At 46.7% G+C, this 56,554-nt stretch carries 59 protein-coding genes and 1 pseudogene (2 of these 60 running past the window's edge); 37 read left to right on the top strand and 23 right to left on the bottom strand.

The annotated features are described in order from the left end of the window. Together WCY20_RS05515 and WCY20_RS05510 are read left to right on the top strand one after the other, a co-directional pair. Positions 1 to 106, top strand: partial view of a hypothetical protein gene (locus WCY20_RS05515; protein WP_345977649.1) — the 3' portion only. Its footprint begins 143 nt before the window's first position; the window shows 106 of its 249 coding nt (coding positions 144–249); the start codon falls outside the window, past its left edge; the stop codon is at positions 104 to 106. Positions 107 to 208: 102 nt separating this feature from the next. Then, positions 209 to 508: a chorismate mutase gene (locus WCY20_RS05510; protein ID WP_345977647.1), complete on the top strand. Its 300-nt coding sequence runs from the start codon at positions 209 to 211 to the stop codon at positions 506 to 508. 20 nt (positions 509 to 528) lie between these two features. On the opposite strand, the gene WCY20_RS05505 is transcribed toward WCY20_RS05510, so the two are convergent. The 5 genes from WCY20_RS05505 to WCY20_RS05485 form a co-directional block, all read right to left on the bottom strand. Then, positions 529 to 1,401, bottom strand: a complete 873-nt coding sequence (locus WCY20_RS05505) for a GGDEF domain-containing protein (protein WP_345977646.1) — start codon at positions 1,399 to 1,401, stop codon at positions 529 to 531. A gap of 114 nt (positions 1,402 to 1,515) precedes the next feature. Beyond that, positions 1,516 to 2,493 (bottom strand): hydrolase, encoded by a 978-nt coding sequence (locus WCY20_RS05500; RefSeq protein ID WP_345977644.1) that lies wholly within the window; start codon positions 2,491 to 2,493, stop codon positions 1,516 to 1,518. Next, positions 2,490 to 4,256, bottom strand: a complete 1,767-nt coding sequence (locus tag WCY20_RS05495) for an ABC transporter ATP-binding protein (RefSeq protein WP_345977642.1) — start codon at positions 4,254 to 4,256, stop codon at positions 2,490 to 2,492. Before WCY20_RS05495 ends, WCY20_RS05500 begins: the two co-directional genes overlap by 4 nt. A gap of 3 nt (positions 4,257 to 4,259) precedes the next feature. Then, a complete protein-coding gene (locus WCY20_RS05490) occupies positions 4,260 to 4,916 on the bottom strand; it encodes a hypothetical protein (RefSeq protein WP_345977640.1) in 657 nt (218 codons plus the stop codon). 2 nt (positions 4,917 to 4,918) lie between these two features. After that, a complete protein-coding gene (locus WCY20_RS05485; RefSeq protein WP_345977638.1) occupies positions 4,919 to 6,115 on the bottom strand; it encodes an amidohydrolase family protein in 1,197 nt (398 codons plus the stop codon). Between the two features lie 52 nt (positions 6,116 to 6,167). Between WCY20_RS05485 and WCY20_RS05480 the strand changes: the two genes are divergently transcribed. The 4 genes from WCY20_RS05480 (at position 6,168) to WCY20_RS05465 (ending at position 9,135) form a co-directional block, all read left to right on the top strand. Next, positions 6,168 to 6,530: a cytochrome c gene (locus WCY20_RS05480; RefSeq protein WP_345977636.1), complete on the top strand. Its 363-nt coding sequence runs from the start codon at positions 6,168 to 6,170 to the stop codon at positions 6,528 to 6,530. Next, positions 6,527 to 7,582, top strand: a complete 1,056-nt coding sequence (gene lpxB / locus WCY20_RS05475) for a lipid-A-disaccharide synthase (protein ID WP_345977635.1) — start codon at positions 6,527 to 6,529, stop codon at positions 7,580 to 7,582. The genes WCY20_RS05480 and lpxB overlap by 4 nt, the downstream gene beginning before the upstream one ends. Continuing rightward, a complete protein-coding gene (locus WCY20_RS05470) occupies positions 7,566 to 8,651 on the top strand; it encodes a DegT/DnrJ/EryC1/StrS family aminotransferase (protein WP_345977633.1) in 1,086 nt (361 codons plus the stop codon). Before lpxB ends, WCY20_RS05470 begins: the two co-directional genes overlap by 17 nt. Positions 8,652 to 8,721: 70 nt before the next feature. Next, entirely contained in the window at positions 8,722 to 9,135 is a 414-nt protein-coding gene (locus tag WCY20_RS05465) for a hypothetical protein (RefSeq protein WP_345977631.1), read from the top strand. A 97-nt stretch (positions 9,136 to 9,232) separates the two neighbouring features. On the opposite strand, the gene WCY20_RS05460 is transcribed toward WCY20_RS05465, so the two are convergent. Together WCY20_RS05460 and dsbD are read right to left on the bottom strand one after the other, a co-directional pair. Further along, positions 9,233 to 9,625: a thioredoxin fold domain-containing protein gene (locus WCY20_RS05460; protein WP_345977629.1), complete on the bottom strand. Its 393-nt coding sequence runs from the start codon at positions 9,623 to 9,625 to the stop codon at positions 9,233 to 9,235. 3 nt (positions 9,626 to 9,628) lie between these two features. Continuing rightward, positions 9,629 to 11,431: a protein-disulfide reductase DsbD gene (gene dsbD, locus WCY20_RS05455; RefSeq protein WP_345977627.1), complete on the bottom strand. Its 1,803-nt coding sequence runs from the start codon at positions 11,429 to 11,431 to the stop codon at positions 9,629 to 9,631. A gap of 232 nt (positions 11,432 to 11,663) precedes the next feature. On the opposite strand from dsbD, the gene WCY20_RS05450 reads away from it, so the two are divergent. Together WCY20_RS05450 and ppk2 are read left to right on the top strand one after the other, a co-directional pair. Then, positions 11,664 to 13,604, top strand: coding sequence for a thioredoxin domain-containing protein (locus tag WCY20_RS05450; protein ID WP_345977626.1), 1,941 nt, complete (start codon positions 11,664 to 11,666; stop codon positions 13,602 to 13,604). Between the two features lie 98 nt (positions 13,605 to 13,702). Next, positions 13,703 to 14,593: a polyphosphate kinase 2 gene (gene ppk2, locus WCY20_RS05445; RefSeq protein ID WP_345977624.1), complete on the top strand. Its 891-nt coding sequence runs from the start codon at positions 13,703 to 13,705 to the stop codon at positions 14,591 to 14,593. A 48-nt stretch (positions 14,594 to 14,641) separates the two neighbouring features. On the opposite strand, the gene WCY20_RS05440 is transcribed toward ppk2, so the two are convergent. Together WCY20_RS05440 and thrC are read right to left on the bottom strand one after the other, a co-directional pair. Then, positions 14,642 to 14,896, bottom strand: a complete 255-nt coding sequence (locus tag WCY20_RS05440; RefSeq protein ID WP_345977622.1) for a hypothetical protein — start codon at positions 14,894 to 14,896, stop codon at positions 14,642 to 14,644. Between the two features lie 11 nt (positions 14,897 to 14,907). Then, positions 14,908 to 16,380, bottom strand: a complete 1,473-nt coding sequence (gene thrC, locus WCY20_RS05435; RefSeq protein ID WP_345977621.1) for a threonine synthase — start codon at positions 16,378 to 16,380, stop codon at positions 14,908 to 14,910. A 202-nt stretch (positions 16,381 to 16,582) separates the two neighbouring features. On the opposite strand from thrC, the gene WCY20_RS05430 reads away from it, so the two are divergent. Next, a complete protein-coding gene (locus WCY20_RS05430) occupies positions 16,583 to 17,155 on the top strand; it encodes a YceI family protein (protein WP_345977620.1) in 573 nt (190 codons plus the stop codon). A gap of 6 nt (positions 17,156 to 17,161) precedes the next feature. After that, positions 17,162 to 17,767: a TetR/AcrR family transcriptional regulator gene (locus WCY20_RS05425; RefSeq protein WP_345977619.1), complete on the top strand. Its 606-nt coding sequence runs from the start codon at positions 17,162 to 17,164 to the stop codon at positions 17,765 to 17,767. A gap of 42 nt (positions 17,768 to 17,809) precedes the next feature. Here the strand turns inward: WCY20_RS05425 and cutA are convergent, their stop codons facing one another. The 5 genes from cutA to WCY20_RS05400 are packed head-to-tail and all read right to left on the bottom strand — an operon-like array spanning position 17,810 to position 21,827. Beyond that, entirely contained in the window at positions 17,810 to 18,130 is a 321-nt protein-coding gene (gene cutA, locus WCY20_RS05420) for a divalent-cation tolerance protein CutA (RefSeq protein ID WP_345977617.1), read from the bottom strand. A gap of 12 nt (positions 18,131 to 18,142) precedes the next feature. Further along, positions 18,143 to 18,994, bottom strand: coding sequence for an acetylglutamate kinase (gene argB, locus WCY20_RS05415; RefSeq protein WP_345977615.1), 852 nt, complete (start codon positions 18,992 to 18,994; stop codon positions 18,143 to 18,145). Next, positions 18,991 to 19,902: a tetraacyldisaccharide 4'-kinase gene (locus WCY20_RS05410; protein WP_345977613.1), complete on the bottom strand. Its 912-nt coding sequence runs from the start codon at positions 19,900 to 19,902 to the stop codon at positions 18,991 to 18,993. The genes argB and WCY20_RS05410 overlap by 4 nt, the downstream gene beginning before the upstream one ends. Then, positions 19,899 to 21,017 carry a DegT/DnrJ/EryC1/StrS family aminotransferase gene (locus tag WCY20_RS05405; protein ID WP_345977612.1) on the bottom strand — a complete coding sequence of 373 codons (1,119 nt, stop codon included), beginning with the start codon at positions 21,015 to 21,017 and terminating at the stop codon, positions 19,899 to 19,901. Before WCY20_RS05405 ends, WCY20_RS05410 begins: the two co-directional genes overlap by 4 nt. Before the next feature lie 9 nt (positions 21,018 to 21,026). After that, positions 21,027 to 21,827, bottom strand: a complete 801-nt coding sequence (locus WCY20_RS05400; protein ID WP_345977610.1) for an NAD+ synthase — start codon at positions 21,825 to 21,827, stop codon at positions 21,027 to 21,029. A 284-nt stretch (positions 21,828 to 22,111) separates the two neighbouring features. Here WCY20_RS05400 and nifJ point away from each other — a divergent pair, with 284 nt between their 5' ends. From nifJ to WCY20_RS05385, 3 genes are all read left to right on the top strand, one after another. Continuing rightward, on the top strand, positions 22,112 to 25,681 hold the full coding sequence (nifJ, locus tag WCY20_RS05395; protein ID WP_345977608.1) for a pyruvate:ferredoxin (flavodoxin) oxidoreductase: 3,570 nt from the start codon (positions 22,112 to 22,114) through the stop codon (positions 25,679 to 25,681). Further along, positions 25,681 to 26,673 (top strand): dihydroorotate dehydrogenase-like protein, encoded by a 993-nt coding sequence (locus WCY20_RS05390; RefSeq protein ID WP_345977607.1) that lies wholly within the window; start codon positions 25,681 to 25,683, stop codon positions 26,671 to 26,673. The genes nifJ and WCY20_RS05390 overlap by 1 nt, the downstream gene beginning before the upstream one ends. 62 nt (positions 26,674 to 26,735) lie before the next feature. Further along, a complete protein-coding gene (locus WCY20_RS05385) occupies positions 26,736 to 28,094 on the top strand; it encodes a magnesium transporter (protein ID WP_345977605.1) in 1,359 nt (452 codons plus the stop codon). 72 nt (positions 28,095 to 28,166) lie between these two features. Here the strand turns inward: WCY20_RS05385 and WCY20_RS05380 are convergent, their stop codons facing one another. Continuing rightward, entirely contained in the window at positions 28,167 to 28,991 is an 825-nt protein-coding gene (locus WCY20_RS05380; protein WP_345977603.1) for a ferritin-like domain-containing protein, read from the bottom strand. Positions 28,992 to 29,029: 38 nt separating this feature from the next. Here WCY20_RS05380 and WCY20_RS05375 point away from each other — a divergent pair, with 38 nt between their 5' ends. Continuing rightward, positions 29,030 to 29,629, top strand: coding sequence for an MBL fold metallo-hydrolase (locus WCY20_RS05375; protein WP_345977601.1), 600 nt, complete (start codon positions 29,030 to 29,032; stop codon positions 29,627 to 29,629). A 69-nt stretch (positions 29,630 to 29,698) separates the two neighbouring features. On the opposite strand, the gene WCY20_RS05370 is transcribed toward WCY20_RS05375, so the two are convergent. Genes WCY20_RS05370 through cmoB form a run of 3 tightly spaced genes read right to left on the bottom strand, consistent with a single transcriptional unit; the run spans position 29,699 to position 33,350 of the window. After that, complete coding sequence (locus WCY20_RS05370) at positions 29,699 to 32,053, bottom strand: fatty acid cis/trans isomerase (protein WP_345977599.1); 2,355 nt, start codon at positions 32,051 to 32,053, stop codon at positions 29,699 to 29,701. After that, entirely contained in the window at positions 32,050 to 32,445 is a 396-nt protein-coding gene (locus WCY20_RS05365; protein ID WP_345977598.1) for a PaaI family thioesterase, read from the bottom strand. Before WCY20_RS05365 ends, WCY20_RS05370 begins: the two co-directional genes overlap by 4 nt. Beyond that, positions 32,445 to 33,350, bottom strand: a complete 906-nt coding sequence (gene cmoB, locus WCY20_RS05360; RefSeq protein WP_345977596.1) for a tRNA 5-methoxyuridine(34)/uridine 5-oxyacetic acid(34) synthase CmoB — start codon at positions 33,348 to 33,350, stop codon at positions 32,445 to 32,447. Before cmoB ends, WCY20_RS05365 begins: the two co-directional genes overlap by 1 nt. A gap of 58 nt (positions 33,351 to 33,408) precedes the next feature. Between cmoB and WCY20_RS05355 the strand changes: the two genes are divergently transcribed. After that, a complete protein-coding gene (locus WCY20_RS05355) occupies positions 33,409 to 34,305 on the top strand; it encodes a cation diffusion facilitator family transporter (protein ID WP_345977595.1) in 897 nt (298 codons plus the stop codon). A 33-nt stretch (positions 34,306 to 34,338) separates the two neighbouring features. Further along, complete coding sequence (locus WCY20_RS05350) at positions 34,339 to 34,911, top strand: DUF3365 domain-containing protein (protein ID WP_345977593.1); 573 nt, start codon at positions 34,339 to 34,341, stop codon at positions 34,909 to 34,911. Positions 34,912 to 35,043: 132 nt separating this feature from the next. Here the strand turns inward: WCY20_RS05350 and WCY20_RS05345 are convergent, their stop codons facing one another. The 4 genes from WCY20_RS05345 to WCY20_RS05330 form a co-directional block, all read right to left on the bottom strand. Beyond that, entirely contained in the window at positions 35,044 to 35,505 is a 462-nt protein-coding gene (locus WCY20_RS05345; protein WP_345977591.1) for a CZB domain-containing protein, read from the bottom strand. Positions 35,506 to 35,719: 214 nt separating this feature from the next. Beyond that, complete coding sequence (locus WCY20_RS05340; RefSeq protein WP_345977590.1) at positions 35,720 to 36,205, bottom strand: hypothetical protein; 486 nt, start codon at positions 36,203 to 36,205, stop codon at positions 35,720 to 35,722. A gap of 137 nt (positions 36,206 to 36,342) precedes the next feature. After that, positions 36,343 to 37,911 (bottom strand): ribonuclease Y, encoded by a 1,569-nt coding sequence (gene rny, locus WCY20_RS05335; protein WP_345977589.1) that lies wholly within the window; start codon positions 37,909 to 37,911, stop codon positions 36,343 to 36,345. Then, on the bottom strand, positions 37,868 to 38,473 hold the full coding sequence (locus tag WCY20_RS05330) for a 5-formyltetrahydrofolate cyclo-ligase (RefSeq protein ID WP_345977587.1): 606 nt from the start codon (positions 38,471 to 38,473) through the stop codon (positions 37,868 to 37,870). Before WCY20_RS05330 ends, rny begins: the two co-directional genes overlap by 44 nt. A gap of 95 nt (positions 38,474 to 38,568) precedes the next feature. On the opposite strand from WCY20_RS05330, the gene WCY20_RS05325 reads away from it, so the two are divergent. After that, positions 38,569 to 39,120 (top strand): TlpA disulfide reductase family protein, encoded by a 552-nt coding sequence (locus WCY20_RS05325; protein WP_345977585.1) that lies wholly within the window; start codon positions 38,569 to 38,571, stop codon positions 39,118 to 39,120. After that, positions 39,120 to 39,983, top strand: a pseudogene (gene ftsY, locus WCY20_RS05320) (signal recognition particle-docking protein FtsY); the annotation flags it as partial. The gene WCY20_RS05325 and the pseudogene ftsY, both read left to right, overlap by 1 nt. A gap of 304 nt (positions 39,984 to 40,287) precedes the next feature. Here ftsY and WCY20_RS05315 read toward each other — a convergent pair. Then, positions 40,288 to 41,250, bottom strand: a complete 963-nt coding sequence (locus tag WCY20_RS05315; RefSeq protein ID WP_345977584.1) for an integron integrase — start codon at positions 41,248 to 41,250, stop codon at positions 40,288 to 40,290. Between the two features lie 269 nt (positions 41,251 to 41,519). Between WCY20_RS05315 and WCY20_RS05310 the strand changes: the two genes are divergently transcribed. The 19 genes from WCY20_RS05310 to WCY20_RS05220 form a co-directional block, all read left to right on the top strand. Beyond that, the gene (locus WCY20_RS05310) at positions 41,520 to 41,858 is read left to right on the top strand and encodes a hypothetical protein (protein ID WP_345977582.1); all 339 of its coding nucleotides are present in this window, start codon (positions 41,520 to 41,522) and stop codon (positions 41,856 to 41,858) included. A gap of 140 nt (positions 41,859 to 41,998) precedes the next feature. After that, complete coding sequence (locus WCY20_RS05305) at positions 41,999 to 42,301, top strand: hypothetical protein (RefSeq protein WP_345977580.1); 303 nt, start codon at positions 41,999 to 42,001, stop codon at positions 42,299 to 42,301. Positions 42,302 to 42,398: 97 nt separating this feature from the next. Continuing rightward, positions 42,399 to 42,851 (top strand): hypothetical protein, encoded by a 453-nt coding sequence (locus WCY20_RS05300; RefSeq protein WP_345977579.1) that lies wholly within the window; start codon positions 42,399 to 42,401, stop codon positions 42,849 to 42,851. A gap of 36 nt (positions 42,852 to 42,887) precedes the next feature. Then, entirely contained in the window at positions 42,888 to 43,316 is a 429-nt protein-coding gene (locus WCY20_RS05295; protein ID WP_345977577.1) for a hypothetical protein, read from the top strand. An 89-nt stretch (positions 43,317 to 43,405) separates the two neighbouring features. Then, positions 43,406 to 43,801, top strand: a complete 396-nt coding sequence (locus WCY20_RS05290) for a VOC family protein (RefSeq protein ID WP_345977576.1) — start codon at positions 43,406 to 43,408, stop codon at positions 43,799 to 43,801. A 111-nt stretch (positions 43,802 to 43,912) separates the two neighbouring features. Beyond that, positions 43,913 to 44,185, top strand: coding sequence for a hypothetical protein (locus WCY20_RS05285; protein WP_345977574.1), 273 nt, complete (start codon positions 43,913 to 43,915; stop codon positions 44,183 to 44,185). A gap of 71 nt (positions 44,186 to 44,256) precedes the next feature. Beyond that, entirely contained in the window at positions 44,257 to 44,625 is a 369-nt protein-coding gene (locus tag WCY20_RS05280) for a hypothetical protein (protein WP_345977572.1), read from the top strand. Between the two features lie 100 nt (positions 44,626 to 44,725). Next, the gene (locus WCY20_RS05275) at positions 44,726 to 45,466 is read left to right on the top strand and encodes a class I SAM-dependent methyltransferase (protein ID WP_345977570.1); all 741 of its coding nucleotides are present in this window, start codon (positions 44,726 to 44,728) and stop codon (positions 45,464 to 45,466) included. A 118-nt stretch (positions 45,467 to 45,584) separates the two neighbouring features. Further along, complete coding sequence (locus tag WCY20_RS05270) at positions 45,585 to 46,838, top strand: hypothetical protein (protein ID WP_345977569.1); 1,254 nt, start codon at positions 45,585 to 45,587, stop codon at positions 46,836 to 46,838. Positions 46,839 to 46,860: 22 nt separating this feature from the next. Next, positions 46,861 to 47,586, top strand: a complete 726-nt coding sequence (locus WCY20_RS05265) for a hypothetical protein (RefSeq protein ID WP_345977567.1) — start codon at positions 46,861 to 46,863, stop codon at positions 47,584 to 47,586. Between the two features lie 95 nt (positions 47,587 to 47,681). After that, positions 47,682 to 48,461: a DUF6602 domain-containing protein gene (locus tag WCY20_RS05260; RefSeq protein ID WP_345977566.1), complete on the top strand. Its 780-nt coding sequence runs from the start codon at positions 47,682 to 47,684 to the stop codon at positions 48,459 to 48,461. A gap of 95 nt (positions 48,462 to 48,556) precedes the next feature. Beyond that, positions 48,557 to 48,970, top strand: coding sequence for a hypothetical protein (locus WCY20_RS05255; RefSeq protein ID WP_345977564.1), 414 nt, complete (start codon positions 48,557 to 48,559; stop codon positions 48,968 to 48,970). A gap of 83 nt (positions 48,971 to 49,053) precedes the next feature. After that, positions 49,054 to 50,202 carry a hypothetical protein gene (locus WCY20_RS05250; protein WP_345977562.1) on the top strand — a complete coding sequence of 383 codons (1,149 nt, stop codon included), beginning with the start codon at positions 49,054 to 49,056 and terminating at the stop codon, positions 50,200 to 50,202. Between the two features lie 547 nt (positions 50,203 to 50,749). Continuing rightward, positions 50,750 to 52,084: a hypothetical protein gene (locus tag WCY20_RS05245; RefSeq protein ID WP_345977561.1), complete on the top strand. Its 1,335-nt coding sequence runs from the start codon at positions 50,750 to 50,752 to the stop codon at positions 52,082 to 52,084. Between the two features lie 119 nt (positions 52,085 to 52,203). Further along, positions 52,204 to 52,899 (top strand): hypothetical protein, encoded by a 696-nt coding sequence (locus tag WCY20_RS05240; protein WP_345977560.1) that lies wholly within the window; start codon positions 52,204 to 52,206, stop codon positions 52,897 to 52,899. An 85-nt stretch (positions 52,900 to 52,984) separates the two neighbouring features. Beyond that, positions 52,985 to 53,638 (top strand): hypothetical protein, encoded by a 654-nt coding sequence (locus WCY20_RS05235; protein WP_345977559.1) that lies wholly within the window; start codon positions 52,985 to 52,987, stop codon positions 53,636 to 53,638. Positions 53,639 to 53,741: 103 nt separating this feature from the next. Then, on the top strand, positions 53,742 to 54,917 hold the full coding sequence (locus tag WCY20_RS05230) for an alpha/beta hydrolase (RefSeq protein ID WP_345977558.1): 1,176 nt from the start codon (positions 53,742 to 53,744) through the stop codon (positions 54,915 to 54,917). A gap of 88 nt (positions 54,918 to 55,005) precedes the next feature. Continuing rightward, complete coding sequence (locus WCY20_RS05225) at positions 55,006 to 55,575, top strand: NAD(P)H-dependent oxidoreductase (RefSeq protein ID WP_345977557.1); 570 nt, start codon at positions 55,006 to 55,008, stop codon at positions 55,573 to 55,575. 199 nt (positions 55,576 to 55,774) lie between these two features. Continuing rightward, a protein-coding gene (locus tag WCY20_RS05220; protein WP_345977555.1) for a hypothetical protein crosses the window boundary here: on the top strand, positions 55,775 to 56,554 show its 5' portion. The gene runs 717 nt beyond the window's last position; the window shows 780 of its 1,497 coding nt (coding positions 1–780); the start codon lies at positions 55,775 to 55,777; its stop codon lies beyond the right edge, outside the window.

Genomic DNA, 56,554 nt, shown 5'->3' with positions numbered 1-56,554 from the left:
CAAAACGTCAGACGACGCCAAGATATCTATTGCCAAGACCATCCAGGAGAATGAGACGGTCGTTGTACTTCTGGAAGGAAGTGCGCAGATCATACCTGCCAGGTGAAAACGTCGCTTTCATCTCATCCACTCCTCTTTTTTCTTAGCTCTTCTCAAGTAAAGAGGAGCTATTATAAAAAATAAATATAGAACTATCAAGGTAACCAGAATGGAATTAAAAACATGTCATACGTTACAGGAAGTACGTACCGAGATCGATAAACTCGACGACCAGATCGTGGAGCTTATCGGTGCCCGCAACAGCTATATCAAGCAGGCGGCAAAATTCAAAAATACGGTGGAAGAGGTCAAAGATCCCAAACGCATCGACGAGGTGATGACCAAGATACGCCACAAAGCCTTGACACTCGGTATGTCACCGAACCTGCTTGAAGAGATCTATACGATCATGATCAACGAGATGGTAGAGTCGGAGATCTCCGAGTTCAGAAACGCCAACGTTTTTTAAGACTGTTCTTTAACGTCCTGCTAAAGCAGGACGCTTTTATCACGCCCCGCTTTTTTTGCATCATAAAGGGCCTTGTCCGCACGTTCCATAATCAACATTGCATCTTTGTCGTCGCTTTCATATCCGCTGACACCCAGACTAACGGTGAAATAGATATTGGTATGGTCCGTCCTGATATGAATATTTTTCACGGCATAACGGATCTTCTCCGCTACTTTCAGAGCACCTTTCTTGCCGGTTTGGGGTAAAAGCACGATAAACTCGTCCCCGCCCCAACGGCTGAAAATATCCCCTTCGCGCAGAAGGGAGGCGACCTCTTTTGTAAACATTTTCAATACCAGGTCGCCGAAAAAATGGCCATGCTTGTCATTGATCTCTTTGAAATTATCCAGATCGATCGTGATCAAAGAGAGATCCTTCCTGTAACGTTTGGCATTGGCAAACTCACGTTTGAGCTCAATATCAAAGACCCGTCGGTTCATGACACCGGTCAGATCATCAATGCTTGCCAGCTCGATCAGTTTTTTCTTAACATCTTCGTTATATTTGATCCATTTGATAATCGCCACGATAACAAAACCGAAGCCGACCAGACGGAAAAGATCTTCGAGGGTGGTTACCTCTGAAACGGGGTAGGCATAAACCTTCTCCATCGTACTCATAAAAAGGGAGACATAGACAAACGTAAAGCCGGCCATCAGATAGTAATAGACCTCTTCAACATCTATGATCTTCTGCACGATAAAAAGAGCGAGCAGCATAATGATCGTAATGCTGCCATACAGCGCAAGACCGAAATAATCTATATCGGTATTCAATTCATAAAAACCGCCGTCTGACATCATAAATAAAATCGATAGTACCAGCACGAAAACCGGATAGATATATTTCAATTTAATCCTTTACTATAGAGAACAGATATCTTTGATAAGTGCTTTTCTTTCTTAATGGAAAGATTATAGACATATTTCTTTGATAGACGTCTTACAGGACCCTATAAAGGGCGTTCAATCTAACAAATGGTTACCAAAAAAGTCGGGTATGCGCTTTTCAAGCCAAAATAAGGGCCTCCCGATACTCCCTCCGACAAATCCGACATGACCGCCATTACGGCTCACTTCCATCACTATCTCTGGCGGTAAAGCGCTCTCATTCGGCAATACACTCGGCGGCATAAACGGATCATCCAGAGCGTGGATGACCAGAGTCTTTTTTGCAATCTTGAAGAGGTAATCATATCCGCTCGACTTTTCATAGTACTCTGCAGCGCCGTTGAAACCGTGAATGGGGCCGGTAAAGAGATCGTCGTATTCCCAAAAGCTCTTTATATGGTAGACATCCTCTTTTTTCAACCCGATAAGTTTCGCATAGTCATGCCGATCAAACTTTTGAAGCAGGCTCTTTTTAAGATCATCCACCAACAGTTTTTGGTAAAAACGCGACACTCCCCTGTTCATAAAATCGGCCGTCTGTTCCAGACGGATCGGCGCCGAGACGCTGACGGCCGCAAAAAGAGGCGATGCGTCGCCGAGTTCGCCCTGAAGTTTGATCAGCATATTGCCGCCGAGCGAATAGCCGACAGCACCGATTTTCCGACCGGGGTACGCTCTGACAAGGTAGCCCAGAAACGCTTTGGCATCCCCCGTCTCACCGCTGTGATAGGCCCGCGCTAAACGGTTGGGCTCCTTGAAACAGCCCCGAAAATGCATCACGACCGAATTAAAACCGCTTCGATCGAGCGCTTCCATCATCCTGAAGGCGTAAGGCGAACGGACCGAACCCGCCAGCCCGTGAAAGATGACGATCAGAGGACGAATATCTAGCGACGGCAGCTGATGCCAGGCCAGGTCGAGGAAGTCGCCGTCCGCAAGCTCGAAGACTTCATGGACAAAACGTGCTTCTCTTTTTCTGTTCAACAGGGAGGGCAGAACCGTCTGGAGGTGGGCATTGGAGAACCCCTTCATCGGGCTGAAAGAGGAGTTCACCGCTGTTCTTTGACGAATTGATGGTAATGCCCCTTCTCGGCGAGCAGCTCTTTCGGGGTCCCCGACTCGACAATGCGCCCCTCGTTCAGAACATAGATGTAATCCGCGTGTTCCACGCTGCTGAGGCGGTGGGCAATGATCAGCATGCTTTTGCCCTCCAGAAAATCACACAGCGAGGTAAAGAGATTTTTTTCGGTATGAACATCGAGCGCCGAGGTCGATTCATCCAGAATGACGAGATTCGGCCGATGGACCAGCATTCTTGCGATCGCCAGACGCTGGCGCTCCCCGCCGGAGAGGCGGACGCCCTCTTTACCGATCATCGTATCGAGCCCCTTGTTCAGTTTTTCAAGAACCGTGTCAAGCTGTGCGATGCTGATCGCCTCATAGAGCCTCTTCTCCTCTACCTCTCTGCCCAGGGTGAGATTGTTCCTCAGCGTATCGTTGAACATGCGCGGCGACTGCAGGACAAGGGCGATGTGCTCGCGGAGCTGGTCCAGGCCTATCTCGTCAATAGGGATATCATCGACATAGACTTTCCCCTTCTCGTTGGCGTAGAGCCCCAGGATGATCTGTGCCAGGGTGCTTTTGCCGCTTCCACTGGAGCCCAGGAGCGCCACCGTTTTGCCTTTCGGTATCTCCATGGAGATATCATGCAGCACCTCTTTTTCGCCGTACGAGAAAGAGACATTCTCCAGCCTAAGCGTGTTGGTCTCACGCTCTTTGAAAGGGTTGTGAAGATGCGCAAACTGCGGTTCCTGTTTCAAAGCCAGCAGTTTATTAAGACGTTCCAGTGCGCTGTTGGCATTTTGATACGAGAAGATGATCTGCAAAAAGTCCTGCAGCGGCGTCACCATAAACCAGAGGTAGCCCAGTACCGCGAACATCTCGCCAAGAGAGAGGTTCGAAAACAGCACCATCAGCATTGCGGTGGCACGAAAGAACTCAAAGCCTGACAAAAAGACGAAACCCGAAAGCTGCCCTGCCGCCTCGCTTTTCCAGCCGAACGCGGTCGAGGCCTCTTTGATCGCTTTCGCATTGGCGATCATCTTTTTGATGTAGTGTTTCTCCTGGTTAAAGGCCCGGATCTGCACGAAGAGATCCAGCGTCTCGCTCAGATCATTCTGAAAGTGCTCCACTTTCTGGTTCTCCGTCGCTTTGAGCTTTCGGACACGGCGCCCAAGATAAACCGTAAGCCCCAGAACCAGCGGGTTGATCAGCAGGATGATCAACCCCAGCTTCCAGTTGATATAAAGCAAAATAACCGCAATACCGGTGAGCGAGAAGAGCGACACGGCGAACTTGGAGATGCTGACGCCGATGAAAGCATCGATCGTGTCGATATCGGTCACCATCTTGGCGCTCACGCCCCCGCCGCCGAGCGCCTCATACTCGGCAACCGATACTTTTTCCAAATGACTCAGAAGCCGTTTACGGATGGTGTAGATAATAGCTTTTGAGAGCCCGATAAAAAGACGCAGCTGTATGACGTTGAGCAGCAGATAGAGCAGACGCAGACCCAGAGTGACGCCGAGCACGATCAGGATGTAGTAGTAGGGCTGGCTCGGGTCGAACAGGAACTTGATCGCGGCGACCAGCTCCGCCGGCTTGTTCAGGATGATCTGATCGATGAGCAGCGGAAAAAGAAGCGGAACAGGCAGGGAGACCAAAACGGCGAAAAGCGCGACAAATTGCGCCAAGATTATCTTAAAACGATAAGGCTTCGCTTCCTCGAGAAGGGTCTTCCATGTAATAGCCTGCATGATCTAAGGTTTTAAAGCACCCGTAAATGTCGCGTTCTCAACGATCACCGGATAGAAATAGCCATAACCGAAGTCTTTGTCTTCAGCGACGATCCCTTCAGCAACAATAATCTCCCCCTCTTTTGGCAAGATGCCTTCCGAGGTAAAGACAAGGTCATCCGCATTTTGGAAACGGCTTCCATCCTGAAGGTGCAGCCAGTTGCGTTTCATGATCTGCGCCGACGTCTTGGTCACCCGACCGCGGACACGCACTTTTTCGCCGGCATAACGTTCACGGTTCGCAAAGAGTTCCGCCACGGTGATCGTCCCCGGCTGCTTGTACGCCGACTCCATAATGTCGGGTTGAAGAGAAGGCCTGCCTTGTTCTTTCGGCATCGGATCGGAGGCAAAAAGAATCCTGTCGAAAGTACGGTTGAGTGTCTTGGAGTGAAAGTTCTGCATCCATCCCTGTTCATCGAACTGTATCGTAGAACCCGTTTCAACAGGTCGCTGCGTCATCGCTATCCAGTATGATGCACCCCCCTCCTGCACTTTGACATAGGTGTACCCGCCGCTGTTGAGTGTCTCCACTACTTTGGCAGAGTGCGTTGATGCAAAAAGTTCCAAAGCGAATAGAAGTGCCAAGGCAACGCGTTTCATTCCGAAAAGCTTCATACGCATCTTTATACCTTTAATGGTGAAATCGCACCGAAGAGCGTCTCATCATGGTAGAGCGAATGGCTGTTTTCGACCGTAAAACTCACCTTTGGATCAAAAAGGACAAGATCGGCTTTTTGACCGACACGGATCTCTCCGGCTTCCTGTCCGATGGATTTGGCCGGGTTTTGCACAGCGAGCCGGATAAGCTCCTGGAGATCGATCAGACCGCTTTTGACAAGCTTCGTATAGTAGAGGCTGTAGGCATCTGCCAGTGCTTCACACCCGTAGGCAGCTTCGGCAAAAGCGACCTCTTTGTTCACAGGAGAATTGGGCTGATGCAGGAGTGTCAGGCTCTCTATCTTGCCCGCTTTCAGTGCTTCCTGCAGCGCCAGCATCGCCTCTTTTTGAACAAGGGGCGGATTGAGCTTGGCTGTTGTATTGAAATCCATGCACGCTTCGTCGCAGTGCATGAGGTGGTGCAGACTTACTTCACAGGAGACGTTCACCCCCTCCTCTTTGGCTTTGGAGATCAGCGCAATAGAGCGCGGTGACGCAATGCTTTTAAAGACGATGCTGATCTCGAAGTTACGGGCGATCTCGATCATACGCGCCACATGCACCACTTCGCCGAAGGGAGGGATGCCGACAAGGCCGAGTTTTGTCGCCACCGCACCTTCGACCATCACCCCGACAGAAGAGAGGCTGGTGTCCTGTGCCTTGCAGAAAAGTGTTGTCTTGTGCATCTTTACATATTCCGCGATGCGGCAGGCGGTGTTGTTGCTGACCGCCGTTGTCATATAGGGTGCCATCGCCCCGTTTTTCAGAAGGATGGCGATATTGCTGAGACGTTCGTTCTCATCAACCGTCGCGATGGTGCTCATCAGATCCACACGCCCTTCGCGTTTTTGATGGGCCTGAACAAACTCCAGGACAATGCTGTCATTAATGCTCGGGGTACAATCCGGTGCCAATACAAGACGCGTGACACCGCCCTGCTGTGCCTCTTTCGCCACCTTTTCAAGTGTCGAGGCATTTAGCTGCGCATCTTTAAGGCGGACGTTGGTGTCAACCAGGCCGGGAAGCAGATAGGCCCCCTCGGCATCGATCACCTCGTCGCTTTTCAAGCCGCTGCCGATAGCAACGACCTTCCCCTCTTCTATTAGAACGTCTTCTCTTCGTTCACCATTAACATCACAAATCACGGCATTAGTAATAAGCATCGACTCTCTCTTTTGCTATAATTGGGGTTATTATAACTATGTAAGGCTTAGCTTGAGAATATTGTTACCGATTTTTATCGCTTTTGGTTCACTCTTCGCCTTGTCGGATGACTACAATGCGGGCAAGGTCCTCTATTTTGAAAAGGGGTGCAACGGTTGTCACGGCACGAAGGCCGAAGGGATGACCAACTACCCGGCCCTTGCCAACCGCGCCAAAGGTTTTCTGGCCTACAAGCTCAGACGTTTCCGCTCCGAGATCTCCGACAAACAGATACAGGAGATGATGATCCCCTTTGCAAAAGGGCTCAGCGACAAAGAGATCGATCAGCTGACCACCTTTTTGAACGAGTATGTCGATGAACAGACAGAGCGCTATGATATTGAATTTACAACAGAAGGTGACGGCGGATCATGAAAATATTAGTCTCTGCTTTTGAACACTCGGCAAATATCCATCTTAAAGCCCTTACCAAAGAGTTTAAAGGCGATGTTGAAATGGTCGGCGTTTTTGACGCCTCTTTGGGCAGGCCCATCGTCGATCTGCGCGCACTTGCCATTATGGGCATCGTCGATGCACTCAAAAAACTCCCCTTCTTCCTTGGACTGAGCAAGCAGATGCTCTCCCTTGTCCCCGAAGTCGACAAGATCCTCCTGATCGACTCCAGCGGCTTTAATCTCCCCCTGGCAAAGAAGATCAAGAAAAAGTACCCCGACAAAGAGATCATCTACTATATCCTGCCGCAGGCCTGGGCCTGGAAGAAAAAACGGATCCCGGTGCTGGCCAGGACGATCGACCACCTTGCCTCCATATTGCCGTTCGAGCCGGCCTACTACCCCGAAGGTGCCCCTATCGAATACGTCGGCCATCCCCTTCTTGATGAGATCCTCCGCTTCAAAGAGAAGCGTTCCGTCGGCAACAGGATCGCTTTTATGCCGGGAAGCCGTAAAAGCGAGATAACACGTCTTATGCCCCACTACATCGCCCTGCAAAAAGAGCTCGGCTGCGATGCGACCCTGATCGTGCCCGAACATTTCAAAGAGAACATCGAAGAGCTGTACGGTGATGTCAGCAGCTTTACCATCGCCTACGATGCCCATAAAACGCTCTATGAAAGCGATTTTGCCTTTATCTGCAGCGGTACAGCTACCCTGGAGGCGGTGCTGATCGGCACCCCTTTCATCTTGAGTTACATCGCGAAAAAAGTGGATTTCTTCATCGGGACCAGACTGCTCAATATCGACTATATCGGTCTCGGCAATATCATGTTCGATCAGTTCGAACAGCGTCCTATGCATCCCGAACTGTGGCAGAATGAAGTGACCCTGGCAAATCTTTTGCGGACCTATCGACAGATGGATCAGGAGAAGTTCTTCGAAGATGCGCTGCGTCTGCGCAGTTATCTCAAACACGGCAGCTCCAAGCGTGTTGCGCAAATTATCGAGGGAAGAGATGAAGATCAGATTTAATGCAAAAGAGGCGCAATACAGAGCGCATCAAGAGGGCTTTGACAAACTTCTTGTGCAGAGTGTGCATAATGAGACGTTGATCGGAGCCGAAAATGTTGCCAAGCTCGAAAATGCTCTTGCCCGCTATATCGGTACGGATGAAGCTATCGTCTGCAACAATCAGTTCAACGCCTTCGTCCTGCTTTTAATGGTCCTTGGGTTGAAAGCCGGCGATGAAGTGATCACCTCGCCGCTCGCCTCCGGTATCGCGGTTGAAGCGATCCTTTTTATGGGCGGCAGACCGGTTTTTGTCGATATTGACGAAGCCGGCTATACCATCGATGTGGCACAGATCGAAGATGCAATCACGGAACGCACCAAGATCATCATCCCGGTCTCGCTCTTTGGCCGATGTCCCGAGATGGAGACCATTAACACCCTGGCACTTCAACACGACATCTGTGTCATCGAAGATGCGGCGCAGAGCTTTGGTTCACAATATCAAGGCAGCCGGTCGTGCAATCTTTCCAAACTGGCCACCACCTCTTTCCATCCCGACATGCCGCTCAGCGCGTACGGAAACGGCGCAGCTCTTTTTATTCAAGATGCTGCATTGCGTGCCAAAGCGAGGAAACTGCTCGCACTGGGTAGAGAGAAAAAAGCGTTCACCCATGTCGGTATAGATGCCGCGCTGGATGAGCTCCAGGCCGCTGTTGTCGAGTACAAACTGTCGCTCTTTGATGATGAAACAGATCGTCGCCGATCTATGCATCAGCACTATACGCAGCGGCTCAAAGAGCAGCTCATTACGACACCTCAAACAGATAGCGAAAGCAATTTTGCCTACTATCCCGTCTGCTGTGAAGATCGGGAACTGTTGGCGGATCGGCTTCACAAGGCGGGGATCGAGACCCGTATCCCTTTTCAGAACCCGTTACATCTGCACAAGGCGTTTACGCCGTTGGATTATCGTAAAGGGGACTTTCCAAAAGCCGAAAAAGTGTGCAACATGCTTCTTCTGCTTCCGCTGCATGCCTATATGAGCAAAGATGATCAGGAACAGGTCATTAAAGAAGTTCTAAAAGAGTAATATCGCTGTTTCACACATTTTCCACATTTTTTTCGTATATGATTAATATACTATAAAAAGGTGGTTATTTATGAAAAAAGTTCTTTTTCTGCTCTTTTTGATATCGACACTCCTTAACGCCCAGTCCGATACGGCAAAATCAACGTTCCTTATAGAAAGTGAAAGCATGGATATCGAACACAAGTCGACTTACGGCGTAACAGACAGCTATTCTTTTCTGATTGCAGCGCATCAATTCCAGCCCGATGACGATCTGCTCTTCTATATTGGAACAAAGCTCGGTTTTATCGCAGAGGAGTATACCGCCGAAAACGGGTTCGGCCCCGATACGGAGAGTTTCGGTACGGCTATTGAAGCGAATATAGGTCTGAACTACGCGCTCAAGGATTTTCAGCATATCACGCTCGAAGGCAACCATCTTCAGGATGCGCTGCATCAGCAAAAAGAGAACAAAGTGACGATCGCCTATCAATACGATTTTTAATTAAATAAAAAAATTTATACGCTACTCTTTTTTCACCGTTCTTTTCAAAAGAGAAGAACAGACTGCTGATGCCACGACAGGCGGCGTTTCAGTTTCTCTATTTTTTTAACGACTTTTCAATCTCATCCAAAGAGAGCGCAAACTCTTTCAGGTTCGAAGCCCCGTCCAACCTTTTGATCGTACGCCCGCCGCTCTTTTTAAAATAGAATGTCGGCGTACCGATATAGGTGAGCCCGTGGATATTGTCATCATGCACATCAAGGTAGAGCGGTACGAAGTTCTTCTCGATTCTCTCTGTCAGCTCGTCATCTTCGAAAACAATATTTTCCATATACCAGCAGGCATCACAGTTCTTTCTCGATAGCATGATCATCACACCCTTATGCTCTTTTTCTGCCTGTTCAAACGCCTTGTCATAGCTGCAGGCCCAGTTCGGTTCGCCAAAGAGAGAGAGGGTTCCCAACAATATCAAAGATAAAAACAGTTTCATATTTTACAACCTGTTAAGATGCGCCAGGAATTTTTCAGGCGGTTGGTAGCCGATGATACGTGCGTTTTTGACCTCTTCGCCGTTTTTAAAGAAGAGGATACCCGGAGGGCCGAAAAGGCCGAAACGTTTCGTCAGTGCCTTCTCCTCCGCACTGTTGGCTGTCACGTCAGCCTGGACCAGCACAAACTCCTGCATCTTTGTTCTGACGGCGGCATCGGCAAAGGTGATGTGCTCCATCTCTTTACACGAGCTACACCATGCTGCAGAAAAGTCCAGCATCACTGTTTTGTCTCTGTTGGCATCCAAAATAGCATCAAGTTCTGCACTGCTGTGGATCACCTCAAAGGCATTGCCTTTCTCCTCCACAACCACAACCGCTGAATTGTTTTTTGTGAATTGGTCCAATGGGGTAAACATAGAGGTCGAACCGCTTAATGCACCTGTGAAGAGCAGTGCACCGTAAACCATAAAGAGAACGCCGATCGCTTTCGTCAATGCATGCCATCCACGTTTTCCGGCTTCCAACGGCTCAAGTGCACCCATGTAAACGGCTGAGAACATAAAGAAGATCGCCCAGAGAAGCATGGTGATCGTATCAGGCAGGATACGGCTCAACATCCAGATCGCGATCGCAAGCATGACTGCTCCGAAGGCATGCGTCAACGTGTCCATCCAACCGCCGGGACGCGGCATAAACTTGCCGGCACCTATCCCGATGAGCAATAACGGCAGACCCATACCGATACTCATGACAAACAGAGCCGTACCGCCGAGAACAGCGTTACCGGTCTGACCAATATAGATCAGAGCGCCGGCAAGACCAGGGGCCACACAAGGACCGACGATGAGAGCTGAAAGGAAACCCATAATAGCGACACCGACAAAGCCCCCTTTGTTACTCGCTTCGTCCGAGACAGAAGAGAGTTTGGACTGCCAAGAGGCAGGAAGACCGATCTCGTAAAAGCCGAACATAGAGAGTGCCAATGCAACAAAGACCAAGGCAAAGCCACCAATAGCCCACTCATTTTGCAGCAGGACTTGAAGGTTCTCGCCGAATATACCGGCCAGTACACCGGCTAAAGAGTAGGCGACCGCCATGGCAAGTACATAGACCAATGAGAGGAGGAAACCTCTTTTGGCACTGATACCCTCGCCTTGCGAAACGATGATGGAAGAGAGGATCGGGATCATCGGAAAGATACAAGGCGTCAATGAGAGGACAACGCCGATCCCGAAAAAGACCACCAGTATCGACCAGATGGAACCGCCTTTGAGCGCATCAACGATCGCATCTGTCTCGGATCTTTCAAAGCCATCGTCTTGCGCTGTCTTTTCCGTTAAGAGGCTGCCCGGTTCAATGACCTCTTCAGCGTTCGCTTCGTCAACAAGAGAGGCCGTATCGATCGTAAGTGCGAACTCTTTTGTTGAAGGTTCATAGCAGAGCCCTGCTTCCGAACACCCCTGATATTTCATCACCAGGACGATATTCTCTTGTTCTTTCGCACCGGGACTCTTCGTAAAGTCGATGACTGCTTTGACATCTTCGAGGTAAACCCGTTCTCCCTCATGGTCAACGGCTTCATTGCTCACATCAACCGTTTTGATATGGATCGGGGATTCGCCTTTGATCTCAAAACCGAACTGATCTTTGTAGATATAGATCTGGTCGCCTAACTTCAAGGTTGCATCAACACGGCTGCCGTTTACTGTTTCAGCAGAAGGAATAAACGCTTCATCCGGCATCAGGAACCTGGTCTCAGCAAAAAGAGCGGTCACTATAAACAGCAGTGCTACTATTTTCTTCATATCTTTCCTTTGTTTACTTCATTTGCCGTTTCACATTCTTATAACTACAAAAAACGCTAAATATAAGGCTGTCACTCTCTGTTTTGCGACACAAACATATAAATCTGCAAATAGGGTCACACATCATAATAAATATGCACTGGTATTTTACCAAACTCTCATAAGTATACGAACTATTTAAGTAAGCCATTACCCATTTTGGATATATTTTTATAAAACTTAGGACATATTGATGGCAAACCTTCTCCAATACGAAGACTCTCCTTACCTTCAACAGCACAAGGACAATCCCGTTAATTGGTACCCTTGGTGTGATGAAGCCTTTGAAAAAGCGAAAAACGAAAACAAAGCGATCTTCATCTCCATCGGTTACAGCTCCTGCCACTGGTGCCATGTGATGGAGCACGAGGTCTTTGAAAACGAAGCGATCGCCGCCTATCTCAATGAACACTTTGTCAGCATCAAGGTCGACAAAGAGGAGCGTCCCGACATCGACAAGCACTACCAGGAGGTCCATATGCTCCTCAACCGCCGCGCCGGCGGCTGGCCGACATCCATCTTTGCCACCCCGCAGAACAAAGCCTTTTATGCCGCTACCTATATTCCGCCGCAGCCGCAGCCGCAGATGATGGGGTTTATGCAGCTTATCGAGATCATCGCGCCGAAGATCGCTGAAAATGACGAGAAGCTCTTTCAGAATGCCGACGAGATAGAGTCCTACCTCCGCCCTGCAGACAAACCGACAGAAGCGACCAGGCTGCAGCTGCATATCGTCGATACTTTTGTCAAACAGGCCGGCCACAATTACGAAAAAGCCTACGGCGGCTTTTCGGTCTCGCCGAAGTTCCCGCACACCTCAACGCTTACCGCCCTGCTCCATATCGCCGGTGTCAATGGGTATGACGAGGCAAGAGAGATGGTCCGTCATACCCTCGAGCAGATGCAGCTCGGCGGGATGTACGACCTGGTCGAGGGCGGCTTCTGCCGGTACTCCACCGATGAGAGATGGCTGGTGCCGCATTTTGAGAAGATGACCTATGACAACGGGCTTTTGATCGAGCTCTATGCCAAAGCATCGCAACAGCTCGATGACAGCCGTTTTTTGACCACGGCCAAAGAGAGTGCGGATTTCATGCTGGATAAGATGGCGGAAGACCATCTCTTCTACTCTGCAAGCGATGCCGACACCGAAGGCGAAGAGGGGAAATACTTTGTCTATGATTACGAAGAGGTCGTCGCTCTGTTGAATAGCAATGACTTCCATCAAGAGCAGATCGATACGATCACCGAAACACTCTCCGTTTCGGCTGATGGAAATTTTGAGGGGCGTAATGTCATCCAGCTGACACAAGGTGAACGTCCCGAATGGTTTTCCGAGGTGATGGCCCTTCTCCGCTCTTTGCGTCAGGAACGGACCTACCCCTTCATCGACAAAAAGGTGCAGGTCTCCTGGAATGCAATGATGATCTCGGCACTCTTCACTCTGGGCGACCTTGACCGTTCCTATAGAGATGCTGCCGTCAAGCATCTTGAGAGAGTGCTGGAGACGATGATGATAGGGGGGAGACTCTATCACTCAGCGCTTATTCACAAACAGCCCAAGGTCGAAGCCTTTTTGGAAGATTACGCCTACCTGGGACGGGCCCTGATGAAGGGCTATGAGTCCACTTTTGACGAACGCTACCTCGTTCTCGCCCAGCAACTTGCCAACACCGCCTTGGGCAACTACTATGAAGAGGGACACTGGTACTTTTCCAAAGGCGAATTTGTCACCGAAGCCGACATTGGAGACAGCTCCTATCCCGGATCCGTCGGCGTCATGGTCGATCTGCTGTTGAGCCTCGGTACGCTGATCGATCCAAAATACCGCCACTTTGCCTTTAAGACGCTCGAGTACTATTCGCAGAAGCTTGCCAAAACGCCGATCTATTTTCCCTACATGCTTGATCAGGCCTTCCGCTACCAGAAAGAGGACCGCATCATCAAAGCCCCGGCCGCTCTTCTGACAGAAAGTACACCACTTTTGTCACAGGTGGACTACCCCTACACAAAGCGCTATGCAAGCAGTGAATCCGAAGGGTTTATGGTCTGCGGCCTGCAGAGCTGCTTTGCCAACTGCCGTGATGCAGAGCAGATCAACGGTCTGATCCGGGACTCCCTCCAGGCACCTTAAAGGGCGTTTCTCCCCCTTCTCTCCCTTCGGCAGTGTTTTACAAAGCTTTAACGCTATAGGGATTATAATAGAACTCTATTCACGGAGAAAGGGATTTTATGGCAACAACAAATAAAGGTGCCGAAGCCGATCCGAAAGAAAAAGAGCACTTTGCACAAGTGCGGCACGAAAAAGAGAGTACGAGAGTACCTGTCTGGATCAAAAAAGAGACCCTCGAATATCAGAAAGAGCTGCGAAGACTGCAGATCGAGCTGCTGAAACTTCAGAACCATGTCAAAGAGAAAGGGCTTAAACTGCTGCTGATCTTTGAAGGGCGAGATGCCGCAGGCAAAGGCGGTACCATCAAACGAATTACCGAACATCTCAACCCCCGAGGTGCCCGTGTCATTGCCCTGGAAAAACCCTCCGATACCGAAAAGACGCAGTGGTATTTTCAACGCTACACCCATTACCTGCCGAGCGCCGGGGAGATCGTCTTTCTTGATCGTTCGTGGTATAACCGCGCCGGTGTCGAACCCGTGATGGGTTTCTGTACCCAGGAGGAGCATAAAGAGTTCCTGCATGAGGTGCCGGAGTACGAGCGCATGCTGGTCAATTCCGGCACGATACTTTTGAAGTTCTACTTTTCCGTCTCAAAGGAAGAGCAGGAGTGCCGTTTCCGCAAACGCAAAAGCGACCCCCTGAAGCAGTATAAGCTCTCGCCGGTAGACGAGAAGTCACAAAACATGTGGGATCAGTACACCATCGCCAAATATTCGATGCTCCTCGCTTCGCATACCGATCATGCACCCTGGACGGTTATCCGTTCCGACAAAAAAAAGAAGGCCCGCATCAACTGCATCAAGCACATTCTTTCTCAGATCGAGTATCCAGACAGGATCAAAAAGTCGAGGCGCAGAACCGACAAAGAGATCCTGATCAGCGGCAGCCAGGAGATCAAAAACATGGAGAAAAACATGTCACTGAAGAAACGTGACACCATAGAGTAAGTGCTGTTACCGGACCTTGACATCCTTAAGCAGCGATGTCAAGGTTTGTTACGCCGTAAGCGGGATGTTGTGGTCTTTCGCCACTTCGGTAAGAAGGTCGCCCATCTTTTTGGCAGCCGCGATCATCTCTTCGTCGCTGTGCTCTTCGAGGATCATGCGCGAGATCGCCGGTAGCACGTCGATGTAGAGTGCACGTGCCTCGTCATATACCATTTTCCCCTCTTTGATATTGTTCCCGGTACTGTGCAGCACCATCGCAAGCCCCAGAAAGAGCTCTTTTGCATCCAATTCAACATCTTTCATCGCTCAGCTCCTTATAAAAATGCCAGGATCTCTTGTTCGATATCCTCTTTTTCGATGACCGTATCTTGTGCGATTTCTTTATCAAAAAGCTCGTTTATCATTGCAGGGATCTCGATATCGGCTTTTTTGGCAATCGATTTGAGAGCATCGATGTCACGGGTATCGATTTCGCCTGTCAGTGCATTGGCGATCGTCGGTGAGAACTTCGTCCACTCCGCAGTCGAATAGATGATGCTCTTTAGCGGCTTCTCGCTGCAGGTCTCATACGCCTTGAAACAGGTCGCCGTATGCGGATCCATCAGATAGCCGTGCTCTTCAAAAGCTTTTTTGATATAGGCCTTGCCTTCGTCCCCGGTACAGTAATCGGCCACGAAAAGCTCCTGCAGCTTCGAGAGTTCTTCCGCACCAAGCTGGTAGTACTTCTCACTGTCGAGTTTTGCCATCAGCTCTTTTGTACGTTCAGCCCCAAAAAGGTCATAGAGCACACGTTCGACATTCGATGATTTTAGAATATCCATCGCAGGCGACGTCGTCGCGATCAGCTCTTTGTTGCGCATGTCGTACAGGCCTGTTTTGATCAGCTGGGTCAGAACATTGTTCTCGTTGGACGAGACGACAAGCTTCTCGACAGGAAGCCCCATCTTCTGCGCATAGAAAGCACCGAGAACATTACCGAAGTTACCGCTTGGCACATTCAGGTAGACCTTTTCGCCCATCGCAACAGCCTCTTGACGTACCAGCTCAAGATAGGAGTGGATGTGGTAGATGATCTGAAAGATGATACGGCCGAAATTCACCGAGTTGGCGGCAGAAAGGGAGATGTTCTTCTTTTGCAGGGCCTCTTTGAAGGTCTCGGAAGCCAAAAGGTGTTTTAATGCCGACTGGGCATCATCAAAGTTGCCTTTGATCCCGATAACTTTAAGATTTTCAGCCTCCTCCGTTACCATCTGCAGACGCTGAACATCTGACGTTCCGCCGTCCGGGTAGAGACAGGCGACCTGGACTTTGTCGCGGTTTTTAAACGTCTCAAGTGCAGCCGGGCCGGTGTCACCGCTTGTCGCTGCCAGGATGAGATAGTTTTCATCACGTTTCTGCGCAATCGCCGAAAGCACCTTTCCGAAAGGCTGCAGTGCCATATCTTTAAAAGCACGGGTCGGTCCGTGATAGAGCTCACTCACGTACAGGTCATCTTTCACTTTTACAACCGGTACAGGGTTGGATGCATCATCAAACTTGTCATAAAGAGAGAGTGCCTCATCGAGCACGCTCTCTTCAATATCAATTTCAAATGCCAGGAGCATATCTTTCGCAATTGTCTTATAATCGCTCTTGAGATGTTTCGCCAAGAATGCCTGACCGAGTTGAGGCAGTGTTTCCGGGACATAAAGCCCGCCGAAAGAGGCGATCGGGCTTAAGATAGCCTCTGAAAACGTTACCGATGTTGGATGCTGACCATCATTACCGCGCGTTTCAATAAAGTTCATAAATAACCTTCTTAAAATAGTGGCGCGATTATAACAAAATCGTGATTACAAAAAAGTTTGATTCGTCAAAGGTATCGGACAAAACGCCGTATGGCGATGCATTAGCGCTTCAGATCATTTATTATCAAACTTTAGAGCAATTGCTCTTGACATATTTAGTGTAATTACACTATACTGTTTCAAATCACATAAAAGGACCATCATGAAAATGATCACCGTAATCGCAATAAGTTCACTGCTTACCGCAGCTTCGCTCTTCGGAGCCGATTTTTCAGTCGACAAAGCACACACCAATATCGGGTTTAAAGTCCGCCATATGATGGTGAGCAACACCCAGGGCAGTTTCGACGACTTCAGCGGGAGCTTCTCCTATGATCCGAAAACCCGTCAACTGACGGCTCTTGAGGGGAAGGTCACTGTCGCTTCGGTCAATACCGATGAAGCCAAACGTGACGACCACCTGCGCAGTCCGGATTTTTTCGACGCTGAAAAATACCCGGCTATGACGATGAAATTTGTCAAACAGGAGGGTGATAAAGTCACCGTTGCATTAACAATTAAAGATGTCACGAAAAACGTCGTTTTGGAGATGGATGATGCGTCGGATGCGATCAAAGACCCGTGGGGCAATACCCGCGTCGGTTTTTCACTAGAAGGAAAGATCAACCGTCAGGAGTTCAATATCACATTCTCCAAACTGATGGAAACCGGCGGTCTCGTTGTCGGCGATGATGTCAAACTGCAGCTGGAGATCGAAGGCATTCAGGCCAAGTAGTCCCGGATGTCAACAAAGCAGAAAATCCTTGACAGTGCCCTGGAACTCTTCAATGCGACCAACACCCAGGCTGCCACGACAAATCACATCGCCAAGGCGATGGGGATCAGTCCCGGCAACCTTCACTACCATTATAAAAACCGTGAAGCAATCATACTAAAGCTGTATGAACAGATGCTTGAGGAGAGCACCCTGCTTGTCCAGGACCTTCCAAAAGATATTGTCGAGCTTTTCGAACATCAGAAAGTGATGAGCAGGATACTGTGGAGATACCGCTTTTTCTACCGGGAACTGCTTTTCCTGCTCTCGAGAGACCCCGCTTTGAAAGAACGGTACATCAAAGACAATATTGCCCACAGGGAACGTATTCGCATCACCTTCGGTAATCTTGTTGAACACGGTGACTTGAACATTCCCTACGACAATATCCTTGAGCAACTGACGGATACCATCATGCTGGTACTCGAATTCTGGAACCCGATGGTCGAGACCCTGGGCAAAGATATAAATGAAGAGAGTTTTGAAGATGCCACAACCCATATAAGGGGAGCGATGCGCCCGTATCTTACGAAACAGGCGCTTGATGCGTTAAAGGTCTTTAAGGACAGTTGATGTTGTCGGCTGTTTGTCAGCGATACAACTGATGCCGCGCCTTTATTTCAAGGCTTTCTTCGCCCACTTGATGTAACTCTTAACCCCTTTGACCACAGGCAGCGCAATGATCTCGGGAATCTCGTAAGGATGCAGCGACACAATCCTTTTCTCGACGGCATCATAATGCGTTTTATCGGTCTTGATCAGAAGCAGAAACTCCTCATCTTCACAGAACTCCCCTTCATAAATGTAAAAAGAGCTTACTTTCGGCAAAACAGTGACGCAGGCGCAAAGCTTCTCTTCAACCAGCTTTCTGGCGATCTGTTTCGCCGTCTTTTTGGAAGGGACGCTGCACTGGATCTGAATAAGCGGCATTTTCATCGTTGCGCTCTTTTAGAGTGTGATCTCGGTTCCAACACCCTCGGCGGTAAAGAGCTCGAGCAGCATCGCATGCTCGATGCGCCCGTCGATGATGTGGGCTTTTTTGACACCCCCGTCGATCGCATCCAGACACGCATCGACTTTCGGCACCATGCCCCCGTGTATCGTACCGTCCGCTTTGAGCGCTTCGACCTCCTCTTCCGTCAATGAAGCAAGAAGTTCCATCCTTTTGTCAAGGACACCGGCCGTATCGGTCATAAAGATGACTTTGTTCGCACCGATCGCTTCAGCGATCTTCGCAGCAGCCAGGTCGGCATTGATGTTGTAGCCCGGATGCCCCATCTCTTCTCCCGATGCTATCGGGGCGATGACAGGAATAAACTTCTCGCGGATCATCTTGTGGATCACATCGGCGTTGACCTTCGTGATGGTTCCGGTCAACCCCCACTTCGCATGCTCTTTAGGCTCCGCACGGATAAAATGCGCATCTTTACCGTTAAGACCGATCGCTTTGGCACCATGCGAGTTCAGAAGCGAAACGATCTCGTTATTGATCTCGCCGCAAAGTACCATCTCGACAATACGCATCACCTCAGGCGTTGTAATACGCTGCCCGTCGACAAACTCGGTGGGGATATCAAGTTTGCCCAGCATATCGGTGATTCTCGGACCACCCCCATGAACAACAACCGGTCGCAGCCCCACAAGGTACATCAGCAAGATGTCTTGCGCAAATTTCTCTTTTAATTCAGGTGAAGTCTGCGCTGAACCGCCATACTTGATGACCACGATCTGTTCACTAAACTCTTTGATAAACGGTAGCGCCTCTAAGAGAATCTGGACCTTGCTTGTTTTTGTTTTCATTGCTGCTCACTTATATAGGTATCCACGGCTCGGGTAAAATCGTCACTGAGTTCCAGACTGAGTTCCATCAGGCTGACCGGAAGATCGAATTTGCGAATTTTAACGTAATCTTTTAAAGTCACCAATAAACTTTGTGCACCGGTACGTTCGAGTACCGACTCGAGTTCCTTCTTGGTAAAATAGTGGTGATCTTCGAAATAGATCTTGTCGGCCACATCGGGCAGATAGGGGTCAAGACGCTCTGCTCTGGCTATTGCCGTAACCAATACCATCTTTTCAGACGCATCGATCAAAGCGACTTTTCGTCTGAACTCCCGGTTCTCCTTGATCATCAACGCTTTTTTACCCCGCCACAGCCGCTCCCGGTATGGGCCTGCAGGCAGACAGAAGTTGTTTTTCGTCTCTACTTCTATGAGGATATCGAGCTTTTTGATCTGATGCTTATTGTAGCCGTCATCCAAAAAAAGGCATTGACACCCCATTTCTTTGGCTTTTTCGATGGCACTCTCGCGCTTTTCACTGACGATTACGACCGCACGGGGGAGGACCGTGGCATAGAGCATCGCTTCATCGCCGCTTTCATCCACATCGACCAGGATCTTTTTACCGTCGGAGACAAGGACGAGCCCCCGACTTTTACGCCCATAGCCTCGCAGAACAACGGCGACCTTGTCATAACGTGCAGCCAACGCGGTAACGATCGGTGTTTTGCCGCTGCCGCCTACGGTCAGATTGCCGACACTGATGATGGGCAGTTTAAAATCACGGGGACGCTCCATCCTGTAGCGCAGGTTGACAACGCCACAATAGAGCAGGCTTAAAGGCCACAGTAACAATGACAAAAGTCTTTGCATGGGGCCGGGCGCGTAAAAATAGCGTTCACCCCACAGGATCAGCCCTTGTTTCAAACGCGTGTTTTGGCGATCTCTTTGATCGAATCACAGATATAATCGACCTCTTTATCCGTCAATGCCGCGTAGATAGGCAGAGAAAGCACCGTCTGGTAATTGCGCAGGGCCACCGGAAAATCGTTAATACGAAGCATGTATTTGGTTTTGTAGTAGCTTAAAAGATGCAAGGGGATGTAGTGCAGCCCGGTATCGATCCCTTTTTTCTCAAGTTCACGGGCAAATGAATCACGGTTTTTGTCGATCTTGATGATGTAGTTCGTATAGGCGTGATCCTCTTTTGCTTCCGGGATCGTGATGTGCGCAACCCCTTTCAGTTTTTGGGTGAATTTTGCAGCGATCTCCTGCTGACGGGCGATGGTCTGATCCTGGCGAGAGAGCTGTACGTCGATAAACGCGGCATCAAGGTCGCTCATCGTGTACTTATTACCGACATCCGTGACATCATAGATATACTCCAGGCTGTCCTCATCCGTGACAAGCGCATGGTTGCGCAGCAGTTTGGCACGGGCCATAATATCTTCATCTTCGGTGACCAGCATACCGCCCTGGCAGATATTTCTTTTAAGGTGCTGTGAGAAACTAAAGCAGGTGATGGTAGCCCCGGTAGAGCCTATTTTCTGACCTCTATAGGTTCCGCCGAGTGCATCTGAAGCATCTTCGATGATCTTGATGTTATAGATTTTGGCGATGTTGTAGAGACGTTCAAGATCCATCGGCTGTCCCGCGATGTGTGAGACGATGACCGCTTTTAGCTTTTTGGACTGGTTATCTTCAAGATAGTTCTCCAGCTTGTCCAGATCGATGTTGAAGGTCTCTTCATCAATATCAATAAAACCGGGTTCAGCATCGAAATGACGGACCACTTCCGGAACTGCAGGATAAGCGTTGACCGAACAAAGTACCTTGTCGCCGCGTTTCAGGTCAATTGCCAGCATCGCAAGATGCAGCGCACCCGTTCCGCTTGATGTCGATACCGCATAAGAGGCACCGATATATTTTTCGAAATTTGCTTCCAGGTCTTCAACTGCGTAATATGCATTACCCTGAAGCACATCCATGACACGCTGCTGCTCTTTCTTGCCGATATCGATTTTGTAGAATGGAACTTGCATTTGTTTTCCTTATAGTGTTATATCACGGGGATAGTTGAAATCATGGTTGATCGTACGTGATGTCAGTTTTGCGATCACCGGCATCTTGCGCTTGAACTGGTTACGGTAGATCCGTGTGATGATCAGATCAATCAGTTTAGGGTCATACCCGTTGTCAAGCAGCATCTCTTTTGTCCTGCGTTCTTCAACATAAGCACGCAGGACAGCATCCAGTTCGGCGTAGCTGTAACCCAGCTCCTCCTCATCACTCTGTCCTGCCCAAAGATCGGCAGAAGGGGGTTTGTTCACAATAGAATCAGGAACGCCCAAATAACGGGCCAGTTCAAAAACCTCGCTTTTGTACAGATCGCCAATCGGGTTGACCGCAGAGGCCAGATCCCCAAAAAGGGTGCCGTAACCCAGCATCAATTCACTTTTATTGCTTGTACCCAGGACCAGGGCACCTTCATCAGCCGAAACATCGAAAAGTGTTGCCATTCGCATTCGCGCCGAGAAGTTCCCCTTGCGCAGATTACTCATCGTATCGTTTTCATAGGCTTTTAGAAGCGGTGAGATGTCACACGTGACGGCACGCATGCCGAACTTTGCGATCAGCTCATCGGCATCGTCCAGCGAACTTTGCGATGAATAGTGCGAGGGCATCTTGACACAGAGTAGATTGTCGCCAAAAGCCTTGTGTGCCAGCACGGCTACAACGGCAGAGTCTATCCCTCCGCTCAAGCCCAGTACAACACTGTCCAGACCGGTCTTGCGGACTTCATCATCGAGGAACCGGACAAGATAATCCGTGATCATTGCATATTTACTCATGCGGCAGCAACCTTAAATCGAAACTTAATTAATTATATTATATCTAACTTCAATTATTAATTTGTTTACAAATATATAAATAAAAACTATTTTTTGTGCCAATTTTACGACAATAGATACCTGCCTCACACTTTTTCGCTGTCTTTGATCAATAAAGGAGAAAACGTAATAGATGTGGCTTGGAGTGGGTAATATTTTGTCATATTTAGGCACAAAAAAACTTTTCGTAGTATTATAATATTACGATAAATTTTCATACTCTGATATGATCCAAAGAGAAGCCTATGTCAAAGAACTACATCACTATCGACGGAAACGAAGCGGTTGCACGCGTTGCCCACAAGATCAACGAGGTCATTGCCATCTACCCGATCACCCCCTCCTCCCCAATGGCCGAGCTCAGTGACATCTACTCCACCCGCGGAGAAAAAAATATCTTCGGCGCCCTGCCTGAGATCATGGAGATGCAGAGTGAAGGCGGGGCAAGCGGGGCCGTGCACGGCGCCTTGCAGACAGGGGCGCTTACGACGACCTTTACCTCGTCTCAGGGGCTGTTGCTCATGATCCCGAACATGTACAAAATTGCGGGAGAGCTCACCCCGACGGTTTTTCATGTCGCAGCCCGTTCGATCGCGGCCCAGGCCCTCTCTATCTTCGGCGATCACAGTGATGTGATGGCGGTGCGCCAGACCGGTTTTGTTCTCTACGCCTCCAATTCCGTCCAGGAAGCCCATGATGCCGCGCTGATCGCCCAGGCGGCCGCGTTGAAGGCACGACTCCCCTTTCTCCATTTTTTCGACGGTTTTCGCACCTCGCACGAGGTTAGCAAGATAGAGCTGCTCAGCGAAGAGGTCTTGAAAGCGATGATCGATGAGGAGCTGGTCTATGCCCACCGCTCCCGCGCACTCTCTCCGGACAATCCATTTGTCCGCGGTACCTCGCAGAATCCCGATGTCTATTTTCAGGGGCGCGAAAGTGTCAACAGTTATTACCTAGCCCTCCCCGCAATTCTGCAGGAGAGCATGGACCGTTTCGCCGAACTCACCGGCAGAGCCTACAAACTGTATGACTATGTCGGTGCAGCAGATGCGGAACGCATCATTATCCTGATGGGATCGGGTGCCGAAGCCGCGCATGAGACTGTCAACTATCTGAGTGCACAGGGCGAGAAGGTCGGCGTCATCAAGGTCCGGCTCTATCGGCCTTTCTCCGTCGAACATTTTGTTGCGGCACTGCCGAAAACAACAAAAGCCATCGCCGTACTTGACCGCACCAAGGAGCCGGGATCACTGGGTGAACCCCTCTACCTCGATATTGTGAGCGCCCTGAACGAACTCCGTGAAAAAGAGATGCTCGGATTTGAGATGCCGCGGATCATCGGCGGACGTTACGGCCTCTCATCCAAAGAGTTTACCCCGGCCATGATCAAGGCCGTCTTCGACGAACTGCGCAAAGACCGGCCGAAAAACCACTTTACGATCGGTATAAATGATGACCGCACCCACACCTCGCTGGAGTGGGACCCCTCTTTTTCCATCGCAGACGAGGAGACATTCAGCGGTATCTTTTTCGGTCTGGGTTCCGACGGGACCGTCGGCGCCAACAAAAACTCCATCAAGATCATCGGCGAAGAGACGCCCAATTACGCCCAGGGCTACTTTGTCTACGACTCGAACAAATCAGGGTCCATGACCACCTCCCACCTGCGTTTCGGCCCCAAACGCATTCACGCCACCTACCTGATCGATAAAGCCGGTTTTGTCGCCTGCCACCAAAGCGTCTTTCTGGAGAAGTTCGATATTTTGAAACATGCCGAAGAGGGGGCCATCTTTCTGCTGAACTCCCCTTTCAGCAGAGAGATCGTCTTCTCCAAACTGCCGCGGAATGTCCAAAACGAACTGATCGAGAAGAAGGTCCGTTTTTTCGTTATTGATGCCGCTGCCGTTGCTAAAAAAAGCGGTATGGGACGCCGTATCAACACCGTTATGCAGACCTGTTTCTTCGCGATATCCGGTATTTTAGAACGCGATGAAGCGATCGCCAAGATCAAAGGCAGCATCCAGAAAAGCTACGGGAAGAAGGGGCGTCAGATCGTCGAAATGAACAATGCGGCGGTCGACAACACCCTTGCCAATCTCTTTGAGGTCCCCCTTCCCGCCTCTGTCCAGGGGGATATGCCTATGACGCCGATGGTCAAAGGGGATTTTGACCGGTTTGTCGAAGAGATCACGGCAAGGATCATCGCCGGAGAGGGCGACAAGATCCCGGTTTCCGACATGCCCGATGACGGCACCTGGCCCAGCGGCACCACACAGTATCAAAAGCGCAATATCGCCCTGGAAGTACCGGTATGGGACCCGGATGTCTGTATTCAGTGCAATAAATGTGTCCTTGTCTGTCCCCACGCCGCGATCCGCTCCAAGGTGGTCGATGAGGCGATTCTCGCAGACGCACCCGACATCTTCGCTTATGTAGGCGCCAAAGGCAAGAGTTTTGAACCGCAGGAGCAGTTCACTCTCCAGGTCGCCGTTGAAGACTGCACCGGCTGCAGCCTCTGTGTGGAGGTCTGTCCCGCGAAAAACAAATCACAAAGCAATCGCAAGGCCATCAATATGGCGCCGCAGGAGCCCCTTCGCACCGCCGGCGCACAGAACTGGGACTATTTTATGAACCTTCCTGCTTATGACAGGAACAAGCTTGAGCATGAAAAGGTCAAGGAGTCCCAGCTCCTCGAACCGCTTTTTGAATTCTCCGGCGCCTGTGCGGGCTGCGGCGAAACCCCCTATATCAAACTGGCGTCCCAGCTCTTCGGCGACCGCATGGTCATCGCCAATGCGACCGGCTGTTCCTCCATCTACGGCGGAAACCTCCCGACCACCCCGTGGAAGAAGAACAGCGAGGGCCGCGGGCCGGCCTGGTCCAACTCGCTGTTTGAGGACAATGCCGAATTCGGCCTGGGGTTCAGGCTGGCCATCGACAAGCACACCCATACGGCCCGCGAACTCCTAACAGGACTCAAAGGTGAGATCGGCGAAGAGCTGGCGGAGAATATTCTCGCCTCGAAACAGGAAGATGAAGCAGAGATCTTTGAACAGCGGGACCGTATTGAAGAACTTAAAAAAGTTCTACAATCCCTTAAAGGGACTGAAGCGCAGCGTCTCAGCAAGCTCAGCGATTATCTGGTGAAAAAATCGGTCTGGATGATCGGGGGTGACGGCTGGGCGTATGACATCGGCTACGGCGGTCTGGACCATGTACTCGCGAGCGGCAAGAACGTCAATATTCTCGTGCTCGACACCCAGGTCTATTCCAACACCGGCGGACAGCAGTCCAAAGCGACCATGACCGGTGCGGTCGCGAAATTCGCCGCCGGCGGAAAAGCACAGGTCCCCAAAGACCTGGCCATGATGGCAATCGCCTACGGCAATGTCTACGTCGCGCGGGTGGCCATGGGTGCAAGCGATGCCCAGACCATCAAAGCCTTTGTCGAGGCGGAACGCTATGACGGCCCTTCGATCATCATCGCCTATTCCCACTGTGTGGCACACGGCTACGACCTCCGCTACGGAATGGAGCATCAGAAACTCGCCGTGGACTCCGGTCTGTGGGCGACCTTCCGTTACAACCCCGACCTTGAGAAAGAGGGCAAGAACCCGATGCAGCTTGACTACAAAGGTCCCAAGATCGATGTGAAAAACTATATGTATCAGGAGAGCCGCTTCAAGATGGTCGAAAAGATGAATGCCGGTAACGCGAAAGCGTATCTGGAGACGGCGCGGTCGCATGCCGAAGAGATGTACAAGCGCTATCAGAATCTGGCACAAATGTCATACAAAGACGAGGGAGAAGTATAATGGACATCACAACAACATACATGGGACTTTCCCTGAAAAATCCGATTATCGTCGGGGCCTCGCCCCTCACTGCCTCGTTCGACTCGATCAAAAAGCTCGAAGAGAGCGGCGCCGCAGCGGTCGTTCTGCACTCCATCTTTGAGGAGCAGATCAACCATGAAGCACATGAACTGGACTATTTTCTCTTTAAAGGGAGCGAAAGCTACGCCGAAGCCCTGGGGTATTTTCCGGAAGTTGCACTGAGCAATATCGAATCGGACCACTACCTTGATGAGATACGTCACCTCAAGGAGAACGTCTCTATTCCGATCATCGCTTCACTCAACGGTGTTTCCAAAGGGGGCTGGATCAATTATGCCAGAAAGCTCGAGCAGGCCGGCGCCGACGCGCTTGAGCTCAACATCACCTATATTCCGACCGATGCCGATGTCGACGCACGAGCGGTCGAACAGCTCTACATCGATGCGCTCAGTGCCGTCAAGGCCAATGTTGCCATTCCCGTCAGTGTCAAAATGAACGCGGTGTTCTCTGCTCCCGCGCAGATGGCCGCCAGACTTGTCGATGCCGGAGCAGAGGCGCTAGTGCTGTTTGACCGCCCGGTCCATGTCGACATCGACCTCGAAAACCTCAATGCCCTGCAGGTGATCAGGCCAAGCAGCTCCCGGGACCTGAGCGAGACACTGCGCTGGTCCGCCATTCTCTACAAAAAAGTCAATGCCTCGCTCTGCGCCTCAACCGGCATTCACACCCATGAGGATATACTCAAAGCGATGATGAGCGGTGCCGATGCCGTGCAGATGGTGAGCAGCCTGCTCAAGCTCGGCGAGGGGCATATCGCCACTGTTTTAGATAACCTGACCGCCTGGATGGCGTTGAAAGAGTATGAGTCGATAGAACAGATGAAGGGAAGTATCTCCCTCGCCCATACCGCCAATCCTGCCGCCTATCAGCGCGCAAACTATATGCGTCTTCTTACCGATTATCGCTATTAAGCGGTATCTTCTGATCGTTACGATGCAATACCTGCTATACTACCTGCACACAGAGTTGGGATATGATGATAAAAATCAAGAGACAAGATGACAATCAGCTGAATTCGCAAGCGTTTCAAACGCCCTCGCATCAGCTTAATCCGACCCTTGTCGCAAAAGCGCTGGAAGAACTCGTCGACAGACAGACAGGCCTCTTTTTTTCCACGCTGTCCAAAATCCCGAACATTTCTCTCATTGATGTCCTGCTGGAGCTTTCTAACAGGTCATTCTATCAGGCGCTGCAACGCCTTTCGGTGCACAAAGTATATGATGCGATGACCCGTATTCCCAGTGACAACGTAACGGATTTTCTGCAACAGGTCGAGATCGTAGATAGAGCCTATGCCAATAAGCTTCACACCCTTATGAATCCTGAAGAACGTCGTGAGTTTTTGGAATTGTCTCAATACAGCGAACTGCAGGCCGGAGCCTATATGGAGATCGAGATGCTCACCGCGACACTCGACGACAGTATAGAGGATGTCAAAAAGGCCATTCGCCTTTTCCGGGAAGAGGATCCCCATAGCGCCATCATCAAGCTCTTCGTTACGGACCGGCAGCGCCATCTGCTTGCCACCCTCCACTTTTCCGATCTTATCCTCTTTGAACCCCAGCAGAGTATCCGGGAAGTGATGGAGCAGCTGCAGCCGCACCATCCCCTGAGTATTCTCCACACTGCACCCGTAGAAGAGGTCATCCGCCTTTTTGATGAGTATGATCTGAGTGTCCTGGCGGTTGTTGATGAGGAAGGTGTGCTCAAAGGACGCATCCTCTACGACGATGTTTACGAATTGATCCAGAGTATCCATACCGATCAGGTCTACAAGTTGGTCGGTGTTGACGACGAGGCGGAAGAGGAGAGTATTTACTCGGCACAAAAGATGCGTCTGCTCTGGCTTTTTATCAATCTCGCAACGGTTCTCGCCGCTTCGTTTGTTATCGAACGCTTCAAAGAGACTATCGCCTCCTATATTGCCCTGGCCGTTCTGCTGCCGTTGGTAGCGGCCCTAGGCGGCAACGCCGGCATACAGGCCATGACCGTTACCATCCGGCGTATCACACTCGGAGAGATCGATTTTTCCCAGGCATGGCCCATTTTGAAGCGTGAGTCGACGATCGTCATGATCAACGGTCTCGCCATCGCGCTCACCGTTTCACTCATCACCTACCTCTGGTTTGATGACAAGATGCTTTCTCTGGTCATTGCCCTCGCGATGTTTATCAATCTTTTGGTCGCAGGCAGCATCGGTGCATTGATCCCGCTTCTGCTCAAACGTGTCGGCATCGATCCGGCCATTGCATCATCCATTCTTCTGACAACGACGTCGGATGTGTTCGGCTTCTTTATTTTTCTGTTTCTGGCAACGTCTTTGCTGATGTAGCGATCCCTTGTCTACTCTTTTGTACAGAATGGGAAAAAAGCGCTGTTGGCCAGGTAAACAACTGCTGTAATTTTACGGCTCTGGACAGGCATACCCGTCCAGAATCTTCTTCATCTCCGCGCAGCTGAAACCGGCCTCCTGTCTGGCCTTGACATTGACACCCTGCTGTTTGGGAAAAGAACCGGGATAATACGCCTGGATGATCTCAAAAAAGATGTCGGTCGGCACCCCCGCTTTGTCGCACGCGTAGTGAAACCATCGATCGCCTTTGAGAACATGGTCGACCTCTTCGGCCAAAATCGTCCTGAGCGCGGCTTTGATCCGTTCAAGCATAGGGTCACTCGGCAGGCGTTCCAACCGTTCGAGGACCTGCGGTGTGGCATCAAGACCGTTTGCTTCCAGATAGCGCGGGATAACGGCCATTCTCTCCACCAGTGTCTGCGTTCTTTCACTGGCCTCGAAAAGCGAGTTGTGTACCGCTACATCACCGTATTTGGCGCCCAGCTCTTCCAGCAGCGTGTTGAGCATCTCAAAATGGCGGATCTCATCCTCCGCCACCTCCAGCCAGTCATCGTAGTAGGCTTTGGGCAGTCCCTGAAAACGGTAGGCATGGTCAAGGGCCAGATCGATAGCGCTGTACTCGATGTGGGCGATAGCATGGAGCAGGATGATCTTGCCTTCGTCGCTGCTCACCTTGCGGCGTTTGGGTACGGTCTGGGGCGGGACGATCTTGCAAAAAGAGGCATAGCTTGGCGTCGTAAAGACGACAGGTTCAAACCTCTCTTCAACCTTGACCTCACCTGCCCTGTATCGCGCATAAAAACGGTGAAATGCCTCAAACTTTTCTGAAGGATTATCCGTGGTTAAAATAGTCTCTAGCGATTTATAAAAATTCATAGGTATAATTTTATCCATATTATTGTGAAAGATTTTCAATGCAGATCAAAGTTCAGCCGATGGGCATGTACCAAACCAACTGTTATATCGTTACCGTTGACGGTAAAGACTTCATCATCGATCCCGGTGTCAACGCAACGGCGTGGGTCAAAGCCAATGTCACCAACCCTGTCGCGGTGCTCAACACCCACGCACACTTTGATCATGTCTGGTCTAACCAGGAGGTCAAGGAGTATTTCAATATTCCGCTCTACACCCCGAAAGATGACATCCCGATGCTGACGGACAACTCCTGGGTGCCGGATCTGCCGCCCTCCTACCCCGATGTCGCGGTCGAAGGCGAGGTGACGACGATCGAGATCGCCGGCGTACCGGTCACCTTCAGGCATTTTCCGGGCCACTGTCCGGGCTGCTCGACGATAGAGATCGGCGATGCGATGTTCAGCGGCGACTTCATCTTCGACCGGAGTATCGGCCGCACCGACTTCCCCTACTCTTCGCCGAGAGATATGGCGGAGTCGCTCAAACGTTTTATGCAGATCGATTACGACAGAGTCGTTTACCCCGGGCACGGCGGTACAACCTCCATCAAAGCCGAACAGAAAAACGCCCCCTACTGGCTGCAGAGCCTGGAGTAAAAGACCCATCCGGGTTCATCCGGACCGGCGCCGAACCGCTAAAATCCGGAGACACGAAGAAGTGCTCTCTCACCAGGCTCTGAAGTAATAACGGTTCAGGTCATACATTCCCGACTGAATCGGCTCAGCCTTGTAAAAATGTTCCTGGAACCAGTCATAATGCTTCCAGAAGTCCAGGTCGTTTCGGGCAACACCGTAGCGCAGCAGTCTGGCCTCGTAGGCCGGGGTCTCCTCATAATGTTCCAGCAAATCGAAAAAATCCGGCAGCTCCTCTTCTTTGACGACCATGAAGAAGTTGGGGTAGGAGCCGACACTGCCCTTGATAAAATCTGCCGTGTCTTTGCTTGGGTCAAGGCGGTCATCTTCATCGAAAAGAGCGTTCACGTTGTCGTGCCAGCGGTTGATCACGATCGAATAGACAAGATCCGCCCCCTCTTTTCGCACCACACGTACAAGTGCCAAATTGGCATTGTAGCCGTTAATCACCTTCATAAACGCCGTGCCCGGTCTTGCAACGACGCGTAAAGCCTGCAGGTAATCGGCTTCACTGTCATAATGTTCCGGCAGTACGTCGGGTACTTTTTCACCCAGATGCAGGTAGTTGTGGTCGAATGCGATCGCGGTCTCTTTGAGAAGATGCTTATCGACGACCTGCTCGATAAATTCCTGTTTATAATGGGGGCCGCTGTAACGGATATTCGAAACATAGTTCGGGGCGATCCCTTTGATATCTTCCGCAGCGTCATCGCCGATGTACCAGGAGCGGAATGTCTTGACCCGCTCTTTTTGCGGCAGAAAAGTCAGGAAAGTGGCCTCGCCTTCGATACGCAGAAAGTCCATATACCGGCGGACATTGGTCTGGTGCGACAGGTTCCCGAAGACATCGAAACCGGCGACCAGCGCATAGTAAAGACGTTCAAACTGCGGGTAGTCCATCACCCACATCGTCTTCGGCAGCTGTCCCAGTACACCTTTGCGTACGGTGGCGCTGTCAAAGTGGCGGTAAACGGTCAGAACCGGGGCATCATCGGCTTGTGTACCCCGCCATATATCTTTCAGGCTGGTACCGACGCCGAAGCGCTGATAGAATTCCCCTTTATCTCTCATATAAGCCAGGTAGCGTTCGCGGTACCGGTCACTGAAGGTGCTGAAGACACCCATCGAGCTCCCCTTCTCTATCGGCATACTGAGATTTTTCGCCTCGCGGATCAGGAATTCCGGGTGTTGAACGCTCAAATCGGATTTCGGATCCAGAAACATGGTCCAGAAGTGGTCGTTGATAACATTGAGCGCGATCTGCCCTTTGCAGACGGGACCGCGAATGAAGGTTCTGGTTATATACTCGCTGTTATGGAGCAAAAAGCGGTAACGTGATTCCGGAGGAATCTGCGCATAGGTCAGGAAAGGGTTGGCGCTGCGCACTTCGTCATAATCCATCAGGTGCGGCTCTTCAAGCCAGGGCGTTCCGATAAAGAGACGGGTGATCTGTTCATATTGTTCGTCATCCATCTCGAAGACGATGTGCGTTTTATGAACGATCGTCGAATGTATCTTGCGGATGCGGTAGTAAAATTTCTCAACACCGGGGTCGTCAAAGGGGCGGACGGTAGCGATCACCTCGATCTTCTCCGGCGACGGTGTTTTGGAGCGGACGAGCTCATAGAACGCATTCGGTGCAGACGGAAAATGGAGATGCGCGATAAAGAGATGTTCGTAGAGGTATCGTGCCGTCAGGCGGTATTTCGGCTCTTCGCGGTTCAGGAGGTTTTCCCACTTCCCGATCTCTTCGAGGGCTGCAGGACTCGGCGAGACAAGCTTCTTCTGCTCTGCTTCGTTTGGCCCGTGCGCCCCCTGCTGAAGCCAGTGCAGAAGTGTCTCATACTCTTTCGTCGTCAACGCCGGAAAGCCGTAGGGCATACCGCGTTCAGGATGGTTGTCGATGAATTCAGCCACCTCCTCACCGTTTTTGGGACAGCTCAAGAGATCAGTCTCCGGCCGGTATTCGCCCGGTGAGAGCGGACTGCGCATTTTCGCCCGCAACAGGTGGGCCATCGTCGTGTTGTTGAACCCCTCCGGCGCCGTATTTCCGGTCACACTGAAAAAACTCTTTTTACGCCACTCCGCCGTCGTCTCGGCATCCATAAAAAGCCGGGTCGGCGGCTGCGCACGAAGGCGCTCTGCCTTGTAGACGAGCTCTTTGCTCGCACCGCGATCGGCCCCTTCGTAAGAGCTCAGTTTCAGCTGACAGGGGGAGTTATAACAGGAGTGGCAGACGACGCAGCGTCGGTCCAGGATCGGCTTGACATCGGCAAGGTAATCAATCTCTCTGTCCATGCGTTTGACCTGGATCGGCGCCGGCGGGTCATACGAACAACCGGCAAAGAAAAAAGTGGCCGATACCGCGATCAACAGGAGATTTTTCATCCTTGTTGCTTTTTCAGTACATGTTCTTTTGTGACAACTGTTTTGAAGTTCCCGTTAAAGAGAGATTTTCCTTTGCTGACAGCCTGCACTTCGACAAGAGCTTTGGCTCCCTCGCGCTTTACGACAGTGGCCTCGAAATCGATCGTATCACCGACCACGCTCGGCGCCAGGAAACGGCATTCACTGCCGGCAAGCACAACGTTGGGTTCATTCACTGCGCACATCGCTGCAAAATCGGCCGCACCGAAAATAAATCCACCGTGTACCAACCCTTCTTCGTCTGCCGACATCTGCGCCGTGGTCAGCAGAGAGACCCTCGCGCGTCCCTCTCCGATCTCTACCACCTCGCCGCAGAGCGAACTGTCGATCTTCATATGGGTGTTTTGCTGCATCACTTCTCCTTTGGCTTTTTCGTCAAACGGACATAAACACGTTTCGGTGCGCTGTACCCCTCCACTGTTTTCGTCTCATCTTCGGGATCCAGAAAGTCTTCGAGGCTCTGCCCCTCTATCCACTCCGTCTTGCGCTGCTCTTCAGCCGAGGTGACTGAGGTCTCCAGCACCTCAAAGTCACTGAAACCCGCACGCAGGCACCAGTTCTTTAGAGCCGGAATGGTCGGGACAAAATAGATGTTCGGGATCTTTGAGTAGCTCCCCTTTGGACATAATGCCATCTCCTCATCGCCGTCGATCATAAAGGTATCAAGGATCACTTCTCCCACGCTGTTGAGCCCTTTGTAGAGCTGCTTCAACATCGCAACCGGATCGCTGCGGTGGTAGAGCACGCCCAGACAGAAGATCGTGTCAAACTTCTCTTCATAATAGGGGAGATGTTCGACACCCAAAAGCTCGTATTTGATAGCGGTCTTTGCAAAGCGGTTGATAAAATCAAACTGGGTCTTGTAGAGCGCCGAAGGATCGAACCCGACCAGGGAGGCGGGCTTGTCCTCCTGCATACGGAAAAGATAGTAGCCGTTGTTGCAGCCGATGTCGGCAACACGTTTGTCCGTAAGATTGAAGTGCGGACGTAACAGATTGTACTTCATAAAGCTCTGCCACTCGGTATCGATAAAGAGACCGAAAAGGTCAAACGGCCCTTTTCGCCACGGCATCATCATGCGGGCAACCGATTCGATCTGTTCATGATCGACAGCATCATCCGTTTGCAGGGCAACGGTATCACCGAGTAAAAGTGCGGCGTCTATGTCAGGCAGCGAGTCGAGCGCTTCGCGCAAAGGCTTGATATTCTTCCATGTCATCCATTTTTCACGTTCCACGCGCAGGGCATTCAAATCCATATATATCTCTTAGTTCTAGGTAGCTGTATTTTAGCTAAAGCTTGTTAAAATTCTTTTCATGCGCATAGAACAGAAAGCAACCATCGTCTCCTCCAGTACTGCGGCACTTTTGGTCACCATCAAGATGGTCATCGGTGTAATGAGCGGTTCCGTCGCCATCCTGGCTTCGGCTATCGACTCTTTCTTGGATCTCATGGTCTCACTTTTCAACTATTTTGCCCTGCACCAGTCCGAGAAAAAAGCCGATAAAAAGTTCAACTTCGGGCGTGGTAAACTCGAGGCCATTGCCGCCGTTATGGAAGGCACGATCATCTCGATCTCAGCCATTTTCATCCTCTACAATGCCGTTATGAAACTGCTTCAGCCAAGAGAGATCGATTATATGGAGCTCTCTCTGATTGTGATGGTGATCTCTATTTTCATTACGACGTTTCTCGTGCTCTTTCTTGTTCATATTGCCAAAAAGACGGGAAACCTTGTCATTCGTGCCGATGCACTGCACTACCAGACGGACCTCTACACCAACGGCGCGATACTGCTTGCGCTCGCTGTCATTCACTACACCGATTTCGAGATCATCGATCCGCTTTTGGGCATCGCCATCACTGTTTACATGATCTATTCCGCCTTTCCTATCATCAAAGAGGGGATCTTGATGCTCATGGATATCGCCCTTGAAGATGAAGAGATCGAAAAGATCAACCGTTATTTGGACAGTGTCCAGGACATCAACGGCCATCATCACCTGACCACAAGACGTTCGGGCTCCGATATCTTTATCACCGTACACGTGGTCTTCAATGTCAGCGTCTCGCTCTTCGACGCGCACCGCATCAGCGACAAGATCGAAGCGGAACTGGAAGAGCTCTTCGAAGATGAGCGTGTACACTCCATCATCCACATGGACCCCTACGATGATTCAGACGCCAATGAGGAGTATCTGGAATACACCTGATGCATACACTAAACCTATAAAAAAGGAATCAAGATGAAAAAAATCCTATTCACTGCACTCTCTGCTGCCGCTTTACTCGCCAACCCTTACGAAAGCAATAAAGAGGAGCTTGCCTCTGTGGTCAAAACGGGACAGGAGGTCTCCTCGGCACTGCTCAAAACGCTGGGCAAAAACCTCCAACAGCATATGAAGGCGGAAGGACCGGTCGGCGCGGCAGAGTTTTGCAGCACGAAGGCCTACGCGCTGACGGCAGATGTCGATGAGCAGTTTGGGCAGGATGTCCATGTAAAACGTATCTCGCTTAAAGAGCGCAACCCCGCCAACCTGGCCGAAGGCAAAGAGAAAGCGATCCTGCAGTCTCTCGAAACGCTGCAACAAAACGGTGTCGTTCTGCCAGCGTATCTTGTAGAACGTGTCAACAAAGAGACCTACAAATACTACAAACCGCTTCTGATCAACAAGCAGGTCTGTCTGAAGTGTCATGGCGATATCAGTGGGGACCGGAAACTGTCACAGTTTTTTGAAAAAACCTATCCGAATGACAAAGCGACCGGCTATAAATTTGGTGACCTTCGCGGCACGATTGTCGTAACAATCAAAAAATAGCTGTTTGCAAGGGGCCCCAACCCCTGATATCAAACCAGCAATGCTTTTCGTTTCGCTATTTACAGAACGTTCATTTACCGTCTATTGGAAATGATCGGATGAACGCCGGCGAACCGGAAAGCGTCACATGGTCTAAGAAACAGTCTCTTTAAAGGCATCTGCCGACATCGCATGCAACCGACGTTCAAGTCGATCGATCACCGCGATCAGTTGATGCGAAATATCCAACAGTTGATCATAATACTTTTTAGCGACATCTTTATCGCTGTCTGATATCTTCTTCTTCATATTAAAAAGTTTGGAGAAAAAAGAACGGTTCATATCGCCAAAATAGACCTTAAAGATCTTCATATACATATCATGCAGATTAAAGTGCAGGGTTTCGATCTCATGCAGACAATCCATGCCCGGAATTGCATTGAGATTCTGCCCGTCTCCATAAAACCATTGACCAAATTTACATTCGGTACAATCAACAGGAATGGCATCTTTTTCTACCGGTAAGCCTTCTATCAAAGCTTTTGCACGCTGCACCCATTTAACATGTGCTTTTTTGGCATTATGCAGTTGCTCTAACGTTTCTGCTTTATTCATGACCATCTCCATTATCTACGAAATTATTTATAAGAGTATTTTATATCTATATTATTACATTATTATCACAAAAAATTATAAATATGAAAGATTAAAACAGAAATTGCAGTTTATTTTAATTATACGAAGATAGCTTTTTATCCAATGATCCTGCCCTGTCCGGCAGAGTGTGACAAGATATATGACTATCTTGCATATGAATGAAAAGCAGCATTTACGAAATAGTCAATTTGCACAATTGGCCGAAAGACTGTTCTAAATGATCAAGCATCGCATCCAACGCTTCGACTGCCTGCTGCATGTTCTGAAAATATCGTTGTGCCTCGGCAGCTTCAAACTTTGTAATCTTTTTGTTACGATGAAAAAGATTGAAGAAAAAAGAGTTCTTGCGCTGCGGGAAACAGAGCTTGTATATTTTGAGACAATTTTCATCCATGGTAAAACGAAGCATCTCGATCTGTTCAATGATCTCAAAATGGAATAGATCGACTTCTAATTTATTGTCATATCCGTTGTAAAGCTGGTTGAGTTCACTACTGTGTTCATACAGCCAGCTGTATGGCGGAGAACTGTTTTGATGGCTTGGTATACACGCTTTACCCACTTGCTCACCCATCATCATACGCTGTGCACAATCCAGCCACCGGGCATTATCCGCTTTTGCGAGACGTATGTTATGTGCTATTTGAGTTGCATCCATCGCTATACCTTGAAAAGTGCTCAGCACTCCACTCTTAAAATAGTATAACTTAATATTATCACATACTTGTCACGTTATATTACAATAAATTATAATACACTATCTCTTTATGGACTTTTCAGCGTAGGCCTATAAGCCTACTTAGCATACTCTACAGCGCGGCTTTCACGGATCACGTTGACTTTGATATTGCCGGGATAGCTCACCTTGGATTCGATCTCTTCGGCAATCTCTTTAGCCAGCAGAGACGCCTCATCGTCACTCACCAGTTCCGCACTGACCATAACACGTACTTCACGCCCGGCATTGATGGCGTAGGCCTGTTTCACCCCTGTTTTGGAGGTCGCGATCTCTTCGATCGCAGTAACCCGTTTCAAAAAGCTTTCCAGAACTTCCCTGCGTGCTCCCGGGCGTGCAGCAGAAAGGGTGTCTGCCGCACAGACCGCCGCACATTCTATGGTCTCTATATCCTGCAGTCCATGGTGGGCATAGATGGCATTGATGACCACCGGATCTTCATTGTAGCGTCGACAGACCTCCGCACCCAGATCGACATGGGAGCCTTCAAAGTCGTGGGTCAACGCCTTGCCGATATCATGCAAAACGCCCGCCCGTTTAGCCAACTTTGCATCACCGCCCATCTCCGCTGCCATGATCCCCGCAAGGTTGGCAACTTCGAGTGTATGCGCCAAGGCATTTTGACCGTAACTTGCCCGATAGCGCAGACGCCCTATCAGTTTGATCAGTTCCGGATGCAGTCCGCTGAGCCCCAGTTCAAAGACAACGTTCTCGCCGTCTTCAATGATCTTCTCTTCGAACTGCGCGCAGACTTTGTTGTAGATCTCTTCTATACGCGCCGGCTGGATGCGCCCGTCTTCGACCAGAAGCTCCAAGGTACGTGTGGCGATCGCCCGGCGGTACATGTTGAAGCTGCTTACGATGATCGCATTCGGGGTATCGTCGATGATGATATCCACACCCATCAGTGCCTCAAGGGTCTTGATGTTTCGGCCCTCACGGCCGATAATACGCCCTTTGAGCTCGTCATCGCTCAACTGCACCGTATTCATCAGACGTTCATGGGCAAATTCACCGGCAAACCTCGACGTCGCCTGTGCCAGGATGTAGTTTGCCTTACGTTCGCCCTCTTGTTTGGCTTCGTTTTCATAACGACGGACAATATGGGCGACATCGGCACGAGAACGCTCTTCAACCTGCTTCAACAGAAGCTCTTTGGCCTCTTCTTTTGTCATTCCCGCAGCGTTTTCTACGGCATTGATCGCTTTGTCCAGACTCTGTTCATACTCTTTTTTAAGCTTGTCCAGACTCCGTGATTGGCGTTCAACATTTAGTTTCAGGCTTGTAACAATGCCGCGTTCATTCTCCAGTTCTCTCTGCTTTTCTTTGACCTCGGCCTCGAGATCTTTTTCCCTGCCTGCTATGGCCGCTTCGCGTCCGGAGAGCTCTTTAAGGGCACGTTCGCTTGCCTCATTGTACTGCTTCTCGGCCTGAAGTTCGATCTCTCTGGCTTTGATATTTGATCGTTCAAGCAACAGTTCGGCTTCACTGTCAATCGCAGCGGCCTTTGCTTTGGCCTGTTGTACATAGATGTCAAATTGTGCACTGCTGATTTTTTTACAGATAAAAAATCCAAGCAGTCCGCTAAGTGTGGCTATGCCACCTCCTAAGAGTATTTCGTTTATCATTTTTAGTACCCTTTGCTGCTGCATAATACGCCTCAGGGGTAATCAGTAAGTCTGCCTTTATATCATACTCGTCGCATATATATTTAGAAGTATTACAGAGTTTTGATTGAACAAATATGATATATGGTTTGTGTTTTAGTCTTGCAAAAAAGCGGTCGTACATTCCTTTACCGAAACCTATACGGCGTCCTTCACCGTCGACACCCACTGCTGGTACTATTGCTACATCAATTTTTTTTATTTTTAAATTCGAATTCCCGGGCTCATAAATTCCAAACTGTTTTTGAGTCAGAGGGAGTCTAAATGGTACCATCTTGAAACTGTCGTCTTCCATAAACGGCATATATACTTTTTTGTTGCGTCTTAAGGCCGCAATACCGCTGCGGATATCCGGTTCCATCCCCAGAGGCCAGAAGGCCAGCACACTTTCAGCATCTCTTACTTTAGGGTGCATCAGCAGCTTGGCCGTAATCTTTGCGTTACGATAAGCGCTGTTGTGGGGGCTTAGCATTTGCAGCGTTTGAAGACATTTTTTTCGTAAAGTCACTTTTGTCACAGACATTTTGCACCTTAGATTGGTTATAATCACGATAATTTTATCTAAAGGGCACCCAGTATCCCCTAAGGATGTGTTATGTGCTCACAAAAAGGCTTTCGATGTTTAAAAAGACACTTATTTCACTCTCTATTGCACTACCCCTGCTCTTTTTGGGATGCAGCAGTAACTCCGACGAAGAAGAGAGCATGGTGGCTTCAAGCACCTTTCATCTTGTCGATACGAACGGTGTCGACTATAACGTCACCAAAGAGGGTCTGAACTTTTACGTCAAAGGCCATGACGGCAAAGTCGTCATGTTCGACATCTTTGCCACCTGGTGCCCGCCGTGCCGTGCCGAAGCACCCAACCTCAGCCACCTGCAAAAAAAATACAATGAAGAGTTTCTCATCTTGGGCGTGACGATCGAAGACGGCATTGCCAATGCCGATCTGGATGCCTTCAAAGAGAAATACGGCGCCGAGTATGCCATTGTCAACTCCAAGGACAATGAAAAACTCTACCGTGCCATCGCCTCAGCGACCAAAGCGGGCCAGCGTTTTCCTATCCCGTTTATGGTGATGTACAAAGACGGTCAGTACATCACCCATTATGTCGGCCAGACGCCCGAAGAGATGATCGAGAGCGACATCAAAAAGGCGTTGGGTAAATAATGTTTAGTTTTTTCAAAAAGGGTCTGGCCAAGACTACCGAAGCGATGAAGGTCGTCGCCCCCAAAAAACGGGTGCGCATTCCGAAAGAGGAGCTCGAAGAGATCCTGCTCGAAGCCGACGTCGAATACGATCTTATTGAGATCATCCTCCGTGAACTCTACCAGGACGAGGTCACCAAAGAGCAGCTCGAATCAAAACTGCTGGCGACGATGGCGTGGGCGAACTATGAAGAGCCCGAATTCACAAAACCCTTTGTCGAACTGATCATCGGTGTCAACGGCGCCGGCAAGACGACCACCATCGCCAAACTGGCCAAGCAGTGCAAAGACCGGGGAGAGCGCGTTATGCTGGGCGCTGCCGACACCTTTCGTGCAGCGGCCATCGAACAGCTGACCCGCTGGGCGGACAAACTCGATGTCCCCATTGTCTCATCACGCCAGGGGCATGATCCGTCAGCCGTCTGCTACGACGCCATCGAGTCCGCCAAAGCCAAAGGCTTTGACCGTGTCATCATCGACACGGCCGGCCGCCTCCACACGCAGACCAACCTGGCCAACGAACTTAAAAAGATCGTCCGCATCAGCGACAAGGCCCATCCGGGAGCACCGCACCGCAAGATTCTGGTGCTCGATGGTACGCAGGGCAACTCCGCCATCGCCCAGGCCAAAGCCTTTAACGAGATGATCGACATCGACGGCATCATCATCACAAAACTCGACGGTACCGCCAAGGGTGGTTCGATCTTCTCTATCGCCCACGCCATGCGCATCCCCATCTTGTATGTGGGCGTCGGCGAACAGCCCGAAGACCTGGTCAAGTTCGACAAATACGCCTTTATCGACAACTTCCTCGATCCGCTTTTTACCATCGACGAAGAGAGCGAAACAACGGCTGCCAAAGGTTCGGGTTCACTGATCGAGCTCTCCAACCTCACCAATGAGCAGCGCCAAAAGCTCAACGCCCTTCTGAATGAAGACGGTTACGAAGTCCTCTCCAGACACTTCGTACGTGAAAAAAGCAGCTGGAACGAGTACAAACTGATCGCGAATGAAGAGACCTACGCTATGGAGATCGTCGACCGCAACGACAAGGTGATCAAAGCCTACAAAGCCGACCTGCTTCTCTAAACTACTTTATGAGGCTCTGCCTCGTCCCTGCTCCCTGCAACTACATATCCAGCGGACTGGCCACCCTGCCTTTGTTCATCTCCGCCACAATATGCGTATAGATCATTGTCGTTTCAACGCTTTTGTGCCCAAGCAGCTCCTGTATGGAACGCAGGTCTATGCCTGCCTGCAACAGATGCGTCGCGTAGGAGTGTCGGAAGATGTGCGATGTCACACGTTTATGTATATTGGCTTTTTGCGCTGCGACCTTGATGGCCCGTCCCAATGTTTGCGCATGAAGATGATGACGGCGAGCGACACCGCTTCTGGGATCGTTGGCTATATTACGGGCGGGAAACAGATATTGCCATTTTGTCTCGTACTTTGCTTTTGGAAACTTCTTTTCCAGTGCATGCGGCAGATAGACCGATCCATACCCTGCTTCACTGTCACCTCTGTGCAGTTGCTCTACTTTTTCAACTTGCCGTTTCAACCGCTCTTTCAGCTTTTGTGGCAGGGGCAGTGTTCTGTCTGTCATTGACTTGGAATTAAAGACATATATCTTGTCAAAACCGAAATCGATGTCTTTTACACGGAGGTTTAATGCTTCCTGCATTCTCAGCCCACAACCATACATCAATGAGACCATCAGCTCATATATACCGTTTAGATTTGCCAGGATCAATGCGACTTCTTCTTTGGTCAAAACAGCAGGGATATGTTTGCGTTCCTGCGCCCGAAGCGCTTGAATATTCTGACTTTTCATGTCAACACCAAGCACCTCTCCATACAAAAACACAATGGCATAAAAGGCTTGATTCTGTGTCGTAGGCGAAACTTTTCTATTGACTGCAAGATGTGTTAAAAACTGCTCTATCTCACTTTTCCCCATCTCTATAGGATGGCGTTTGTTATGAAAAAAGATGTACTGCTTTATCCAGCCTACATAACTCTGTTCCGTTTTCATACTGTAGTGTTTCAGTCTGATCTTATCGCGTGTAATGTCAAGTAGCTTTTTCTTCATAATCACTCTCCTGAATGTCACCTAAGTCCTAAATCTGAACTTAGTACTGCAAAAGTGTTCAACTAAGTCCATTTTCATTACTTAGTACACTTCATCTAAGAGCTAATGTACGCCTTTTTAGACTGAAAAGCATACAAATATGACATTCTGTAACAAAATAACAGTTTTTTACAATATTTCATAAGTTTTACTAAGTTCGTATTTAAGCATTAGTTGTATAAAATGTGCACCAATAAATAGTTATACTGCATATAGAAGGAGACAAACTAATGCAATTAGAAACATATCCGGTAGAAGAGAATCAATTAACTGAGTTTAAAGCACGAATCTCACAGGGGGAGTCACTTAAAATAGAATATCTAAGTGACACTTTGAGCTCGAGTGGAGTTACAGGCTGTGATAAAAACAGGTGTATACAACTACGTAATGGGCTAATCGATCAATTAAGAAAAACAACAGAGGAAAGATACGGAAAAGAAAATACTCTACATGCAGGGTGTACACAAATGTACTGGCAAGTTTCTAAATGGCAAGATGATTGGCCGGATAGAAGAAGACATTGTGAATCAAGAGTGTCGTTGACTGTTTATGCAGTTGCAAAGATTTAAATACTCAACACTTTCTCAACTTCAATCAGTAAAATCATTTAAATTTTGGTAAGTATAACAATACTCTGGAGACCAATCAAAAACCCGCAGGCGGCTTTTTTATTGCTCATTTTAAACGTTAAACATAAAGGAAAAAGATCATGCCAAAACTTGCGCAATACAAAGAACGTCTGCTAAATGAGTTTGAACAAAGAACAGATGAATGGACTTATGGTCATTTTGAAAATAGGCTTAGTGAAATTAGGAAAAATACCAGTTATCACGATGCAAAAGGAATTATTTCAACTGCACACGCACTAGGAAAATGGCCTAATACAGTGAGAAGATATATTCTTACAAATTATCGTAGTTTCGGCAATGTCAGTTCTGAACTGAGCAACGTCTTAAATGATGTGTATTCCACATTATCGCCTCAAGACAAAAAATATTGGGGAATAGAATAAGTTTTAGGTGTTTAACAAATCACGGCACTACCAATAAGAAACCTGCGAGCAGGTTTCTTATTGGTGCGTTCAAACGTTATACACAAGAAGGAAGCTAATGGAGTTTTTCGCATTTATTGGAGCGATAGTAGTAGCGTATGTGTTTTATAAAATCTATGAAGGTTTTAAAATCACTTCGGAGTTAAAATCAGTAGTAGGAACATTAGTTGATATTAAATTTAGAGATTTACGAAAAAATCAAGTTGAATATGAGCTTGGTTCTAACAAGGCGAGCTATGAAGTTGCTGAAGATGGAACTCTATATTTTCAGATTCCAAAAGCAAAAGACTGGGTATTTGTCTATGACAAGTTTGGATTCCATGTCACCGCCATTCCTAGAATGGATACAAAATATGAAGGTATTGAAATTAGATTAAACAGATATGACAAAAAACCTTCCGAACAAACAATAGAAGCAAAAGTTGATTTTATTAGAAATAAATATGTAGCGATTTTCATGGCAAAACTTCCCTTTTATGGTGTAAGAGAAGTTCCATATTTTCAGTCTTAATAAAATGTATCAAATTAAAGGTAGAAATCTTCAATTATGGAAATCTTTAAAGAGTTAATTGCAATATGGGGTGCAGGGCTTTCCACCCTGTTGGCCTTGATTAAAATATGGGAACTTTGGTCTTCAAGACGTCGTATCGAAGTAAGTTATAACTTTGTAGGACTACCTGAAATTGGAAACGACATAATCATCAGGAACCTCTCCGATAAGCCAATGACCGTAACTTACTGGGAATTATTGTTTTGTGAAAAAAAAGCTTTTAAATGGGTGCCTTATAGAAATGAAAATCCAGCAGACGGTACTAGTGATATTTACATTGCTGGACATTCAAGCATAAAATTAAATTTTAGTGGCCCTAAGTACTTTGCATGGGGACATAAAGCACTTGGTGGTAAACGCTTGTATTTAAATTTATATATTGCAGGTAAACGTAAACCTGTAAAAAAATTAGTATACGAAGGTTAATTGTGTATAACAAACCAAAGGAGACCAATCAAAAACCCGCGGGCGGCTTTTTGATTGCTCATTTTAAACGTTAGGCGAAGGAGAGAATCATGTCCAAGCATGGAGAATTCAACTGGAATGAACTTCAAACGCACCATGTAGATAAAGTTATTCGTTTCTATCATGAAACCATTGGATGGGAGTTCCGCGCGGAGAGAATGCCATCGGGAGGTACTTATTGGATTGGCTTATCAGCTGAGAAACCTGTTTGTGGCGTGCTCGAGCTAGAAGGTACTGATGACTCTCGTGATACTGACCGCTGGGTGACGTACGTGCACATTGACGACCTAGATAAAGCGATTAGTCGAATTGAAAGTTTGGGAGGCCAAGTACTTAAAGCACCCTGGGTGGTCCCCGGTGTTGGTCGTGTCGTTTGGATTCGCGATCCTGGCGGTGCGGAGATTGGCTGGGTAACACCGGAAACTCGGATTGAGAATACCCAATGATGGGTTGCGTTACAATTCACCTAACAAACAAAAGGAGACCAATCAAAAACCCGCGAGCGGCTTTTTGATTGCTCATTTTAAACGTTATGTATACAAATGGAGATAAAATAAATGAACACCGATGAACTAGCTAACCTTTGGAAATCTATCGAAGAAGTTATAAATGCACCCACAAAAAAAGAAGCACAACCTTTAGTAAGTCGTTTAAAGTTTCAAGCTTCCCAAATTAAAGCCCATATTAATGATCCGTATTTAAAAAACAAACTAGATGAAGTAATAATATACGCAGAAGAAGCTTCAGGAAGAGTAATGAACAAATTAGAGGCAGAGTCTTATGTTCAACAATCTTGGTACACATTTGAAAGTGGTGTTAAAAACACATAACAAGTACGAGGAGACCAATAATTTACCCTAGCAGGAAAATTATTGCTCACGACAACCGTTAGAGGAACATAATGAACTTACGTAAAGAGATAGAAAAACTTATCTATTGGTATATGCCAGCATATATTTTTACTGTTACAATTGGTATGGCATTTGCAACATATGCAAGAAATATTGAAGACCCTACTTGGATAGTTTCATATGTTGCTATTCCAATTGGAATATTAGCTAAGAATATTGATAATATTGTTATTGCCATTTGGCTATACTCTTTAGCCAAACAGTTAAATCAAAAAAATATTCTATGGGCATTATTTGGTCTTGTAGCCCACATATTTGCTGTTGTTCTTTTTATAGCCTTGTATGTATACGAAAAGGTATATTCTACTGAAGATGAAGAGATAAAAGAAAAAAGAAAATTGTTTATATGGTCAAAATAAATGATATACCTAAATAGACCTCTAACAAGTACGAGGAGCGCAATATGAATCCTAAACGGCTTCATATTGCTCACGACAAACGTTAGGCAGAAAGGAACAAATGAGCGAAAACGATATGTACGAAGACTTTGCCGACCGCTATGATTGGATGAATATTCATGATCCGGCCCGAGAAGTGTTCTTTAAAACACTCTTTAAAAAGAACAACGTCTCCGATGTACTTGACTGTGCATGTGGAACTGGCAAAGACCTCATCATGTTTCATTCGCTTGGCTATAGCGTTATTGGTTCGGATTTATCCAATGCAATGCTTAGAAAAGCTCATGAAAATTTGAAAGAGGCTAGTCTGGATTTACCTCTGATCAACAGTGACTTTCGAGAACTTGAGAAACACTTCAAAACACAGTTTGACGCTGTCGTATGTCTCACTAATTCTATTAACGAAGTTCTTGACGAGTCAGAGGTTCGTCGCGCACTTGAAAGCATGAAAGCTATACTGCGTCCGGGTGGTATTCTTGTATTTGATCAAGGACAGTCCGACGCAACAATGAAGAATCCACCGAGATACGATCCTGTCATCAATAATCGGGATTTCTCTCGTTTATTCGTATTGGAATACTCAGCTAACGTAATGCAGGTCAAAATTTTCGATTTTGTTCACACTGAAGATAAATGTGAATTTAACCATACTACCGTAAATGTTGCAATTCGCCTGAAAGATGACTGGGACAGGATTCTTTCCGATGTGGGATTTTCAGATATCCACTATCTTGGAGACCTCGACTTCGCACCATACGACAAAAATACAAGTCGACGACTGATAGTTGTCGCCCATAAGTAAAGAACAGAAGTTGCCCAACAAACTAAAGGAGACTAATCAAAAACCCGCGAGCGGCTTTTTGATTGCTCATTTCAAATGTTAGCATTACAATCCACTTGACAAGAAAAGATGAAAAAATATGGCACTCACATTCGACTCAACACTTACAAATGCAAAAGGTATAGGCAAAATCATTCTCTTTAAGGGATTAAGCCATCCAATGGTTCTCACTCCTTCTATATTAGGGGAACCTGTTTTTACAGCTCAACCCTTTTACTTTCTAAACGAAATGGACTGTGTGATGAAAATTCGTTTTGAAAATCCTCGTGATGACATGCCTGAATTTCAAACTACTGAAGAGCTCAATGATTTCATCGAAAATTTAATCGATAATTATCTATTTGAATATTCTAAGCAGTATCCAGAATCAAAAATAACCAGTAAAATCACGAACTACTCATATTGGAAAAACGATCTCAATGAACCATATTTTTTCTGTGATCGAATGAATGTTAGGTATTTAGCATTAGACACTTTAAACGATTCATCCATCATCAGTTGTCGAGATTCAGAATCAGGCATGGGCTTTGATGATTGGTTTTTATTAAAAAACTACAAAGAATGGAGCTTCGAAGAATATATTAGCGACCTCAAAAAGCTATTTACAAAAACAGTGGAAGTTGAAGTTGAAGACCACCGTGCACTAGGAACTGGAAAGTTCAGCTTACCCTTGGTCGAAGCTAACCCAACTGTTCTGACGTTCCATCAGGCTCAGATGTTCGACGTAGTAAGCACAAGAGATTTTAATGAAGATCAAAATTATTATGCTGTTAATAGAGGAATAACAAGTAAAGATAATTTTCGAGTAGAACAAGAAGTTATTGAAGCCACGAAGTACCATGATAAAGAACTCTTGGCATACTTCTTCTCAGCATTACGTGATAAATCTCCGATAACGCAGTTTAGAAATCTCTATAATGTTTTAGAATTCTTTTTTGAAGATGCCCCCCAAAAAATTGGAGTTAATGCTAAATTTGAACGTGAGATGATTAAGGCTGTCTTTGCTTGGTCAATTGATGATTCCGAACTTCTGTCATTTCTCACCAGTCTATCACCTAGCATCTTGGGTGCGCTTACATCTGAACAAATTACGACCAGCGGCATTACGATTGAGGGAATCGATTTAAATTCTACAGACATCAGTACAGAAGTTTCAAATAGAGTCTATGAAATAAGAAATGCTTGCATGCACTCTAAAAAAACCAGAAAAGGTAGCTTAACACCAAGATTTGTCCCCACATCAAAAGAAGAAGAAATTTTAAGACATGAATTTTGGTTAATGCATTGGCTAGCTGTCAAAGTAATAGAAAAAGATACAGCAGAAAGAAGCTAACAAATAAGACTGGAAGTGAAAAATGACGAAATTGATCTTAAACATTATTCAAATGCTCATAGGAATTTATTGGGCAGGAGAAGTAGCACGACAAAATAAAAAAGTTGATGATTTTGTTGCACAATTAGAAAAAGGTTATCAATCATTTAATCAAAATCTGCAAGAGACTACTATATCCAATGGATTAATAGTGTTACGTAAATTTTATGGATGGTTTGCCTTTGTATCTTTAGTGATGATTTTTTCTATGGGGGCCCTGTCTATACGAAATCCTGAACTTGCTTATATATTTTCACTTTTTCTGATCGGGAGTTGCTTGAGTTGGTTTTCAATTAAATGGGTTACTGAGCATAAAAAAACGATTTCTGAAATAGGGCCCCAAGCAGCTTTATTTGTATTTAGTCCATTACTTATGGGTGCATTTGATTTTATTTTTGGCACATCATTTATTCCTATTTTGACTAAGTCTTTAGCTAATACTTCGCTCCCATTCGGATACGAAATCACACAAGATATGAATCCAATTGTATTTAGCTTTATGGTCACTTTGCTTTTCGTATCAGTATTCGCCATTTATTATTTAATCACTTGGATGCTTACTACTGCTATCGCATTTGCATCAACAGTAGTTATAGCTATTCCAGTTTTGCTAGCACGATTAATCCATATTGTCTGGCCAAAAAAAGCATTCTTTGGTTTTACGGTATTAATCTTTGCTATTGTGACTATATGGCAACAATTGCTATAAATGCTAACAAACCAAAGGAGACCAATCAAAAACCCGCGGGCGGCTTTTTGATTGCTCATTTTAGACGTTAGACACATTATGTAAAAGGAACAAAGTTGCCATTCGATCCATTAAGATTCCAAGAATCTATAAACAAAGAATTTGAACTGATTAAAGATCGGGTTGACAACCTAATAGATATAGATGCAAATCACCATGGAGAAAATGGTGCATACAAAGAGGCAATTTTAAGAAAAATCATAAAAAGGTTTTTGCCAAAAAACATATCAATCGGTACAGGTTTTATTGTTACGGAAACTGGCCAGAATACTTATTCTCGGACTACACAAATTGACATTATCTTGTATGACAATAACTATCCACTTCTATTTAACGAAGGTGATTTCATAATAACCACTCCAAAAAATGTCAAAGCAATAATTGAAGTTAAAACTACGATCAGAAATAGTGAATTAAACGACTACATAGTTAAATCAAAAAACAATATGAATCTAATCGGGAATCCGAATATATTTAATGGCATTTTCTCGTATAACTATAATGAAAACATTTTGGTTCACAATGATGCAGTAAGCCTTCCAATCAAAAGGGCGTTAGAGAACAGCAACGGTAAAATAAATCACATTTCATTAGGCAGTAATATTTTCATCAAATACTGGGATGAAAACCACCCTCTGGATGATAATCATAATTGCACTAGCAATAAATTTTTCAATATATATCAGCTCAATGATTTGTCATTTTCATACTTTATATCGAATCTAATTGATTATGTGGTTGATGAAGACACAACAGAAAGAGACTGGTTTATGTTTCCTATTTTAAGTGAAAATGGAAAAGAAGATCATGGTATTGGCTATTGTTGCATTGAGTAAAATGTCTAACAAAGCAAAGGAGACCAATCAAAAACCCGCGGGCGGCTTTTTGATTGCTCATTTTAAACGTTATCAATGAAGGAGTACCAAGTATTATGAAGCTCAATAAAAAGTTGACCTCTTTAATTCTCTTTCTATTCCTGGCATCCAATGCCATTACATACAAGCTGACATATGATTATGCAAGTATGAAAGCATTGATACCGCAAGTGAAATTAGATGCCTACAACTTGATAGCATATGACCACAATGACACTAATTTTTTAGATCTTTCTATGACAGGAGACAATATAGATGGCATTCTCCATGATGCAGGCAAGACAGGACAAACTGATAAATATAAATCCTTATGCATCGTTTTTGATAAAGAACTTTTTGAAATAATAGAAAAATATCATGAAATAAACGAAAAGAGGTATGGTCCAATTGATGAATCACTCAAAAGTGTGCCTATAAATATTGACAAAGGCATTGTCAACATGAAAAAATTGTGCAATGTACAAGATTGATAACAAATCAGAGGAGACCAATCAAAAACCCGCAGGCGGCTTTTTGATTGCTCATTTCAAACGTTAGCAATTAAAGGTAATATATGAATGATACGGAAAACTATAAACTCTTGGTCGAAAGCATTTTCGGGCAAGGTACGTGCACTTTCGATATTACAGACAACTCAACAAATAAAGTAATTGGTGCTTTAAATAGTTCAAACTTCACCCCTTTTACAAGTTCTTTTACAGAACGATTAAAAAGGCTAAATACCCTTTATTCGTCACATAAAAACTTCCAAGATTTACTAAATACCATTAATCAAGTTGCTGATCAAAAGAATTGGGAAGGCGCATATGCTGAACTCGTAGCATATGATTTTCTTAATTCAGATACTAATTTAATGAGTGAACCAATAGATCTTGAGACAACAGTTCCAGCATCAGATACAGTCGCCCAAAACCTTGGATATCAACATGCAAATTTTGACGGTAAATATCAAGACTTCAACATTTACTTTGATGTAAAGATATTATCAGATAAAACAGACCAAATTTTATCAGGCATATTCAAAGAGGTTCAACAAAAGTTGGGGCGTACTGATTTTTTAATTTCACCAGAATACCCTTTGGATCTAGACTATGAAGTTTTCGAACAGAATAGAAAAAAGCTTCTCGAAGAATTACTAACTAAACTTGACAATCAACAAGAGCCAGTATTTATTAAGAGCATGATAGTCTCTGATCTTAAATATGCAATCATATGGCGAACTGGAATGTCAAAGACAGAAAGTACGTATAATCCCTATTTACATGCAAAGAACCATTATAAATTACTTTTTAAACACGCTAAAAAGTTTTCAAGAGTTAATCCAAGTCTTATTGTCTTTGTTGTTTTTCCATGGTTTAGTGAGAGGGCTTTGAATTCAAACTTGGACAGTTCAAATGAAAAATTTTATCGATCTTTTGCTCGGCGTTTTTTTTGTGACTACTCCTCAAAATCAACAAAAGCACAAGTGATTTATAAAAAATATTCTGGTCAAGAATCTATTTTTGACATTACAAAGCAATTATCAGGGGTTTTATTTTTAGAAGACCAATCAATCACCTCTTCTGAACCAAAAGATCAAAATATTAAAGCTTTCGCTTATTTGAATCCAAATGCTAATCATAAAATTGGCAGAGGTTTTTATTTTGATTATTTAAACAATCTCGAGTTTTTTATTGATGACTTTGAATTTGACAACTACTAATGATCGCAACAATGCTAACAACCCAAAGGAGACCAATCAAAAACCCGCGAGCGGCTTTTTGATTGCTCATTTTAAACGTTAGGCCTCCCCATTGGACAATCCAACTCCTTAATAAACACATCATATAAATTAGACTATAACGATTTCTAGCGACTATCCTAACTTCACATCACCTGTAAAATATAACATTATATTATAAGGTCATATTAACAATACAATTATTATTATGTTTATATATGTTATTCAAGTTAAACAACATATTACTCCAAAATGAGAAACCTGTATGTTGAAGTGAACTCAGCAGTGGTTTTTCGCAAGTTAAAAACCGATTGTCGAAGGTGAATAGGTGGCATATAGCCTCTTAAATAACTGCACGTCTAAAAAGTCAAAAATGGGTACACAAAGAGCGCAGTTAGTTGGAGGTTGGTCCCGGGCCCGCGCTGACGGTGCTAACAAATCTGCGGAGCCAATCAAAAACCCGCGGGCGGCTTTTTGATTGCTCATTTTAAACGTTATGTAGATATCAAAACAGAAAAGGAAATTAAAGATGATAAAACATAAATTTAAGACAAACACCATAAAAGTAATTGGTACCTATAAGCATGAGACTTTTAAAATAATTGCTATCGCCGAATCTGATTTGCTCCCTCAAATCTCATTGCCTTCTAATGCAAAAAAAATTACGGTTGAAGCCGTTCCAGACACTTCAGGTGATACCGCCACAGCGATATTACACCTCAGCACATATACAAAGTGGAGTATTTATATTGCAAAAACTGGGATCGACAGTGTTAGTGATTATAAAAAAGAAGTTGATGTTTTTAGGCTATTCACAGGATATTTAAAATCAGCAAGTTATACGATTGATCTTCGTGAACCAGTACAGATCACAGTGTTATCTAAATATTGGGTGTTTGATCAACCTACATTTGTTGATAATGAAATTGTTCCCGCAAGATTTAGTGTAAAAATAAATAAAACAAAAATGATACCGAATTCATTGTTTGGCTTCTTCAAGTCTAGTTCTTGGCCTGAAAATAATAACCTAGAAAATAAAACCGATGAAGGTTATATTGAAAGAAATCATAATGGTGATGAACCATTTATATTCCATCTTCTTAAAGCAGAGGAATGCATTGTTAATGTCATATCCGATAATGAGTTTTTACCTGGAATGCCGCAGAGAGCAGCAGATAAGAAATTGATCGATAATTTTCATAATAAAATCATCTTGTTCGATTTAAAAGAACCTACTACGGAAGTTACATTTGCATTTTCTAACCATGACGATATACCTACTCCAGCAAGATTAATAAGGCTAAAAAACAATTCACTTTATTCTGGATTGATGAATCAAGAATTCACTTCTGCATTAAATACAAATGGGCAACATGTTTTTATACGAAGGTTCGAAAGGATATCAGGCTGGTCTTTATCTGCTGTCCAAGATAAACCTGCACCATGCTCTTCGTTGAGTGGACAGAGTTTTCCTCTATTAACTACAAACTCAGTGAATTGCCCTATAAAGTTCCCACCAATTCCAGATAGTATTGTTATTACAGTAAATGTAGGAGTATATCCCATGGGAGAGCAAGTACCATCGCCACCAATAATTACTATTAATATTCTTAAGGGCTTATCAGAAACTGATTTTTTTGATTTACCTGAGCATTTTATAACAATTAATACCGTTTTGAATGATGATGGGAATTATATAGGAACCGCTGATTTACAAGTTCAAGGAGGGTACTGGTGGTTAATAACTGGCCAATATATCAATCACCCGTACAATCCTGCGTCTTGTTGGTTTCAGAGACATACATCTCAATATCCAGTTAACTTAAATTATGAAATTAATTTACAATATCCATTTGGAGGTTAACTAGTGTCTGGACTAGTAGCCTTATATGCTTTTGGATACGAGACGAACATAACAAATCATTAAACCGGATCGGCGCAAAAAACGCGCCGTCAAGTTAACTCAGACGTTAGGCATCAGTCATGAAAATTATTACCCCCAAATCACCAAACGGAAATTTAATTAATGTGTCGCCCATCCGACGTGAAGACCTTGCCAAGGTGTTAATGCGCTGCCTACCCGACGGCTACCGAATCGAGATGCTGTTCAAGACGCAAGAGGTTATCGGGTTCGGTGCGTGGGACGGTGACAAATGCATCGCCCAGTTGCATTGTTACCGTTTGATCCTTCCCCATGGGTCCACCGATCTCTGGCCGGCCTGGAACCGCCCTTCCTTTGTAGACGGTCTGCTTGATGGCCGCCTGGGTATCTCCGGTCCGGTTTGGTGCCATGCCTGTTTTCACGTTGGTCGTTCTATCGAGAGTTTTGCACATTCCGACGACCCGGATTCGCGCTATTTCAGTCGGGGAATCGGTACTGCTCTGGCCCAGGCGTCTGTTCAATGGGCGAAAGAGCATGACTACGAAGCCGTGATCGCCCCCGGAACTCTTGATGGTCTTTTTTCATTCTCTGTAATGGCAGGAGGGCTGCCGTGGACGACATATAGGAAACTCGGTTTCACGGATGAAACGTTTGAAATTGACGACGACCTGCCGAATTGGGCCAAAGGCAACATCCCGTCTGAGATCAAGAAAGAAGTCGAAGCTGCATTGGCTGCGGGGAGATCAAAAAAAGAATTACATAGTAAAATGATGGTGCTGAGGCTGAAAAATGCCTAACAACTCAAAGGAGACCAATCAAAAACCTGTAGGCTGTTTTTTGATTGCTCATTTTAAACGTTAACGCGAAAGGAGAAGCAGACTGATGTTTGTTGGACACTACGCAGCATGTCTTGCTCTGAAAAAAGTCGAGAAGAAAGCATCACTCGGGATGTTGTTTCTAGCAGTTCAGTTCATCGACATTCTTTTCTTTCCGCTCGTACTTCTGGGGATAGAAAGAATAAATATTATCGAGAATTTCACTCCGTCGACTCACTTTGAGCTGGAGTACATGCCCTATACGCACAGCCTGCTTGCATCCTTCTTGTTAGCGGGGTTCATCTATGTTATCTATCGCATCGTTCCTCCGAGAAACAGGTCCATCGCACTGGTAATGGGAATTGCCGTACTGTCGCATTGGTTTCTAGACCTGATCGTTCATACCCCGGATCTGCCGCTTTGGAACGATGACTCCACCAAACTGGGATTTGGTTTATGGAACAATGCGATTGCAACATACGCACTTGAAGCGGCACTCCTGGGCGGGGGGCTGTGGCTCTACCTGAGCGCTACGACAGCGACATCCTCCATTGGGAAATACGGCATGAGTGTCTTTGTAATCATCCTGCTCCTAGTCAATGCCGTAAATATATTTGGGCCACCTTTTGGAGAAAGTAAAACATCCCTGGCAATATCGGCGCTTGTTATGTACTTCCTTCTTGCGGGTGTGGCCCATTGGCTTGACGGAAAACGTTCTTGATTAAGGTGGAAGAAACCAACCAATAAGTGGAGACCAATCACAAACCCGCGGGCGGCTTTTTGATTGCACATTGTAAACGTTAGCTATTGAAGGGAAACATGACATGCAGAAGTTCTATGTAAATATTTATAAAGCAACAGTATTGCTCTTGGTTTTGGCCATCTATGGGTGCAGCACAAGATATGAGCCGGCTCAAACAACGGAATTGGACGGTGATGGTTGGATAGCAAAAGACAGTTTTTATGAAAAGACTGTGCATTTTGGAACAACAAGACCTGATAAATGTCAGAAATATCTGGGCCATGCAGAAGGTCAAGGCCGTCTCGCTGATTACACTGAATGCGCGAAAGATCCTTTACGATTAAATACTGGAAATAGTGAAAGCGCACAAGTCATTAAATATGGCAGAGCCAAAGTCAAGATACCCTATATTAAAAAAGTTGGCGGGACATCCGGAATGTCTCTGTCTTCGTTAGACTATGACATTGGTTGGGAGAAGTTTATTTCTGAGTTAACCGAAAGAGATTTATTAATATTCATACATGGCTTCAATACCTCTTTTTCGAATGCTGCAATTCGTTGCGCTCAACTCGCTCACGATACAAATTTTAATGGGGAGGCCATATTCTATAGTTGGCCTTCCAAAGAAAATCCTGCAACGTATTCAAAGGACAAAGATCGCGCGAGAGAAAATTTCGTATTTTTCGCCAATTTCCTGCAAGACATAGCCGGCAAAACAGATAAGAAAATACACATTGTCGCCCATAGTATGGGCACATATATATTAATGAATTCATTGGCGATACTGGATGATCGCATGTCGAAAGACGACCATATTCTTTCTTTTAGAAGAAGTCGAAATAACGGAAAAATATTTGCACAAATTATTCTTGCAGCACCCGACATTGCCAAAGACGACTACTATCAGAGCTTTTCGAAACACAATTTTCAAAATATGGCAGAAAATATAACTTTATACTCTGCCGCGAATGACCACGTCCTAGATTCGTCACAAATAGTCAACTACTTTATAGAAGGTACTGCCCAAGCTCGCCTAGGGGACTCATCGAAAGAGTTTTTTGTTATTGATGGAATGGATACGGTAGATACAAGGCAGGAAATATCCCATCAATTTTTTGGCCACTCATTTTATGCAAATTATCGAAGCCTTGTATCAGACATGCATCTTTCATTAAGATATGGGGCGCCGCCAAACTCCCGAATGCTTCAAGAAGTCATAGACAAAAAAGGCAACCACCTTTGGTTTATTCGCGATTGACGTGAGCGATGGCTAACAAGCCCATCCTGCCGACGCCAAAATACGGCGCGGCTGATGGTTAACGTTATCTTACCCCACAAAAAGGATTATGATGAAAAATATTTTAATCATCGTCGCACACCCCAAACAAGAGAGCCTTTCATTTGCCATGGCAGAAAAGTATAAAGGGCTATCGATCAAGAAAGGACATCAGGTTGATCTCCTCGATCTGTACCGATGTGAACATCAACAACCATTTTTTACTTTTAACGATCCCAATACATTGACAACGACAAATGCCATGCACTATTTCCAAGATAAAATCTCCCGTGCGGACGAACTTATATTTATATTTCCCTATTGGTGGGGCGGTATGCCTGCAATCATGAAAAATTTCATTGACTGGAATCTCTCCAAAGGTTTTGCATTTGAATATGTCAACTCCAGACCAAAAGGTTTGCTTCATGGTAAGACAGTGAAAATCTTTACCACGACCGGTGCACCGTGGTTTCTCTACATGATTACTGGAGCGCACAGAAGACTGAAAAATATGTGGAAAGAACAAATAATAGAATTCTGCGGCATGAAATTGGTCTCATTCAATATATTCGGTGGCGTGGATACGAGTACAAAAAGTAGAGACCAAATTCTCGAAAAAATGGAAAGTCAATATAGATAACAAAACAAAGGAGACCACTCAAAAACCCGCAGGCGGCTTTTTGAGTGCCCCTTTCAGACGTTATCTCAGGCGTCACGCATCCGAAATGACGGGACACAGGCTGAATCCCGTCTACTCGTTGTCTGGTTTTTCAGCGACAGTACACTGTTGAATATAAGATTATAATGTTATCATCAATGCAAAAAACAGGATGGATAGGATGAAACCACTTCAATTTCTAATGGGCATAGTTGCTCTGGTCTTTTTAAGTGCTTGCGGCGGAGGCGGAGGTACTGATGGTACTTCAACATCCTCTGAAGGGATCTATAAAGAAGTTGAACTGGCTGATGTGATACAGGTCGAAAGTTATTATGATACGTCCGGCAAAACCTTTCTTCTAACCTCCGTCGGTTATGTTTACGTCCTGGATACGTCGGATTTGAACAACGATGATACGGTCACGCTCAACCTCCTGAGCGGACTCTCCAATATCACAAAAATTTCTGCGGGCAATGATCATCTGCTAGCGCTGGATACAAACGGCAATGTTTATGGTTATGGAAGCAACTATATGGGCCAATTGGCACTGGATAGAGACGTTTACCCCTTTCTCACTTCTGCTCAGCAATTAACCCAACTGTCGAATATCATAGATATATCCGCAGGAAACAATTTTTCTGTCGTGGTGGACAGTAACGGTAATGTATACAGTTTCGGCGACGCAGGGTGTGATACTTATGAATATGACTGTACTTACGATGAAACGCAATTAGGGTTCTATGATAACAATGATTCGCAGTACTTCGATACGCCCATTCAAATCGTCTCGCTAAGCAATATCAAAAATGTTGATTCCGGAAAAGGCTTTAGCGTTGCCATGGATAACAATGGTGACGTGTACAGTTTCGGTTTTGGCAAAAACGGCCGACTGGGTCAGGGGGGAACGGCGAACAGCGTTATCCCTCAAAAGATCAATACACTTGCCAATATCAAACAGGTT

The organism is Sulfurimonas sp. HSL3-7, from assembly GCF_039645985.1.
In the GTDB taxonomy this organism is placed as follows: Bacteria; Campylobacterota; Campylobacteria; order Campylobacterales; family Sulfurimonadaceae; genus Sulfonitrofixus; species Sulfonitrofixus jiaomeiensis.
This window is presented reverse-complemented; position numbering and strand designations above follow the sequence as displayed.

What these genes read in the sequence shown, in the direction of transcription:
- WCY20_RS05510 (WP_345977647.1), top strand. Translation starts at nt 209, where the DNA reads ATGGAATTAAAAACATGTCATACGTTACAGGAAGTACGTACCGAGATC.
- WCY20_RS05495 (WP_345977642.1), bottom strand. Translation starts at nt 4,256, where the DNA reads ATGCAGGCTATTACATGGAAGACCCTTCTCGAGGAAGCGAAGCCTTAT.
- WCY20_RS05490 (WP_345977640.1), bottom strand. Translation starts at nt 4,916, where the DNA reads ATGCGTATGAAGCTTTTCGGAATGAAACGCGTTGCCTTGGCACTTCTA.
- WCY20_RS05485 (WP_345977638.1), bottom strand. Translation starts at nt 6,115, where the DNA reads ATGCTTATTACTAATGCCGTGATTTGTGATGTTAATGGTGAACGAAGA.
- lpxB (WP_345977635.1), top strand. Translation starts at nt 6,527, where the DNA reads ATGAAAATATTAGTCTCTGCTTTTGAACACTCGGCAAATATCCATCTT.
- WCY20_RS05470 (WP_345977633.1), top strand. Translation starts at nt 7,566, where the DNA reads ATGAAGATCAGATTTAATGCAAAAGAGGCGCAATACAGAGCGCATCAA.
- WCY20_RS05465 (WP_345977631.1), top strand. Translation starts at nt 8,722, where the DNA reads ATGAAAAAAGTTCTTTTTCTGCTCTTTTTGATATCGACACTCCTTAAC.
- WCY20_RS05460 (WP_345977629.1), bottom strand. Translation starts at nt 9,625, where the DNA reads ATGAAACTGTTTTTATCTTTGATATTGTTGGGAACCCTCTCTCTCTTT.
- dsbD (WP_345977627.1), bottom strand. Translation starts at nt 11,431, where the DNA reads ATGAAGAAAATAGTAGCACTGCTGTTTATAGTGACCGCTCTTTTTGCT.
- WCY20_RS05450 (WP_345977626.1), top strand. Translation starts at nt 11,664, where the DNA reads ATGGCAAACCTTCTCCAATACGAAGACTCTCCTTACCTTCAACAGCAC.
- ppk2 (WP_345977624.1), top strand. Translation starts at nt 13,703, where the DNA reads ATGGCAACAACAAATAAAGGTGCCGAAGCCGATCCGAAAGAAAAAGAG.
- WCY20_RS05440 (WP_345977622.1), bottom strand. Translation starts at nt 14,896, where the DNA reads ATGAAAGATGTTGAATTGGATGCAAAAGAGCTCTTTCTGGGGCTTGCG.
- thrC (WP_345977621.1), bottom strand. Translation starts at nt 16,380, where the DNA reads ATGAACTTTATTGAAACGCGCGGTAATGATGGTCAGCATCCAACATCG.
- WCY20_RS05430 (WP_345977620.1), top strand. Translation starts at nt 16,583, where the DNA reads ATGAAAATGATCACCGTAATCGCAATAAGTTCACTGCTTACCGCAGCT.
- WCY20_RS05425 (WP_345977619.1), top strand. Translation starts at nt 17,162, where the DNA reads ATGTCAACAAAGCAGAAAATCCTTGACAGTGCCCTGGAACTCTTCAAT.
- cutA (WP_345977617.1), bottom strand. Translation starts at nt 18,130, where the DNA reads ATGAAAATGCCGCTTATTCAGATCCAGTGCAGCGTCCCTTCCAAAAAG.
- argB (WP_345977615.1), bottom strand. Translation starts at nt 18,994, where the DNA reads ATGAAAACAAAAACAAGCAAGGTCCAGATTCTCTTAGAGGCGCTACCG.
- WCY20_RS05405 (WP_345977612.1), bottom strand. Translation starts at nt 21,017, where the DNA reads ATGCAAGTTCCATTCTACAAAATCGATATCGGCAAGAAAGAGCAGCAG.
- WCY20_RS05400 (WP_345977610.1), bottom strand. Translation starts at nt 21,827, where the DNA reads ATGAGTAAATATGCAATGATCACGGATTATCTTGTCCGGTTCCTCGAT.
- nifJ (WP_345977608.1), top strand. Translation starts at nt 22,112, where the DNA reads ATGTCAAAGAACTACATCACTATCGACGGAAACGAAGCGGTTGCACGC.
- WCY20_RS05390 (WP_345977607.1), top strand. Translation starts at nt 25,681, where the DNA reads ATGGACATCACAACAACATACATGGGACTTTCCCTGAAAAATCCGATT.
- WCY20_RS05385 (WP_345977605.1), top strand. Translation starts at nt 26,736, where the DNA reads ATGATGATAAAAATCAAGAGACAAGATGACAATCAGCTGAATTCGCAA.
- WCY20_RS05380 (WP_345977603.1), bottom strand. Translation starts at nt 28,991, where the DNA reads ATGAATTTTTATAAATCGCTAGAGACTATTTTAACCACGGATAATCCT.
- WCY20_RS05375 (WP_345977601.1), top strand. Translation starts at nt 29,030, where the DNA reads ATGCAGATCAAAGTTCAGCCGATGGGCATGTACCAAACCAACTGTTAT.
- WCY20_RS05370 (WP_345977599.1), bottom strand. Translation starts at nt 32,053, where the DNA reads ATGAAAAATCTCCTGTTGATCGCGGTATCGGCCACTTTTTTCTTTGCC.
- WCY20_RS05365 (WP_345977598.1), bottom strand. Translation starts at nt 32,445, where the DNA reads ATGCAGCAAAACACCCATATGAAGATCGACAGTTCGCTCTGCGGCGAG.
- cmoB (WP_345977596.1), bottom strand. Translation starts at nt 33,350, where the DNA reads ATGGATTTGAATGCCCTGCGCGTGGAACGTGAAAAATGGATGACATGG.
- WCY20_RS05355 (WP_345977595.1), top strand. Translation starts at nt 33,409, where the DNA reads ATGCGCATAGAACAGAAAGCAACCATCGTCTCCTCCAGTACTGCGGCA.
- WCY20_RS05350 (WP_345977593.1), top strand. Translation starts at nt 34,339, where the DNA reads ATGAAAAAAATCCTATTCACTGCACTCTCTGCTGCCGCTTTACTCGCC.
- WCY20_RS05345 (WP_345977591.1), bottom strand. Translation starts at nt 35,505, where the DNA reads ATGAATAAAGCAGAAACGTTAGAGCAACTGCATAATGCCAAAAAAGCA.
- WCY20_RS05340 (WP_345977590.1), bottom strand. Translation starts at nt 36,205, where the DNA reads ATGGATGCAACTCAAATAGCACATAACATACGTCTCGCAAAAGCGGAT.
- rny (WP_345977589.1), bottom strand. Translation starts at nt 37,911, where the DNA reads ATGATAAACGAAATACTCTTAGGAGGTGGCATAGCCACACTTAGCGGA.
- WCY20_RS05330 (WP_345977587.1), bottom strand. Translation starts at nt 38,473, where the DNA reads ATGTCTGTGACAAAAGTGACTTTACGAAAAAAATGTCTTCAAACGCTG.
- WCY20_RS05325 (WP_345977585.1), top strand. Translation starts at nt 38,569, where the DNA reads ATGTTTAAAAAGACACTTATTTCACTCTCTATTGCACTACCCCTGCTC.
- WCY20_RS05315 (WP_345977584.1), bottom strand. Translation starts at nt 41,250, where the DNA reads ATGAAGAAAAAGCTACTTGACATTACACGCGATAAGATCAGACTGAAA.
- WCY20_RS05310 (WP_345977582.1), top strand. Translation starts at nt 41,520, where the DNA reads ATGCAATTAGAAACATATCCGGTAGAAGAGAATCAATTAACTGAGTTT.
- WCY20_RS05305 (WP_345977580.1), top strand. Translation starts at nt 41,999, where the DNA reads ATGCCAAAACTTGCGCAATACAAAGAACGTCTGCTAAATGAGTTTGAA.
- WCY20_RS05300 (WP_345977579.1), top strand. Translation starts at nt 42,399, where the DNA reads ATGGAGTTTTTCGCATTTATTGGAGCGATAGTAGTAGCGTATGTGTTT.
- WCY20_RS05295 (WP_345977577.1), top strand. Translation starts at nt 42,888, where the DNA reads ATGGAAATCTTTAAAGAGTTAATTGCAATATGGGGTGCAGGGCTTTCC.
- WCY20_RS05290 (WP_345977576.1), top strand. Translation starts at nt 43,406, where the DNA reads ATGTCCAAGCATGGAGAATTCAACTGGAATGAACTTCAAACGCACCAT.
- WCY20_RS05285 (WP_345977574.1), top strand. Translation starts at nt 43,913, where the DNA reads ATGAACACCGATGAACTAGCTAACCTTTGGAAATCTATCGAAGAAGTT.
- WCY20_RS05280 (WP_345977572.1), top strand. Translation starts at nt 44,257, where the DNA reads ATGAACTTACGTAAAGAGATAGAAAAACTTATCTATTGGTATATGCCA.
- WCY20_RS05275 (WP_345977570.1), top strand. Translation starts at nt 44,726, where the DNA reads ATGAGCGAAAACGATATGTACGAAGACTTTGCCGACCGCTATGATTGG.
- WCY20_RS05270 (WP_345977569.1), top strand. Translation starts at nt 45,585, where the DNA reads ATGGCACTCACATTCGACTCAACACTTACAAATGCAAAAGGTATAGGC.
- WCY20_RS05265 (WP_345977567.1), top strand. Translation starts at nt 46,861, where the DNA reads ATGACGAAATTGATCTTAAACATTATTCAAATGCTCATAGGAATTTAT.
- WCY20_RS05255 (WP_345977564.1), top strand. Translation starts at nt 48,557, where the DNA reads ATGAAGCTCAATAAAAAGTTGACCTCTTTAATTCTCTTTCTATTCCTG.
- WCY20_RS05250 (WP_345977562.1), top strand. Translation starts at nt 49,054, where the DNA reads ATGAATGATACGGAAAACTATAAACTCTTGGTCGAAAGCATTTTCGGG.
- WCY20_RS05245 (WP_345977561.1), top strand. Translation starts at nt 50,750, where the DNA reads ATGATAAAACATAAATTTAAGACAAACACCATAAAAGTAATTGGTACC.
- WCY20_RS05240 (WP_345977560.1), top strand. Translation starts at nt 52,204, where the DNA reads ATGAAAATTATTACCCCCAAATCACCAAACGGAAATTTAATTAATGTG.
- WCY20_RS05235 (WP_345977559.1), top strand. Translation starts at nt 52,985, where the DNA reads ATGTTTGTTGGACACTACGCAGCATGTCTTGCTCTGAAAAAAGTCGAG.
- WCY20_RS05230 (WP_345977558.1), top strand. Translation starts at nt 53,742, where the DNA reads ATGCAGAAGTTCTATGTAAATATTTATAAAGCAACAGTATTGCTCTTG.
- WCY20_RS05225 (WP_345977557.1), top strand. Translation starts at nt 55,006, where the DNA reads ATGATGAAAAATATTTTAATCATCGTCGCACACCCCAAACAAGAGAGC.